This window comes from Paracoccus marinaquae, assembly GCF_018860165.1.
Classification (GTDB): Bacteria; Pseudomonadota; Alphaproteobacteria; order Rhodobacterales; family Rhodobacteraceae; genus Paracoccus; species Paracoccus marinaquae.
In genome coordinates this window covers 1-44,394 of sequence record NZ_JAHKNG010000030.1, presented here as the reverse complement: position 1 = coordinate 44,394, position 44,394 = coordinate 1, and the positions used below count along the sequence as shown (strand labels likewise).

General features: G+C 67.7%; 45 protein-coding genes and 1 tRNA gene. 14 read left to right on the top strand and 32 right to left on the bottom strand.

What is annotated here, in order from left to right; translation table 11 throughout:
- Positions 1-247: 247 nt before the first annotated feature.
- From argF to KNW02_RS14890, 4 genes are all read right to left on the bottom strand, one after another.
- Positions 248-1,174 carry an ornithine carbamoyltransferase gene (gene argF, locus KNW02_RS14905; RefSeq protein WP_216034077.1) on the bottom strand — a complete coding sequence of 309 codons (927 nt, stop codon included), beginning with the start codon at positions 1,172-1,174 and terminating at the stop codon, positions 248-250.
- A gap of 119 nt (positions 1,175-1,293) precedes the next feature.
- Positions 1,294-1,770, bottom strand: a complete 477-nt coding sequence (locus KNW02_RS14900) for a GNAT family N-acetyltransferase (protein ID WP_216034076.1) — start codon at positions 1,768-1,770, stop codon at positions 1,294-1,296.
- Positions 1,763-2,935, bottom strand: coding sequence for an aspartate aminotransferase family protein (locus KNW02_RS14895; protein ID WP_216034075.1), 1,173 nt, complete (start codon positions 2,933-2,935; stop codon positions 1,763-1,765). Before KNW02_RS14895 ends, KNW02_RS14900 begins: the two co-directional genes overlap by 8 nt.
- Before the next feature lie 141 nt (positions 2,936-3,076).
- A complete protein-coding gene (locus KNW02_RS14890; protein ID WP_252733921.1) occupies positions 3,077-3,892 on the bottom strand; it encodes an ABC transporter permease in 816 nt (271 codons plus the stop codon).
- A 117-nt stretch (positions 3,893-4,009) separates the two neighbouring features.
- On the opposite strand from KNW02_RS14890, the gene KNW02_RS14885 reads away from it, so the two are divergent.
- The 3 genes from KNW02_RS14885 (at position 4,010) to KNW02_RS14875 (ending at position 5,310) form a co-directional block, all read left to right on the top strand.
- Positions 4,010-4,600: a GcrA family cell cycle regulator gene (locus KNW02_RS14885; protein ID WP_216034074.1), complete on the top strand. Its 591-nt coding sequence runs from the start codon at positions 4,010-4,012 to the stop codon at positions 4,598-4,600.
- A gap of 4 nt (positions 4,601-4,604) precedes the next feature.
- Positions 4,605-5,021 carry an NUDIX hydrolase gene (locus KNW02_RS14880; RefSeq protein WP_216034073.1) on the top strand — a complete coding sequence of 139 codons (417 nt, stop codon included), beginning with the start codon at positions 4,605-4,607 and terminating at the stop codon, positions 5,019-5,021.
- Positions 5,022-5,124: 103 nt separating this feature from the next.
- Positions 5,125-5,310, top strand: coding sequence for a hypothetical protein (locus KNW02_RS14875; protein WP_216034072.1), 186 nt, complete (start codon positions 5,125-5,127; stop codon positions 5,308-5,310).
- Between the two features lie 4 nt (positions 5,311-5,314).
- Here the strand turns inward: KNW02_RS14875 and nudC are convergent, their stop codons facing one another.
- Entirely contained in the window at positions 5,315-6,277 is a 963-nt protein-coding gene (nudC, locus tag KNW02_RS14870) for an NAD(+) diphosphatase (protein WP_216034071.1), read from the bottom strand.
- Positions 6,278-6,397: 120 nt separating this feature from the next.
- On the opposite strand from nudC, the gene KNW02_RS14865 reads away from it, so the two are divergent.
- The 5 genes from KNW02_RS14865 to KNW02_RS14845 all read left to right on the top strand — a co-directional run bounded on the left by KNW02_RS14865 (position 6,398) and on the right by KNW02_RS14845 (position 10,088).
- Positions 6,398-6,796: a MerR family transcriptional regulator gene (locus tag KNW02_RS14865; RefSeq protein ID WP_216034070.1), complete on the top strand. Its 399-nt coding sequence runs from the start codon at positions 6,398-6,400 to the stop codon at positions 6,794-6,796.
- Positions 6,753-7,133 (top strand): carboxymuconolactone decarboxylase family protein, encoded by a 381-nt coding sequence (locus KNW02_RS14860; RefSeq protein WP_252733920.1) that lies wholly within the window; start codon positions 6,753-6,755, stop codon positions 7,131-7,133. Before KNW02_RS14865 ends, KNW02_RS14860 begins: the two co-directional genes overlap by 44 nt.
- Positions 7,134-7,231: 98 nt before the next feature.
- Positions 7,232-8,941 (top strand): methionine--tRNA ligase, encoded by a 1,710-nt coding sequence (metG, locus tag KNW02_RS14855; RefSeq protein ID WP_216034068.1) that lies wholly within the window; start codon positions 7,232-7,234, stop codon positions 8,939-8,941.
- Between the two features lie 67 nt (positions 8,942-9,008).
- Positions 9,009-9,932: an arginase gene (gene rocF, locus KNW02_RS14850; RefSeq protein ID WP_216034067.1), complete on the top strand. Its 924-nt coding sequence runs from the start codon at positions 9,009-9,011 to the stop codon at positions 9,930-9,932.
- A 70-nt stretch (positions 9,933-10,002) separates the two neighbouring features.
- Positions 10,003-10,088 (top strand) — tRNA-Leu (locus KNW02_RS14845).
- A gap of 37 nt (positions 10,089-10,125) precedes the next feature.
- On the opposite strand, the gene KNW02_RS14840 is transcribed toward KNW02_RS14845, so the two are convergent.
- The 4 genes from KNW02_RS14840 to ftsW are packed head-to-tail and all read right to left on the bottom strand — an operon-like array spanning position 10,126 to position 14,052.
- On the bottom strand, positions 10,126-10,383 hold the full coding sequence (locus tag KNW02_RS14840; protein ID WP_216034066.1) for a DUF2484 family protein: 258 nt from the start codon (positions 10,381-10,383) through the stop codon (positions 10,126-10,128).
- A complete protein-coding gene (gene murC, locus KNW02_RS14835) occupies positions 10,380-11,807 on the bottom strand; it encodes a UDP-N-acetylmuramate--L-alanine ligase (protein ID WP_216034065.1) in 1,428 nt (475 codons plus the stop codon). The genes KNW02_RS14840 and murC overlap by 4 nt, the downstream gene beginning before the upstream one ends.
- Positions 11,804-12,889 (bottom strand): UDP-N-acetylglucosamine--N-acetylmuramyl-(pentapeptide) pyrophosphoryl-undecaprenol N-acetylglucosamine transferase, encoded by a 1,086-nt coding sequence (locus tag KNW02_RS14830; RefSeq protein ID WP_216034064.1) that lies wholly within the window; start codon positions 12,887-12,889, stop codon positions 11,804-11,806. The genes murC and KNW02_RS14830 overlap by 4 nt, the downstream gene beginning before the upstream one ends.
- Positions 12,889-14,052, bottom strand: a complete 1,164-nt coding sequence (gene ftsW / locus KNW02_RS14825) for a putative lipid II flippase FtsW (protein ID WP_216034063.1) — start codon at positions 14,050-14,052, stop codon at positions 12,889-12,891. Before ftsW ends, KNW02_RS14830 begins: the two co-directional genes overlap by 1 nt.
- Before the next feature lie 308 nt (positions 14,053-14,360).
- On the opposite strand from ftsW, the gene KNW02_RS14820 reads away from it, so the two are divergent.
- Positions 14,361-14,759, top strand: a complete 399-nt coding sequence (locus KNW02_RS14820; protein ID WP_216034062.1) for a DoxX family protein — start codon at positions 14,361-14,363, stop codon at positions 14,757-14,759.
- Between the two features lie 45 nt (positions 14,760-14,804).
- Here the strand turns inward: KNW02_RS14820 and KNW02_RS14815 are convergent, their stop codons facing one another.
- The 3 genes from KNW02_RS14815 to KNW02_RS14805 form a co-directional block, all read right to left on the bottom strand.
- Positions 14,805-15,668 carry an urea carboxylase-associated family protein gene (locus KNW02_RS14815; RefSeq protein WP_216034061.1) on the bottom strand — a complete coding sequence of 288 codons (864 nt, stop codon included), beginning with the start codon at positions 15,666-15,668 and terminating at the stop codon, positions 14,805-14,807.
- A 61-nt stretch (positions 15,669-15,729) separates the two neighbouring features.
- Positions 15,730-16,473 carry a cytochrome c biogenesis CcdA family protein gene (locus KNW02_RS14810; RefSeq protein ID WP_216034060.1) on the bottom strand — a complete coding sequence of 248 codons (744 nt, stop codon included), beginning with the start codon at positions 16,471-16,473 and terminating at the stop codon, positions 15,730-15,732.
- Positions 16,474-16,593: 120 nt separating this feature from the next.
- The gene (locus KNW02_RS14805; RefSeq protein ID WP_216034059.1) at positions 16,594-19,239 is read right to left on the bottom strand and encodes an Rne/Rng family ribonuclease; all 2,646 of its coding nucleotides are present in this window, start codon (positions 19,237-19,239) and stop codon (positions 16,594-16,596) included.
- A gap of 737 nt (positions 19,240-19,976) precedes the next feature.
- Here KNW02_RS14805 and KNW02_RS14800 point away from each other — a divergent pair.
- Complete coding sequence (locus KNW02_RS14800; protein ID WP_216034058.1) at positions 19,977-20,873, top strand: DUF726 domain-containing protein; 897 nt, start codon at positions 19,977-19,979, stop codon at positions 20,871-20,873.
- Positions 20,874-20,956: 83 nt separating this feature from the next.
- Here the strand turns inward: KNW02_RS14800 and KNW02_RS14795 are convergent, their stop codons facing one another.
- Genes KNW02_RS14795 through KNW02_RS14785 form a run of 3 tightly spaced genes read right to left on the bottom strand, consistent with a single transcriptional unit; the run spans position 20,957 to position 23,551 of the window.
- A complete protein-coding gene (locus tag KNW02_RS14795; protein WP_216034057.1) occupies positions 20,957-21,562 on the bottom strand; it encodes an inner membrane-spanning protein YciB in 606 nt (201 codons plus the stop codon).
- 41 nt (positions 21,563-21,603) lie between these two features.
- A complete protein-coding gene (locus tag KNW02_RS14790; RefSeq protein WP_216034056.1) occupies positions 21,604-22,503 on the bottom strand; it encodes a DMT family transporter in 900 nt (299 codons plus the stop codon).
- 58 nt (positions 22,504-22,561) lie between these two features.
- The gene (locus tag KNW02_RS14785) at positions 22,562-23,551 is read right to left on the bottom strand and encodes a DUF1223 domain-containing protein (protein ID WP_216034055.1); all 990 of its coding nucleotides are present in this window, start codon (positions 23,549-23,551) and stop codon (positions 22,562-22,564) included.
- A 250-nt stretch (positions 23,552-23,801) separates the two neighbouring features.
- Here KNW02_RS14785 and acnA point away from each other — a divergent pair, with 250 nt between their 5' ends.
- Entirely contained in the window at positions 23,802-26,573 is a 2,772-nt protein-coding gene (gene acnA, locus KNW02_RS14780) for an aconitate hydratase AcnA (protein WP_216034054.1), read from the top strand.
- Between the two features lie 204 nt (positions 26,574-26,777).
- Positions 26,778-27,308, top strand: coding sequence for a hypothetical protein (locus KNW02_RS14775; RefSeq protein ID WP_216034053.1), 531 nt, complete (start codon positions 26,778-26,780; stop codon positions 27,306-27,308).
- Between the two features lie 547 nt (positions 27,309-27,855).
- On the opposite strand, the gene ggt is transcribed toward KNW02_RS14775, so the two are convergent.
- From ggt to KNW02_RS14720, 11 genes are all read right to left on the bottom strand, one after another.
- Positions 27,856-29,667, bottom strand: a complete 1,812-nt coding sequence (gene ggt, locus KNW02_RS14770; protein WP_252733919.1) for a gamma-glutamyltransferase — start codon at positions 29,665-29,667, stop codon at positions 27,856-27,858.
- Positions 29,668-29,738: 71 nt separating this feature from the next.
- Positions 29,739-30,281, bottom strand: a complete 543-nt coding sequence (locus KNW02_RS14765) for a DsbE family thiol:disulfide interchange protein (protein ID WP_216034051.1) — start codon at positions 30,279-30,281, stop codon at positions 29,739-29,741.
- Positions 30,274-30,417, bottom strand: coding sequence for a heme exporter protein CcmD (ccmD, locus tag KNW02_RS14760; RefSeq protein WP_216034050.1), 144 nt, complete (start codon positions 30,415-30,417; stop codon positions 30,274-30,276). The genes KNW02_RS14765 and ccmD overlap by 8 nt, the downstream gene beginning before the upstream one ends.
- A complete protein-coding gene (gene ccmC / locus KNW02_RS14755) occupies positions 30,414-31,139 on the bottom strand; it encodes a heme ABC transporter permease CcmC (RefSeq protein WP_216034049.1) in 726 nt (241 codons plus the stop codon). The genes ccmD and ccmC overlap by 4 nt, the downstream gene beginning before the upstream one ends.
- 41 nt (positions 31,140-31,180) lie before the next feature.
- Positions 31,181-31,837 carry a heme exporter protein CcmB gene (gene ccmB, locus KNW02_RS14750; protein WP_216034048.1) on the bottom strand — a complete coding sequence of 219 codons (657 nt, stop codon included), beginning with the start codon at positions 31,835-31,837 and terminating at the stop codon, positions 31,181-31,183.
- A 49-nt stretch (positions 31,838-31,886) separates the two neighbouring features.
- Positions 31,887-32,516 carry a heme ABC exporter ATP-binding protein CcmA gene (ccmA, locus tag KNW02_RS14745; RefSeq protein ID WP_216034047.1) on the bottom strand — a complete coding sequence of 210 codons (630 nt, stop codon included), beginning with the start codon at positions 32,514-32,516 and terminating at the stop codon, positions 31,887-31,889.
- Positions 32,513-32,866 (bottom strand): Mth938-like domain-containing protein, encoded by a 354-nt coding sequence (locus KNW02_RS14740; RefSeq protein ID WP_216034046.1) that lies wholly within the window; start codon positions 32,864-32,866, stop codon positions 32,513-32,515. Before KNW02_RS14740 ends, ccmA begins: the two co-directional genes overlap by 4 nt.
- Positions 32,866-33,843, bottom strand: coding sequence for a protein translocase subunit SecF (gene secF, locus KNW02_RS14735; RefSeq protein WP_216034045.1), 978 nt, complete (start codon positions 33,841-33,843; stop codon positions 32,866-32,868). The genes KNW02_RS14740 and secF overlap by 1 nt, the downstream gene beginning before the upstream one ends.
- A gap of 1 nt (position 33,844) precedes the next feature.
- Positions 33,845-35,509 carry a protein translocase subunit SecD gene (secD, locus tag KNW02_RS14730; RefSeq protein ID WP_216034044.1) on the bottom strand — a complete coding sequence of 555 codons (1,665 nt, stop codon included), beginning with the start codon at positions 35,507-35,509 and terminating at the stop codon, positions 33,845-33,847.
- Between the two features lie 32 nt (positions 35,510-35,541).
- Positions 35,542-35,871, bottom strand: a complete 330-nt coding sequence (yajC, locus tag KNW02_RS14725) for a preprotein translocase subunit YajC (RefSeq protein ID WP_216034043.1) — start codon at positions 35,869-35,871, stop codon at positions 35,542-35,544.
- 144 nt (positions 35,872-36,015) lie between these two features.
- Positions 36,016-37,182, bottom strand: a complete 1,167-nt coding sequence (locus KNW02_RS14720; protein ID WP_216034042.1) for a M20 aminoacylase family protein — start codon at positions 37,180-37,182, stop codon at positions 36,016-36,018.
- Between the two features lie 76 nt (positions 37,183-37,258).
- Here KNW02_RS14720 and mazG point away from each other — a divergent pair, with 76 nt between their 5' ends.
- Positions 37,259-38,113, top strand: coding sequence for a nucleoside triphosphate pyrophosphohydrolase (mazG, locus tag KNW02_RS14715; protein ID WP_252733922.1), 855 nt, complete (start codon positions 37,259-37,261; stop codon positions 38,111-38,113).
- A gap of 47 nt (positions 38,114-38,160) precedes the next feature.
- Here mazG and KNW02_RS14710 read toward each other — a convergent pair whose 3' ends face one another.
- Together KNW02_RS14710 and dusA are read right to left on the bottom strand one after the other, a co-directional pair.
- Positions 38,161-38,970 (bottom strand): sulfite exporter TauE/SafE family protein, encoded by an 810-nt coding sequence (locus tag KNW02_RS14710; protein WP_216034040.1) that lies wholly within the window; start codon positions 38,968-38,970, stop codon positions 38,161-38,163.
- A gap of 50 nt (positions 38,971-39,020) precedes the next feature.
- Positions 39,021-39,998, bottom strand: coding sequence for a tRNA dihydrouridine(20/20a) synthase DusA (gene dusA, locus KNW02_RS14705; RefSeq protein ID WP_216034039.1), 978 nt, complete (start codon positions 39,996-39,998; stop codon positions 39,021-39,023).
- A gap of 113 nt (positions 39,999-40,111) precedes the next feature.
- Here dusA and KNW02_RS14700 point away from each other — a divergent pair, with 113 nt between their 5' ends.
- Positions 40,112-40,642 carry a hypothetical protein gene (locus KNW02_RS14700; RefSeq protein WP_252733916.1) on the top strand — a complete coding sequence of 177 codons (531 nt, stop codon included), beginning with the start codon at positions 40,112-40,114 and terminating at the stop codon, positions 40,640-40,642.
- Positions 40,643-40,726: 84 nt separating this feature from the next.
- On the opposite strand, the gene KNW02_RS14695 is transcribed toward KNW02_RS14700, so the two are convergent.
- Genes KNW02_RS14695 through KNW02_RS14680 form a run of 4 tightly spaced genes read right to left on the bottom strand, consistent with a single transcriptional unit; the run spans position 40,727 to position 44,169 of the window.
- The gene (locus KNW02_RS14695; protein WP_216034038.1) at positions 40,727-41,773 is read right to left on the bottom strand and encodes a phosphotransferase family protein; all 1,047 of its coding nucleotides are present in this window, start codon (positions 41,771-41,773) and stop codon (positions 40,727-40,729) included.
- Complete coding sequence (locus tag KNW02_RS14690) at positions 41,763-42,149, bottom strand: hypothetical protein (protein WP_216034037.1); 387 nt, start codon at positions 42,147-42,149, stop codon at positions 41,763-41,765. The genes KNW02_RS14695 and KNW02_RS14690 overlap by 11 nt, the downstream gene beginning before the upstream one ends.
- A gap of 40 nt (positions 42,150-42,189) precedes the next feature.
- Positions 42,190-43,398: an acyl-CoA dehydrogenase family protein gene (locus KNW02_RS14685; protein ID WP_216034036.1), complete on the bottom strand. Its 1,209-nt coding sequence runs from the start codon at positions 43,396-43,398 to the stop codon at positions 42,190-42,192.
- A gap of 9 nt (positions 43,399-43,407) precedes the next feature.
- Positions 43,408-44,169, bottom strand: coding sequence for an SDR family NAD(P)-dependent oxidoreductase (locus KNW02_RS14680; protein WP_216034035.1), 762 nt, complete (start codon positions 44,167-44,169; stop codon positions 43,408-43,410).
- Between the last annotated feature and the right edge of the window lie 225 nt (positions 44,170-44,394).

The window sequence follows — 44,394 nt, the reverse complement described above, 5'->3', positions numbered from 1 at the left end:
TCCACATCCGCATTGCCCTCATGAACCGCTTCAACGCTCTCGGCCAAGCGGAGATCGAACGCGTCGCCTAAGATCGCGGGGGAAAGGCGCAAGCTCGGCTCAAACCGGCGTTCTGCAACAACGCCGATCTGCTGCATAAACGTCTGTCTTTTCGCGTTTTTTGTCCGTCGATGCATGGCTTTCCGGAGAAATGCGGCCTGTCGATACGGAAACCATGCCGTGGTGCCAGGCCGGCCCGGCTGCGGGATCAGAGTCCGAGGCACCAGCGCATGACGGCCTTCTGCGCGTGCAGGCGGTTCTCGGCCTCGTCCCAGATCACCGAATGCGGGCCATCCATGACCGCACTGGTGACCTCGTCCTCGCGATGGGCGGGCAGGCAGTGCATGAACAGCGCATCGGGCCGTGCATGCGCCATCAGCGCCTCGTTCACCTGATAGCCGCGCAGCTGGTTGTGGCGCCGCTCCTTGGCCGATTGCGGATCGTGCATGCTGACCCAGGTATCGGCGAAGACCAGATCGGCGCCGGCGACGGCTTTGGCCGGGTCGCGCTCGATGGTGACGCCGACGCCCTGGGCGCGGGCGAAATCCAGCGCCTCGGCCTCGGGGTCGAGCGGCGGCGGGCCGGTGAAGGTGAAGTCGAAGCCGAACTGTCCGGCGGCGTGGATGACGCTGGCGCAGACATTGTTGCCGTCGCCGACCCAGACGACCTTGCGCCCGGCGATCGGGCCGCGATGTTCCTCGAAGGTCATCACATCGGCCATGATCTGGCAGGGATGGGTGCGGTTGGTCAGCCCGTTGATGACCGGCACGCTGGCATATTCCGCCATCTCCTGCAGCGTCGCCTCTTCGAAGGTGCGGATCATGATCAGGTCGACATAGCGGCTGAGAACCCGTGCGGTGTCGGCGATGGTCTCGCCATGGCCGAGCTGCATTTCCGATCCCGACAGCACCATGGTCTGACCGCCCATCTGCCGCACGCCCACGTCGAAGCTGACCCGGGTCCGGGTCGAGGGTTTCTCGAAGATCAGCGCGACCATGCGGCCGGCCAGCGGCAGGTCGTCGTCGGGCGTGCCCTTGGGGCGGCGGTTGCGGGCGGATTTCATCGCCAGCGCCTGGTCGATGATGGTCCTGAGGTCGTCCTTTGCCGTCGTGTGGATATCGAGGAAATTCTTCATCGCTCTGTCTTTCGGCTTTCGGGCCAGCAAGCCCGCTTGTGGCGGCCGGGTCAAGGGGGCGCTGCCCCCGTCGCGCCTGCGGCGCGCCTCCCCCGGGATATTTTCGTGAAGAAGAAGCCCTATCGTCGGCGCGTCATGATGCGAACGGTCCGGCCGGCGCCGTCGCGGCCGAGCGCCGTGCCGGCAAAGCCTGCCTTTTCATAGGCGCGGATGGCACGGGTATTCGCCGGGTCGGGGTCGATCGCCAGAACCGGCACCCGGGCCAGCAGCAGATCGCCCAGCGCGCGCAGCCAGGCGCCGCCCTGTCCCCAGCCCTGCGGGCCGGAGAAGACGTCGATGGCGATGGTTTCGGGCGGCAGATGCGCAAGATGCGGCGCCGGCCAGCGATGCGCGGGGTAATATTGCCCGTAGCCGAGCGGCGCCCGGTCCAGCGTGGCGATCACCTGATGCAGGCCGGGTTCGGCCCCCTCCTCGCGGATGAGCGCGATCTGCCGGTCGGGCCCGCCCCACCAGTGCGCCACCCCGGGCTGGCGGAGCCAGTCCGCCAGCATCGGCAGGTCGGCCCCGGTGACCGGTCTGAAGCCGTAATCAGCCATCGAGGCGCGCGGCGGCGCGGTCCAGCCTTTCGACCGCCTCGGCAATCTCGGCGTCGCCGATGTTCAGCGGCGGCAGCAGGCGCAGCGTATTGTCGGCCGCCGGCACGGTCAGGATCGCCTCGGCATAGCCCGCCTTGACCAGATCGGCGGGCGCGGCCCGGCATTTCAGGCCCAGCATCAGCCCCTGCCCGCGCACGGATTCGAAGACCTGCGGATGGGCGGCCACGAGCCCCTCAAGCTTTTGCCGGAACAGGGCCGCCTTGCGGTTCACCTCGGCCAGGAAAGCCTCGCCGGCGACGATCTCCATCACCTTGGCCCCGACCGCGCAGGCCAGCGGGTTGCCGCCATAGGTCGAGCCATGCGTGCCGGCGACCATGCCGGCCGCCGCCGCCTCGGTGGCAAGCACCGCGCCCAGGGGGAAGCCGCCGCCGATGCCCTTGGCGACCATCATGATGTCGGGGCTGACGCCCGCATATTCATGCGCGAAGAGCCGCCCCGTGCGGCCCATGCCGCATTGCACCTCGTCCAGCACCAGCAATGCGCCGGTCTGGTCGCAGAGCGCGCGGATCTGGCGCAGATCCGCGTCGGCCAGCGGGCGGATGCCGCCCTCGCCCTGCACCGGCTCGATCATCACCGCGGCGGTCCGGTCGCTGATCGCCTCGTTCAGTGCCGCCATGTCGCCCCAGGGCAGTTGCCTGAAGCCGGGCATCAGCGGGCCGAAGCCGCCGACCATCTTTTCGGAGCCGGCGGCGGCGATGGCGCCGGTCGAGCGGCCGTGGAAGGCGCCTTCGAAGGTCAGGATCTCGTAGCGTTCGGGCTGGCCGGCGTGATCCCAGTACTTGCGCACCATCTTGATCGCCAGTTCCGCGGCCTCGGTGCCGGAATTGGTGAAGAAGACGGTGTCGGCGAAGGTCCGGTCGACCAGAAGATCGGCCAGCCTCTCCTGCTGAGGGATCTGGTAGAGATTCGAGACATGCCAGATCCGGCCGGCCTGGTCGGTCAGCGCGGCGACCAGATCGGGATTGGCATGGCCTAGGACGTTGACCGCGATGCCGGCGCCCAGATCGAGGTATCGGGTGCCGTCCGTGGCGATGGCCCAGGCGCCCTCGCCCCGTTCGAAGGCGATGGCGGCACGGTTATAGGTCGGCAGAACATGCGAAATCATGGCGGATTCCCCGAATGGCAGGACAGATTGTAAAGGCAGGCAGGATCGGACGGTGACGTGGCGTCAACGTCGGGGACGGGCGACTGAGGCGGTCCATGCGATCATGGTTCCGCCCATAGCGCGGTTTCGGCGCCTACGCAATCACGCTTTCATCCGGTAGCCCGATTTCAGCCAGCGCCAGGCCAGGTACAGGACCGCCAGCACCACCGCCAGGCTGACCGCGAGGCCGCGCCAGACCGGGGCGTCGCTGACGCCGGTGACGCCGTAGCGTGCGCCGTCGATCAGGTAGAAGATCGGGTTCCAGTGCGACAGGCTGCGGAACGGCTGCGGCAGGGACTGGACCGAGTAGAAGGTGCCGGACAGGAACGACAGCGGCATGATGATGAAATTGTTGATCGCCGACATCTGGTCGAACTTCTCGGCCAGGATACCGGCGAGGATGCCAAGGCCGCCCAGCATCAGGATCGCCAGCAGCACGAAGCAGACGGCCCAGGCCGGATGGGCCACGCCCGCCCCGGTGACCGCCAGCATGCCCGTGCCGATCACCAGCGCCACCAGCCCGGCGCGCACCACCGAGCCGGTCATGTAGCCGGCCAGCATTTCGCCCGCCGACAGCGGCGGCATCAATGTGTCGACGATATTGCCCTGCACCTTGGCCGAGGTGATCGAGCTGGAGGTATTGGCGAAGGCGTTCTGGATCACCGTCATCATCATGATTCCCGGCCCGAGGAAAACCAGATAGGGCAGTCCCATCACCTCGCCCCGGCCCTCGCCCAAAGCCAGCGCGAAGACCAGCACGAACAGCCCCGCCGTCATCAGCGGCGCGAAGATGGTCTGCTGCCAGACCGCCATGAAGCGCATCACCTCGCGCCGGGCCAGTGTCCGCAGGCCCAGCCAGTTGACCCGGCCAAAGCGGCGCACGCCCATCTGCTGGCTGCTGATCTTCGCGCGATCCATGGCTTGCGGTCCTTGAATTCCTGTGTCCCGGGGGCTAAATCTCGGCATCCCGTTTCTGACGGGAGCAATCGCAGGTTTCAAGATGGCGGCGGGCCGGACCCGCCCGGAAAGGCGGCCATGTCCTGGACGGACGAACGTGTCGAGACGCTGAAGCGCATGTGGGGCGAGGGCCAGTCGGCCAGCGCCATCGCCAAGGAACTGGGCGGCGTCACCCGCAACGCAGTGATCGGCAAGGTGCATCGTCTGGGCCTGTCGAACCGCAATGACGAGGCCGAGGCCGCACCGGCGGCCGCGGACCCGGCGGTGGAGAAGAAGATCGAGAAGAAGCCTAGCCCCGAGGCCCGTCCGGAACCTGCCGCGGCCCGTCCCGAACCGGCCGCGGCCCAGCCGCAGCCGGCGGCGCAGCCCAGCTTTACCCCGGCGACGCGGCGCCCGATCGTGCCGGCCGGCCAGCCCCTGCCGCCGCAGCCCTCGGCCAACGAGATCAGCCCCGAGGCGCTGGCCTCGGTCCGCGAGATCGAGAAGAAGGCCCGCAGGCTGACGCTGATGGAACTGACCGAGCGGACCTGCAAATGGCCGATCGGCGACCCGGCGACCGAGAAGTTCTGGTTCTGCGGCCTGCCCAGCCAGCCCGGCAAGCCCTATTGCGAGGCCCATGTCGGCGTCGCCTTCCAGCCGATGAGCTCGCGCCGCGACCGCCGGCGCTGACCCCGTGACGCATTTCCCCCGCCTCGCCGCGCTGGCCGTGACGCTGCGCGGGGACCGGGTGCTGCTCGCGCGGCGGCGCAACCCGCCCGATGCCGGGCTGTGGGGCTTTCCCGGCGGCCATGTCGATCCGGGCGAAACCGCGCTTGCCGCCGCCGTGCGCGAGTTGCGCGAGGAAACCGGCGTGATCGCCACCCCGCGCGGATATCTGGACAATATCGACCTGATCCTGCGCGATGCCACGGGCGCGCTGGAATATCACTTCCTGTTGGCCGCCGTGCTTTGCGACTATGTCGCGGGCGAGCCGGTCGCCGGGGATGACGCCACCGAGGCGGCGTGGTGGCCCGCCACGGAGGTGCTGAACGGCGCCCTGCCGCTGTCGGCCCATGTCGGCGATGTGCTGCGCCGGGCGCTGGCGCCGTGACCGCCTGACACGGCCCGGCGGGTCACGCGGCGGTTGCCGCGACCGGGGCGGCGGTGCTTAGATGCCCCGGCACAGACCGCCAGCCGAGAAGGAGGCCCCATGCATGCGATGGTGCTGGAACGGATCGGTGCCCCGCTGGTCTGGCTCGGTCTGGGCAGCGGGATCGGATCAGGCCCCGAAGATCGGCCTCCGGACCGAGACCACCGCCTATCCGCTGGCCGAGGCCAATCGCGCGCTGGACGATCTGCGCCATGGCCGGTTCGAGGGCGCGGCCGTTCTGCGGCCCTGAGGGATCAGATCCCGGAGACGGTGCCTTCGACCCAGGCCCGCAGGATCACCTGCGCCACCGCGCCCTTGCGGGCGGGCGCGATGCGGTCGTGCCGTCCCGCCAGCGCCTCGGCCATCTCGGCCTTGCTGACCCAGATCGCGTCCTCCAGTTCGGTCGGGTCCATCATGATCCGGTGCGTCTCGGCCCGGGCCGCGCAGCCGATCATCAGCGAGGCCGGAAAGGGCCAGGGCTGCGAGGTGACATAGTGGACCGCGCCGACCGTGATCCCGGCCTCTTCCAGCACCTCGCGGCGCACTGCCTCCTCGATGGTCTCGCCCGGCTCCATGAAGCCGGCCAGCAGCGAATACATCCGCTCGGGCCAGTTCGATTGCCGGCCCAGCAGGACGTTCTCGCCATCCAGCACCAGCATGATGACCACCGGATCGGTGCGCGGGAAATGCTGCCGCCCGCAGGCCCGGCAATCGAACCGCCAGCCGGCATGGCTGACCACGTTCGGCCCGCCGCAATTGGCGCAGAAGCGATGCGTCAGCCGCCATTCGAAGATGCCCTTGGCCGCCGCCGCGATGCCCGCGTCGCGGTGATCGATCTCGCCCATGATGGCACGCAGTTCGATGAATTTCCGCGTCTCGGACAGATCGAGGGTGCGCTTGTCCACGAATTCCGCCGGCGCCTCGTCGGGCGGCGCGATGGACGAGACATCGGCGGCGAAATGCGCCAGCCCGGCATCGTCCAGCCCCATGAAGACCACCGGTTCGGGGCAGTCCCGGACCAGCGCCTCGCCCGCCGACAGCCAGGCGAGGCGCGGCCCCGCCTCGGTCAGGTCGAACAGCGGCTTGCCCCGCCAGAAGGGCGAGACGCGGCTGGCCGGGTCGGCCAGCCGGCGCGCGACCTCGGCCGCATCCGCCCGCAGCCGGTCGGCGCGATCCAGAAAGCTGCCTGCGAAGGTCACGTCCGATTCGGGAATCATGTCGCAAAGCTGCCCCGCCCCCGCCCCGCAGGCAAGCCCCGCATCTGGCCGCGCGGGCCGGCTTGACTTAGACTGCGCTCGAACCCCTAGCCTGCCCCGCGTCTGATCGGAAAGGACGCCATGAAGATCGCCCAGCTTGCCCGCCGCAGTGGCCTGACACCGCACACGATCCGCTATTACGAGCGGATCGGCCTGATGCCGGTGGCGGATCGCGACGGGGCCGGGCATCGCGACTATGGCCCCGAGGCGCTGCGCTGGATCACCTTCATCGGTCATATGAAATCGGCCGGGATGCCGATCGCCGAGATGCTGCGCTATGCGCGGCTGCGCCGGCAGGGGCCGGCCACCGGCCCCGCACGCGCCGCCATGCTGCGCGCGCGCCGGGCGATGGTCCAGCAGCAGATCGCGGCGCTTCGGGCCACCCTTTCCGTTCTGGACGACAAGATCGCCGGATATGACATGGAAAGGGCGGAACATGACGAACGAAACACGGCTTCAGCGCGGGCATCGGCAACTTGACCGGATCGACGGCGCGGGCGGACAGGCGGTGATCGCGGCGCTGGCCGATATCGCCCCGGATTTCGCCACCTATCTGCTGGAGTTCCCGTTCGGCGACATCTATTCGCGCGACGGCCTCGGCCTGCGGGAACGCGAGATCGCCACCATCGCCGCGCTGGCCGCGATGGGCCATGCGCAGCCGCAGCTGAAGGTGCATATCCGGGCCGGGCTGAATGTCGGGCTGACCCGGGACGAGATCGTCGAGGTGCTGATGCAGATGGCGGTCTATGCCGGCTTTCCGGCCGCCCTGAACGGTCTTTTCGCCGCCCGCGAGGTCTTTGCCGAGGCCCCGGCCTGAATCGTGGCGGGCGCCCGGCACGGATCCCGGGCGCCCCCACTTTCCTTTGCCCCGCATCATCGCTAGAGAAAGCGGCGACTGGAAAGGACGCACCCCGCATGGCACGCCATCTCATCACCTCAGCCCTGCCCTATATCAACGGCATCAAGCATCTGGGCAATCTCGTCGGCTCGCAACTGCCGGCCGATCTCTATGCCCGCTATCTGCGCGCCCGCGGCCATGAGGTGATGTTCATCTGCGCCACCGACGAACACGGCACCCCGGCCGAGCTGGCGGCCGCCAAGACCGGCGAGACAGTGGCCGATTACTGCGCCCGGATGCATGGCGAACAGGCCGCGCTGGCGCGCGGCTTTGGCCTGTCCTTCGACCATTTCGGACGCTCGTCCAGCCTCCGCAACCGCACCCTGACCCAGCATTTCGCGGGCCGGCTGGCGGAGCGCGGCTATATCCGCGAGGTGTCGGAAAAGCAGGTCTATTCCAAGGCCGATGGCCGCTTCCTGCCCGACCGCTATATCGAGGGCACCTGCCCGAACTGCGGCTATGACCGCGCCCGCGGCGACCAGTGCGAGAACTGCACCAAGCTTCTGGACCCGACCGACCTGATCAACCCGCGCAGCGCGATTTCGGGCAGCACCGATCTGGAGGTGCGCGAGACCAAGCACCTGTATCTGCGCCAGTCGGCGCTGAAGGACCAGATCGCGCAATGGATCGACAGCAAGACCGACTGGCCGATCCTGACCACCTCGATCGCGCGGAAATGGCTGAATGACGGCGACGGGTTGCAGGATCGCGGCATCACCCGCGACGTGGACTGGGGCGTGCCGGTCAAGCGCGGCGATCAGGACTGGCCGGGGATGGAGGGCAAGGTCTTCTATGTCTGGTTCGACGCGCCCATCGAATATATCGGCGCCACCGCCGAATGGGCCGATGCGAATGGCGGCGACTGGGAAGGCTGGTGGCGCACCGACAAGGGCGCGGACGACGCCACCTATACCCAGTTCATGGGCAAGGATAACGTGCCCTTCCACACGCTCAGCTTCCCGGCCACGATCATCGGCTCGGGCGAGCCATGGAAGCTGGTCGATTACATCAAGTCCTTCAACTACCTGACCTATGACGGCGGGCAGTTTTCGACCAGCCAGGGCCGCGGCGTCTTCATGGATCACGCGCTGGAGATCCTGCCGGCGGATTACTGGCGCTGGTGGCTTCTGTCGCACGCGCCCGAATCCGGCGACAGCGAGTTCACATGGGAGAATTTCCAGCAGTCGGTGAACAAGGATCTGGCCGATGTGCTGGGCAATTTCGTCAGCCGGATCACCAAGTTCTGCCGCTCGAAATTCGGCGAGGCAGTGCCCGAGGGCGGCGGATACGGCCCCGAGGAACAGCAGCTGATCGCGGCGCTGGATGCTCGCATCCGCGCCTATGAGGGCTTCATGGCCGCGATGGAGGTGCGCAAGTCCGCGGCCGAGCTGCGCGCGATCTGGGTTCTGGGCAACGAATACCTGCAAGCGGCGGCGCCCTGGTCCAGCTTCAAAACCGACCCGCAGCGGGCGGCGATGCAGGTCCGTCTGGGCCTGAACCTGATCCGGCTCTATGCGGTCCTGTCGGCGCCCTTCATCCCCTTCGCGGCCGACGCGATGCTGGCGGCGATGCAGACCGAAAACCGCGACTGGCCCGGCGACGTGGCCGAGGCACTGGCCGCCCTGCCCGCGGGTCACGCCTTCACCGTGCCCGAGGTGCTGTTCGCCAAGATCACCGACGATCAGCGCGCGGACTGGGAAGACCGCTTCAAGGGTGTCCGTACCTGACGCCCGCTGTGGACTTCCGTGCCGGTCCGGTCTTACCTCGGGGGGCGAACCGGCACAGGAGAACCAGATGACCCATTGCATCCTTATCGGCGCCCCCGTCGACGAGGGCCAGCGCCGCCCCGGCTGCCTGATGGGGCCGGCCGCCTTCCGCACCGCCGGGCTGGCCGCCACGCTGACCCGGCTTGGCCATACGGTCGAGGATCGCGGCGACGTGGTGCCGGCGGCGCCGGGCGGCGAGACCTGCGCCAATCCGGCCGTCCATCACCTGCCCGAGGTCATCGCCTGGACCAATGCCCTGCGCGAGGCCATGGCCGCCGCCCTGCCGGGCGGGATGCCGATCGTGATGGGCGGCGATCACTCGCTGGCGCTTGGCACGGTGGCGGGCGTCGCCGCCCATGCCGCCGCCGCCGGGCGGCCGCAATTCGTCATCTGGCTGGACGCGCATAGCGATTTTCACACCGTTGACAGCACGACCTCGGGCAATCTGCACGGCACGCCCATGGCCTATGCATGCGGCCTGCCCGGTTTCGATCCCTTCCCGCCCTTCCCGGCCCCGATTCCGGGCGAGAATATCTGCATGTTCGGCATCCGCAGCGTCGATGCCGCCGAACACGCGGCGATGCAGCCGACCGAGATCACCGTCAACGACATGCGGGTGCTGGACGAGCAGGGCATCGTCGCGCCCCTGCGCACGTTCCTCGACCGGGTGCGGGCCACGGGCGGCCTTCTGCATGTCAGCCTCGACGTGGATTTCCTCGACCCGTCCATCGCGCCGGCGGTCGGCACCACGGTTCCCGGCGGCACCACCTTCCGCGAGGCGCATCTGGTGATGGAACTGCTGCACGAATCGGGCCTTGTCACCTCGCTGGATCTGGTCGAGCTGAACCCCTTCCTTGACGAGCGTGGCCGCACCGCAAGGCTGATGGTCGATCTGGTCGGCAGCCTGATGGGCCGCAAGGTCTTCGACCGCCCGACCCGAAGCTATGGCTGAGAGGGGCGGCCCCGCCATCGCGCCGGCGCTTGCCAAGGCCCGGTCTGTTGGATAGCCACGAGCATCTGCCGCGGGCGTGGTGGAATGGTAGACACATGGCACTTAAAATGCCTGGGCCGAAAGGCCGTGCCGGTTCGAGTCCGGCCGCCCGTACCACAGACCCGGCACAGGTGACCGGAACAGCGGTCTGACCCTATTCCAGCGGCGGCAGCATCCGGTCGCGATGCGGGCGGAAGGGCGGCCAGAACAGGATGGCGAGGCCCAGGGCGAAGGCCGCGACGCCGACCCCCGGCCCCCATTGCAGCGTCAGCCAGCCCAGCACCGGCACGCCGAGGAACACCATCACCCAGAAGGCGTGAAAGCGGTATCGTTCGGCCCAGAAGGGCACCAGGCAGGCCAGCAGGGCCCACAGCGCCGCGATGGCGCAGGATGAAACCAGGATCGGGGTCACGCGGCCTTTCCCTGCAGTCGCGCGGGCAGCGCATTGGCCCAGGTGGAAATCGTGCCGGCGCCGAGGCAGACGACCATGTCGCCGGGCCGCGCCTGTTCGCGGACCAGCCGTTCAAGGTCTTCCTCGCTGAGGATCGCGCGGGCGTGGCGGTGGCCATGGGCGATCAGCCCCGCCACCAGATCGTCGCGGCTGGCGCCGGGGATCGGATCCTCACCCGCCGCATAGACCTCGGCGATGGCGACCACATCGGCCTCGTTGAAGCAGGTGCAGAACTCGTCGAACAGGTTCGACAGCCGCGAATAGCGGTGCGGCTGGTGGACGGCGATGACCCGGCCATCGGTCGCCTGACGCGCGGCCCTGAGGACGGCGGCGATCTCGACCGGATGGTGGCCGTAATCGTCGATGATCGTGACGCCGTTCACCTCGCCCACGCGGGTAAACCTGCGCCCGACGCCGCCGAACTTCGCCAGCGCGTCGCGGATCTCGGATTTCTTCAGCCCCAGATGGCGGGCGACAGCGACCGCGGCCAGCGCGTTCGAGACGTTGTGATCCCCCGGCATCGGCAGGGTGCAGCCCTCGATCAGCTCGACTTCGCCGGTCTCGGTCGGACCCTCGCCCTGCAGGGCAATGTCGAAATGCGCCACGCCGCGTTCATAGCGCAGGTTCATCGCTCGCACATCGGCCTGGGCGTTGAAGCCGAAGGTGACGACGCGGCGATCCCGCAGCCGGCCGACCAGCGCCTGCACCTCGGGATGATCGGTGCAGCAGACGGCGAGGCCGTAGAAGGGGATCGAGGAGGCGAAGCTGAGGAAGGCGTCGCGCAGCCGGTCGAAATCACCCCAATGCTCCATATGCTCGGGGTCGATATTGGTGATGATGGCGATGTCGGTCGGCAGGCGGTTGAAGCTGCCGTCGCTTTCGTCGGCCTCGACCACCATCCATTCGCCCTCGCCCGCCCGCGCATTGCTGCCATAGGCGTGGATGACGCCGCCATTGATGACGGTCGGGTCCAGATTGCCCGCATCCAGCAGCGTGGCGACCATGGTGGTGGTGGTTGTCTTGCCATGGGTGCCGGCGATGCAGATGTTCGACTTCATCCGCATCAGTTCGGCCAGCATCTCGGCCCGGCGCACGACCGGCAGGCCGCGACGGCGGGCCTCTTCCAGTTCCGGGTTGCCCTTCTTGATCGCGGTCGAGATGACGACGACGCCGGCCTCGCCGATATTCTCGGCCCGCTGGCCCTCGAAGACGGTGGCGCCCAGGCTTTCCAGCCGGTCGGTGATCTTCGACCGCTTCAGGTCGCTGCCCTGCACCTGATAGCCAAGGGTCAGCAGCACTTCGGCGATGCCCGACATGCCGATGCCGCCGATGCCGGTGAAATGGATCGGGCCCAGTTCATGAGGCAGTTTGGTGGCGGCATTCATCCGGTGATCTCCTTGACAATATCATATAGGCGCCGCGCCGCATCGGGCCGGCCAAGTTGCAAAGCGGCGGCTGCCATGGCCGAGGCACGCGCGGGGGTGCTGAGGATCGCGCGGATGTCGCCCGCCAGCGTCCCGGCGTCAAGCATTGATTCGGGACGCACGAGCCCAGCCCCCGCATCGGCAAGGGCTTGCGCATTGGCGCTCTGGTGATCGCCCGCGGCCACGGCATAGGGGATCAGGATCGCCGGGCGGCCGATCACGGTGATATCGGCGATGGACGAGGCGCCCGAGCGGCTGACGACCAGTTGCGCCCGGGCCAGCCGGTCGGGCACGTCGTCGAAGAAGGGCTGCACCTCGGCCGCGACACCCGCCGCGCGATAGGCCTCGGTCACGCGCGCGCCATCCTCGGCACGGGCCTGATGGCTGACATGCAGCCGGGCGCGCATCTCCTCGGGCAGGGTGGCGATGGCGGCGGGCACGACATCGGACAGCACCCGCGCGCCCTGGCTGCCACCGATCACCAGCAGGTGCAACTCACCGCTGCCCGGCGCGGCATAGGGGGCGGCCGCGCGATCCAGCACGGCGGCACGAACCGGATTGCCGGTATGGATGCCCTCGACGCCTGCGGGCAGCGAGGTCGGCCAGGTGCCGCAGGCGACGCGGCTGACCTGTGGCGCAAAGAGCCGGTTCACCCGGCCCATGACGCCATTCTGTTCGTGGATCATCCGCGGCAGGCCCAGCAGCCGCGCCGCCGTCAGCGCCGGAATGGTCGGATAGCCGCCGAAGCCGATCACCACCGACGGCCGGTCGCGCCGGAAATCGCCGCGCGCGGCCAGGATTCCGGCGGCGATCTTCAACGGTGCCGTCAGCTTGCCGCTCATCCCGCCGCGCGCGGTGGTGGCCGATCTGACGACCTGCCGCTGCACCGCCTCGGGGAAGCCGCCGGCATAGCGCGCGCCGCGATCGTCGGTGGACAGGGTCACCCGCCAGCCCTCGGACAGCAGCAGTTCGGCCAGGGCCTGCGCGGGAAACATGTGCCCGCCGGTGCCTCCAGCGGCGATCAGGGCCAGCTGCGCCGCCATCAGCGCCGCCGCCGCAGAAGTTCGGCCATCTCGCCCTGCGGCCGCGTCCGGGTCAGCGCCAGCAGCATCCCCAGAGCGATGCCCGAGGCGATCACCGACGACCCGCCATAGCTGACGAAGGGCAGCGTCATCCCTTTGGCCGGCAGCAGCCGCACCGCGACGCCCATGTTGATCAGCGCCTGCACGCCGAAGGCGGCGGCCAGCCCGGCGCCGGCGATGCGGGTGAAGGGATCGCGTTCCTTCAGCAGCCGCAGAAGCGAGCGCTGGACGATGGTGCAGTAAAGCAGGATGATCACCAGCACCATGATCAGCCCGTATTCCTCGGCCGCGACGGCGATGATGAAATCCGTATGGGCATCGGGCAGCGACCATTTCACCGTGCCCTCGCCGACGCCCACGCCGAAGAAGCTGCCCTCCTGAATGGCATTGGTGGCATAGCCGATCTGCGTGCGCGGATCGACATCCGGATTGAGAAAGCCGTTGATGCGGCGGGCGAAATGTTCAGAGGTGCCATAGGCGAAAAAGCCGCCGGCGATGGTCAGCCCGGTCACGCCCAGCAGCAGGATCATCGGCGCGCCGGCGATGAAATACATCACTCCCCAGGAAAACAGCACCAGCGAGGCCTGGCCGAAATCGGGCTGCAGCGCCAAAGCCAGCACCACCACCACTGCCGCGATGAAGCTGTAGAGCCGGCCCGGCGGCCCGCCGACCTCCATGCTGGCGGCCATGAACCATGCGCACAGCGCGACGAAGCCGGGCTTGAGGAACTCCGAGGGCTGCATCGACACGCCCGCGAAGCTGAGCCAGCGGACCGCGCCCTTGCCGAAATCCGTGCCGATCACCGGCAGCGCCATGACCAGCGCGAAGGAGACAAGAAACCCCAGCACCCCGATCCGCCTGATCTGGCGCGGCGACAGCATCGAGATCACCAGCATCACGCCGATGGCGAGGCCGCCGAACAGGGCCTGCCGCTGGACGTAGTAAAAGCGCGGCAGATGGTTCTTCTCGGCCAGCGGCACCGAGGCGGCCAGCCCCAGGAGCAGCCCGATGGCGAACAGCCCCAGCACGCAGAACAGCGACCACTTGTCCAGCGTGCGCCACCAGCGTGGAAGAATAGGATCACCCGCCCTCGCGGGCGTGGTGCCAAAGACCATCTCGGTCATGGGGATACCGCCGTCACTGCCTCTGCTCTGTCCGGTTTTCCGGATCTGCGGCCGAGAATAGCGCGGTTTCCGGCGTCGCGCTACTGCCGATTGCGCCCGATGCGCATTCGCCTGGCCCGCGCGGGCACGGGGCGTGCGCGGGACGGGCGCAATGTAACCTCTGCGTGTTCGCGCTTGCCAAGACCGGGCCCTTCGGGCTAGCCGGGCATCGTCGCCAAGCCATGCCACGCCGCCGATGGGTGGGCCGGCAAGCCAGATCGCGCCGCGCCCCGGCCTCGCATCACCCGAACCCAACAACGGAAGTGGAAATGATCAACCGTCTCAACGCCCTCGCGCCTCTGGTCCTCAGCCTTCTGCGTATTGTATCCGGCCTGATCTTTCTGGCCCACGGCACCCAGAAACTGCTGGGCTTTCCCGTCACCGACAGAACCACCGACGCCTTCTCGCTCGGCTGGTTCTCGGGCCTCATCGAGATCGTCGCCGGCACCCTGATCGCGATCGGTTTCCAGACCCGCGCCGCAGCCTTCCTGGCCTCGGGGACCATGGCCTTCGCCTATTGGCTGGCCCATGCCCCGCGCAGCCCCTATCCGGTCAACAACGGCGGCGACGCGGCGATCCTCTATTGCTTCGTCTTCCTCTATTTCGTCTTTGCCGGCGGCGGCTCGCTGAGCCTCGACGCCATCATCCGCGGCAAGGCGCGCGCCTGACCGCAAGCAAAACGCCCGCCCCGCATGTCGCCGGGGTGGGTGCGCCTAACCGCCGCCATGGCTCTGATCATAGCCGTTCGGCGGCGGCGGCGCCCAGCCGGCGGGCAGCGCCGCCGGACGGAACACCTCGACCAGCAGTGGAAAGCAGGCCGCCTTGTCCGAGGAATGTTCGCCCCCGCAATCGCCCCCCGGACAGGCCGACAACGCCCCCAGAAGGTCGATCTCGGCAAAGAATTCCAGATGATCGCCCGGCCGCACCGGGCTGGCCTTCATGAAATACTGCCCGGTTTCACGGGTAAAGCCCGTGCACATGAAGACGTTCAGCACGTCATGGACAAGGGGTTCCGCCTCGGCCAGCGTCAGGCCGCGCGCCCCGGCCAGCGCCCGTATCAGGTTGGAATGGCAGCAATGGTGATACTGGCCGCCCCGCGACAGCAAGTTGTGGGTATAGGGATCGCAGCGCGTGCCGATCACGTCATGGACGCTGGCGCCGAATTCGTCGAACCCGTACCAGTCCAGCGTGTCGTCGGTGATGGTGGCCATCGGCCGCAGGGTCGGGAACCCGGACCAGAGCCGGTCGCCGGTGGACAGATGCGTGCCATGCAGGGCGCGGGTCTTGCCGGAATAGAAACGCTCCGAAAGATCCGCCGACCACAGGTTCAGATCGCCGACCTGTGGCCCCTCGACACTGGTGATGCGGAAGAAATGGCCGGCCGGAACCTCGAAGCAGCGCGCCTCGCGCGGCGGCACGGCAAGGCTGGCGATGCGGGTCCAGCCGGCGCGGGCCTGACGCAGCGCGGCCAGATCCGGGCGCGGCAGGGTTTCGGGGGGATAGGCGATCACCGGGGCGGCGGCGCGGCGGGCGCCCGCATCGGCGGGGGCGGAATGTTCGGGCGATTCGGGTTTCATCGGCGGGGCCTCCTTCTGCGGGCATCCTGCCGCAACCGGCACCGCAGCACAGCCCCCGACCCTAGCCCAGCAGCGCCAGCCCGGGGAAGGTTTCCAGCAGCCAGTAGGCAAAGGCCGAGAAGGCGCCGGTCAGCAGCATGACCCCCACCACCACCAGCAGCAGGCCCATCACCCGCTCGATGGTGCCGAGATAGGGCTTGATGCGGTTCATCAGCCCGATGGCGCGGTTGATGAAGACCGCCGCCAGCAGGAAGGGGATCCCCAGCCCCAGCGCATAGACGGCCAGGAGCGCGGTCCCGCGCGAAATCTCGCCCCCGGTGGCGGCGAGCGACAGGATCATGCCAAGCTGCGGGCCGATGCAGGGGGTCCAGCCGAAGGCGAAGGCCAGACCCAGCACATAGGCGCCGAAGGCGCCGCCGCCCTCATGCCCGGCCTCGATCCGGGCCTCCTGGTCCAGAAAGGGGATGCGGATGACATGCAGGAAATGCAGGCCCATCACGATCACCATGACCCCGGCCAGCTTGGACAGCGCATCCTGATATTGCAGGAAGGCCCGCCCGAAGGCCGAGGCCGCAAGACCCATCAGCAGAAAGACGGTGGACAGGCCGAGGACGAAGAAGATCGCCGGCAGGATGGCGCTGCGCTCGCCCGATTTCAGGCCGTTCACGCCGACCCCGGTCATATAGGCCAGATAGGGCGGCACGATCGGCAGCACGCAGGGCGACAGGAAGGACAGCACCCCCGCCAGCATCGCCACGAGGGCGGCAGGCAGAAAGGCGGCGGTGGCAAGTTCGATTCCCAGCATGCCCGCGACTTTAGCCGCTGCCGGGCGCGGTGACAGGGGGCAATTCGTCACGCTTGCGTGGGCGGCTGCCCGAACAGGAACGGGGCGCGGCCCGGACCGCGCCCCGTTCGCAATCTTCGCTCAGCGGCCCAGCGACCACCAGCCGCGCCGCTTGGGCCGCGCCGGTTCGGCTGCCTCGGCCAGTTCCGGCTCGCGGCGGTCATCGGCGCTGTCCGCTTCGGCGACGGGCTCGGCAGGCACGGGCTCGGGTTCGGGCGCAACATCGACCGTCCCGGTCGCGGCGACCTCTTCGGCCAGGGCTTCGGTGGCCACCTCCGGCGCAGGATCTTCGGCAAGAGCCTCGGCTGCCTCCGGTTGCGCATCGACGGCGGGCTCGGCGGCGACCTCCTCGACCGGGGCGGGTTCCTCGGCCGCGACCGGGGCGGGCGCAGCCTCTGCCTCCGCGACGGGCTCGACCGGCGGGTAGCCCGCATTGACACCCGGCAGGGCCTCGGCCCGGGTCTCGTCCTGCCGCTCGTCCAGATCGACGACTTCGGGCAGGGCTGCGGCTTGTTCGCCCCTGCCGGCCCGGCTTCCGCCACGGCGGCGGCGCGTGCGGGACCGGGGGCCGCCGGACCCGTTCTCATCCGCGGCCTGCTCGGTCTCGCGGCCCTCGGCCGGCTCACCGGCTTCGGCCTCGTCGCCTGCGGCGTCGGAACCCGCTGCGGCCTCGTCATCCCCGGCACCGTCCTCGCCACGCTCGCCATTCCTGCGGCGACGACGGCGGCGGCGGCGCGACCGGCCGCCTTCGCCACCCTCATCCTCGGCGGCGGCGGCGCTGCGGGGCTCTTCCGCCTCGTCCTCCGGCTCTTCGACGATCTCTTCCTCGTCATCGATCCGGGCCATCAGATCGGCATCCACCGAAAGCGCGGCCTGCGTGACCTCGGGCACATAGCGGGTCGCGGTCTTGAACTTCTCCAGCGCGAAATCGGGCGAGATCAGCACCGGATCGGCCTCGACGCGGACCGACATGCCGTAACGCTGCTCGATCCCGACGATATGCTCGCGCTTGGCGTTGATCAGGAAATTGGCCACCGCGATCGGCGCCCGGACCAGAACCTCGCGGCTGCGCTTGCGGGTGCCCTCTTCCTCGATGGCGCGCAGGATGGTCAGCGCCAGGCTGTCATCGCTGCGGATCAGGCCGGTGCCGTGGCAATGGGCGCAGGGCTGGGTGGTCGATTCCAGCATGCCCGGACGCAGGCGCTGGCGGCTCATCTCCATCAGGCCGAAGCCCGAGATGCGGCCGACCTGAATCCGCGCCCGGTCGGATTTCAGCTTGTCCTTCAGGCGCTTCTCGACGGCGGCGTTGTTCTTGCGCTCTTCCATGTCGATGAAATCGATCACGATCAGCCCGGCCAGGTCGCGCAGGCGCAACTGGCGGGCGACCTCCTCGGCGGCTTCGAGATTGGTCTTCAGCGCCGTTTCCTCGATCGAGCCCTCCTTGGTGGCCCGGCCCGAGTTCACGTCGATGGCAACCAGCGCCTCGGTCACGCCGATGACGATATACCCGCCCGAACGAAGCTGCACGACCGGGTTGAACATCCCCGAGAGGTAGCTTTCCACCTGAAACCGGGCGAAAAGTGGCATCTGGTCGGTGTAATGCCGCACATTCTTGGCATGGGACGGCATGATCATCTTCATGAAGTCCTTGGCCACGCGATAGCCGCGCTCGCCCTCGACCAGCACCTCGTCGATCTCCTTGGAATAGAGATCGCGGATCGTGCGCTTGATCAGGTCGCCTTCCTCATAGATCGGCGCCGGGGCGATCGACTTGAAGGTCAGGTCGCGGATCTGCTCCCACAGCCGCAGCAGATATTCGTAATCGCGCTTGATCTCGGTCCGGGTGCGCTGGCTGCCGGCGGTGCGGATGATCAGCCCCGCGCCCTTCGGCACGTCCAGCTCGCCCGCGATATCCTTCAGCTTCTTGCGGTCGGCGGCATTGGTGATCTTGCGGCTGATGCCGCCGCCGCGCGCGGTGTTCGGCATCAGCACGCAATAGCGGCCGGCCAGCGACAGATAGGTGGTCAGCGCCGCCCCCTTGTTGCCGCGCTCCTCCTTGACCACCTGGACCAGCATGATCTGCCGGACCTTGATGACCTCCTGGATCTTGTAGCGGCGCGGGCGCGACTTCTTCGGCGGACGGATCTCCTCGGTCACGTCCTCATCGGCGACCGACTCGATGCTGTCATCGGCCTCGGCGGCATCGGCCACTGCGCCCGTTTCGGCCTCGTCGTCGCTGGCCTCAGCCCCGGAATCGGTATCGGCCGGCGCTTCGGCGCCCGCCACGGCCGCGGCTTCGGCCCCCTCGTCCGCCGAGGCCGAAACCGCGGCATCGCCGGTCACGACCTCATCGGCATCGACCGTCTTTTCGGCCTGCGCGGCCCTGCCGCCGCGGCGCCTGCGGCCACGGGCGGCCTCCTCGGCCTCCTGGGCCTCGGCCTCGGCGCGTTCCTCGGCCAGCAGCGCCTCGCGGTCGGCGGCCGGGATCTGGTAGTAATCGGGGTGAATCTCGGCGAAGGCCAGGAAGCCGTGGCGATTGCCGCCGTAATCCACGAAGGCCGCCTGCAGCGAGGGCTCGACCCGCGTCACCTTGGCCAGATAGATGTTTCCGGACAGCTGCCGCTTGTTTACGGTCTCGAAATCAAATTCTTCGACCTTGGTTCCATCCACCACGACCACCCGAGTCTCCTCGGAATGGGTGGCGTCGATCAGCATTTTTTTTGCCATTTTTAAGTCTTTCGCGCAGTCCCCCGCCGGGTGGGGCCGATGACCCCGTCTGACGATGCCTGCTGGATGATGAGGACCCGAAGGCCGCGCGGAATACGGTGAGCGGTCCGGCGCGGCATGTTGCCCGCCCTTCCCGTTCCTGTCCGTCCGTTGCGCGCGCCATCGCGTCTGTTCCTTGTGAAGACCCGACGACCATCAGGCCGGCCGGGCCGCTGTCTTATGTCACCCCGGTCGCGAAGGGTCGCGCCTCGGGGCGGGTTTTCCGCGTGACCCCTGTCCGCCTGCCTGAATGACAGGAACCAGAGGAGCCGCGCTGCGAAACTTTGAGCGCGCCGCAACCCGAAGTTGAGGCCGCATCGCGCATACCTGCAACATAGAGGTGGAACAGGGGGAAATTCAATGCCCAAAACGGCATGGACCCGGATCACCCGATCGAAGGGCCCGGGGCCAGGCGGCGGCCCGCAGGCCGCAGGCGGGTGTCCCGCGGGCTGCCGCGCAACCGGCAACAGGGCCGGACCGGCCGCCCCGCAAGGCGTGAAATCACGCGCAACAATGGGCAGGAACAAGGCATCCGGTCCACCGCATATCCCCTCCATAACACGCTGAAGGCAAAGGTTTTGTGACCCCCGCCCGGCGCGCATCGAAGGCCTTCACGCAGCCTTAACGCTTCTTTCACGCGGCTGTCGCAACATCGACCTATCACTCCGCCCAAGAGCGGCTGTCTCAGGAGGTCCGGAATGCCGGTCGTCAAGGTCAACGCCAGTCAAACGCCGCCCCCGCGGCTGTGGCAGGCCGCCGAGACACTGCCCGAAGGCGCACCCGTCATCGTGATGATCCACGGATATCGCTATTCGCCCTCGGAGCCCGCCTTTGACCCACATCGCCATATTCTGTCCCTCGACCCCGATCACAACCTGCGCCGTGCGACCTCCTGGCCACGCGCCCTGGGCTTCGGCACTGACCGCCCCGACGAGGGGCTCGCCCTCGCCTTCGGCTGGGAAGCACGCGGCAGTCTGGGCGGCGCTTACCGCCGTGCGGGCGAGGCAGGCACGGCGCTGGCGGGGATCGTTTCCCGGCTGGCGGATCAGACCGGGCGGCCGGTCGCGATCATCGGCCATTCGCTGGGGGCAAGGGTCGCGCTTCAGACGCTGCACGACGCCGCCGCGGGCAGCACCGGCCGGGTGATCCTGCTGACCGGGGCCGAATTCCGCGACGCCGCCGCCGGGGCGCTGGCCACGCCGGCGGGCGAAGCGGCCGAGATCATCAACGTCACCTCGCGCGAAAACGACCTGTTCGATTTCGCCCTCGAGCAATGGCTGTCGCTCGGCCGCCGCCAGGCCCTGGGCTTCGGACTGGACCGGCCGGCCCGCAACTGGGTGGATCTGCAGATCGACCACCGCGAGACGCTGGCGGCGCTCACCGCGCTCGGCTTTCCGACCGAACAGCGGCCGCTGCGCCTGTCGCACTGGACGCCCTATCTGCGCCGCGGCCTGTTCGATTTCTACCGCACCGCGCTCTGCCAGCCCTGGGCGCTGCCGCTCGGCATGCTGCGCACCCGCCTGCCCGGCCGGATCGAGCCGCGCTGGTCGCGCCTGCTGGCAAGCCCCGCGGGGCCGGGCGCACTGCGGACCTGAACGCCTTCTTCTTCACGCAAATATCCCGGGGGGTGCGGGGGGCTGGCCCCCCGCCGTCGCGGGACGCGAAAAACCGCGCGCTCCTACTCGTCGCCCTTGCCCGGACGGTCCGGCGCATGGGCGCGGAACAGGCCGGCATTGGCCATCAGGAAGACGAACAGGATCAGCGGCAGGCCGAAGGTCTTGAAATAGACCCAGGTCGAATCCGACATGCTGCGCCAGACCACCTCGTTGGCCGCGGCCAGCCCGAGGAACATCAGGGTCATGCGCAGGGTCAGCTTGCGCCAGCCCTCGGCATCCATCGGCAGCGCCTCGGACAGCACCGCCCCCAGCCAGTTGCGCCGCGCCAGCAGGCTGACACCCAGGATCGCCGCGAACAGGAGATAGATCATCGTCGGCTTCATCTTGAAGAAGCGCGGATCGTTCAGCCAGACCGACAGCCCGCCGAAGACGATCACCAGGACCAGCGTGGCGATCTGCATCGGTGCCAGCTTCCCGGTCAGCCGCCACTGGATCGCGGTCGCAAGGACCAGGACCGGGACGAAGACCGCGGTGGCGATGATGAAGCCGCCATAATCGCGCCCCCCAAGGCTGACCGTCTCGTCGCGGGTGAGGATGAAGACCAGGAAGAACAGCAGCACCGGCCCCAGTTCCAGCACCGGCTTCACCCAGGGTTTCGGTTCCTTCATCGGCATCGCTCCTTGTCTCAGGCGGCGTCTCGGGCGCAGTCTCAGGCGGCGAATTCCACCACCAGCGCGCCGGCCGCGATCAGCGCCATCAGCCCCGCCCGCGCCGGCCCCACCTTTTCGCCCAGGACCAGCCAGCCGACAAGGGCCGCAAACACGGTCGAGGTCTCGCGCAGCACCGCCGCGCGGCCGACCTCGTCGATGCGGGTGGCCAGCATGATCGAGCCGAAGCTGGCGAAGGCGACCAGCGCGCCGATGACGCCCCGCACGGCCAGCGGCCCGATCTCGGGCCGGCTCAGGCGGCTGAGGCGGCGCAGGGTCCAGACCGGCATGAAGATCGAATCCAAGACGAAGAACCAGGCCAGAAAGGTGAAGGGATCGGCGGCCTGCCGGATCCCCCAGGCGTCATAGGTGGTGTAAAGCGCGACCAGCGCCCCGGTCGCCACCGCCCAGGCCAGCGCCGGGCCCAGCGTCTCGCGGCCAAGCGTCAGGCGGCGCAGGTTATAGAGGCCAAGGCCGAAGATCCCGCCGACCAGCAGCAGCACGCCCAGCCATTGCACGGCGTTGAAGCGCTCGCCGAAGACGATCCCGGCGGCGATGACGGCAAACAGCGGGCCGCTGCCGCGCACCACCGGATAGACCACCGTATAGGCGCCGCGCGCATAGGTCTGCGCCTGCCCGATCTTGTAGACGATGTGAATCGCCATGGCGCCGAACAGCACCGGCCACAGTTCGGCCGAGGGCCAGGGCACCAGTAACAGGGCCAGCGGCAGCGCCATCAGCCCATAGCTGAGATCGATCGCCGCGCGGCTGAGCCAGGGATCGTGCCGCCCCTTCTGCAGTGCCCCGAACAGCGCATGCAGAAAGGCCGCCATCAGCGCCAGCCCCGAGGCCACGCGCGCCCCCTCGGGGGTGCCGGAAATCTGGATGATCCATTCGCTCATGGGGGCTTGCTGGCGGCAAACTGCACGACATGCAAGCCCGCCGCTGCGCCGGGGCCACTCAGTCCAGCTGGATGGCGGCCAGAATCGGCCCCGGCAACTCGTCGCCGCCGGCAGCCTCCTGGACCAGCAGCACATGCCGGGTATCGGGCGGGAAGCCGTCGCCCGGCTGATCGCCCGGCCGCACCGTCAGGCGCAGCGCGCGCGCGCCGTCCCAATGGGCCAGCTGATCCATCCCCAGGACCACATTGATATAGGTGACCGTGCGGCCGCGATTCTCGCCCGCCGTCACCTCGACCCGACGCTCGGGCGCATAGCGCACCAGCAGGATATCGACCGCCCCGCCCAGATCGGACAGGGGCAGCAGCTCGATCATCTCGCCCTCGCCGGTGCTTTCGCGCCGGACCCCGACCATGGCCGGCGAGACCCGGTTGGCGTCGATCAGCGCCATCAGCTGCGCCGGCCCCGGCGCCACCGCGGTATCGCGCCCGTCGACGATCAGTTGCGGCGTGTAAAGGGCGCGCTCGCCCGAGGCCCGGGCATAGCCCTCCTGCCGGTCGGTGAATTCCGGCCGCGCGAAACTGTCAGACCAGCCGAGGTAGTCCCAGTAATCGACATGCAGCGACAGCGGCAGCACCCCCGGTTCGGCCGAAAGCTGGGCCAGCATCGCATCGACCGGCGGGCAGGAGGAACAGCCCTGCGAGGTGAACAGCTCGACCACCACCGGCAGCGCCGGCGGGGCGAAATCCTCGACCGGCGCCGGCATCGTCTCGCCGCCGAGGAAACTGTTATAGGCGGGCGTCTCCGAGCCGACGATACCGCCGCCCGGGACGGATCGGGCGGGATCGTCCGGCGCCGCGATCAGCGGCATCATCGCCGCGGGGGCGGCGCCGGGATCGGAGATCATCGCGCCGGCCCCGTCCGGATCCGCAGGCACGGTCCCGGTGACCTGCGCGCCCGCCGGCACTGCCGCCAGAACGGCGGCAAGGACCAGCATCGCCAGTCCCGGCCGCGCGGGCGTCCCGGCAGGCCGATCCACAGGCCGATCCATCGGCTTCCTTCGCATGATCCCATCCAAGTCCGTAATCTGCTTCCTGCATAGCGGCAGCCGCCCGCTTCGGCCAAATCAAGGCTTTGTTAGGCGCCGCGTGATCACCGCATCGTGCCTCTTGAGCAACAGCGGCAGATATGGTATGCGATTGCATACAATTCTTGTGCGATGCCCTTGCGCAAGCCGGACGCATGGGGCAAAGCATGGGACGCACGCCCGACCCATCCATCTCGCAGACAGGGAGGCCCTGATGCCCATCCAGACCGGAACCGATACCGCCAAGACCCGCCGCACGCTGAAGGCCGGCGGTCAGGAGGTCGCCTATTACTCGATCGCCGCCGCCACCGAGGCGGGGCTTGGCGATTTCTCGAAACTGCCCGCCTCGCTGAAGGTCGTGCTGGAAAACATGCTGCGCTTCGAGGATGGCGGCCGCACCGTCAGCGTGGAGGACATCAGGGCCTTCGCCGAATGGGCGGAAAAGGGCGGCCAGAACCCGCGCGAGATCGCCTATCGCCCGGCCCGCGTGCTGATGCAGGACTTCACCGGCGTCCCGGCGGTCGTGGATCTGGCCGCGATGCGCGACGGCATCAAGGCACTGGGCGGCGACGCGCAGAAGATCAACCCGCTGAACCCGGTCGATCTGGTCATCGACCACTCGGTGATGATCGACGAATTCGGCACGCCGCGCGCCTTCCAGTTCAACGTCGAGCGCGAATACGAGCGCAACATCGAACGCTATCAGTTCCTGAAATGGGGTCAGAAGGCGTTCCAGAACTTCCGCGTGGTGCCGCCCGGCACCGGCATCTGCCATCAGGTGAACCTTGAATACCTGGCCCAGACCGTCTGGACCGACACCGACCAGAACGGCGCCACCGTCGCCTATCCCGACACGCTGGTCGGCACCGACAGCCACACCACCATGGTCAACGGCCTCGCCGTCCTCGGCTGGGGCGTCGGCGGCATCGAGGCCGAGGCGGCGATGCTGGGCCAGCCGATTTCCATGCTGATCCCCGAGGTCGTCGGCTTCAGGATCACCGGCGCGCTGCGCGAGGGCGTGACCGCCACCGACCTGGTGCTGAAGGTCGTGGCCATGCTGCGCAAGCATGGCGTGGTCGGCAAGTTCGTCGAATTCTACGGCGAGGGGCTGGACCACATGCCGCTGGCCGACCGCGCGACCATCGCCAACATGGCCCCCGAATACGGCGCCACCTGCGGCTTCTTCCCGGTCGATGACGAGACCCTGCGCTATCTGCGCCAGACCGGCCGCGAGGAAGACCGCATCGCCCTGGTCGAAGCCTATGCCAGGCAGAACGGCTTCTGGCGCACCCGCGATTACGCGCCGGTCTATACCTCGACGCTGGAACTGGATCAGGGCGATGTCGTGCCCGCCATCTCGGGGCCGAAACGCCCGCAGGACCACGTTCCGCTGACCGATTCGGCCTATGAGTTCCGCAAGTATATCTGCGGCACCCGCAAGCTGCCCGAACCCGCCCGCGACGGCACCCGCGCCTGGGGGGCCGAGGGCGGCGCCCCCGCCCCCACCGATCTGGCCGGCCATCACGAAGGCTACAAGGCGGGCGATGTCGAGGGCGAGGAATACAAGCTGCATGACGGCTCGATCGTGATCGCCTCGATCACCTCCTGCACCAACACCTCGAACCCTTACGTGCTGATGGCCGCCGGCCTCGTCGCCCGCAAGGCCCGCGCGCTCGGCCTGACCCGCAAGCCCTGGGTCAAGACCTCGCTCGCGCCCGGATCGCAGGTGGTCGAGGAATACCTGAAGGCCGCCAACCTGCAGGAGGATCTGGACGCGCTCGGCTTCAACCTCGTCGGCTTCGGCTGCACCACCTGCATCGGCAACTCGGGACCCTTGCAGCCCGAGATCTCGAAATCCATCAACGAGAACGATCTGGTCGCCGTCTCGGTCCTGTCGGGCAACCGCAACTTCGAGGGCCGGATCTCGCCCGATGTGCGCGCCAACTACCTGGCCTCGCCGCCGCTGGTCGTGGCCTATGCCATCGCCGGCGACATGAACATCGACCTGACGACCGAGCCTCTGGGCTTCGACCGGGACGGCAACCCGGTCTATCTCAAGGACATCTGGCCCAGCTCGAAGGAAGTGGCCGAACTGGTCGACACCGTCGTCACCCGCGAGATGTTCCAGGAAAAATACGCCGACGTGTTCAAGGGCGACGAACGCTGGCAGGGGGTCGAGGTCACCGACAGCGAAACCTATGACTGGCCGCCGACCTCGACCTATATCCAGAACCCGCCCTATTTCCAGGGCATGTCGAAGGAACCGGGCACGATCAGCGACGTGACCGGCGCCCGCGTCCTTGCGCTTCTGGGCGACATGATCACCACCGACCACATCTCGCCCGCCGGCTCGTTCAAGGACAGCACCCCGGCCGGCCGCTACCTGACCGAACGGCAGGTGCCGGCGCGCGAATTCAACAGCTACGGCTCGCGGCGCGGCAACCACGAGGTGATGATGCGCGGCACCTTCGCCAATATCCGCATCAAGAACGAGATGCTGGACGGGGTCGAGGGCGGCTATTCCAAGGGGCCCGACGGCAAGCAGGCGGCGATCTACGATGCCGCCATGGCCTATGAGGCGCAGGACACGCCGCTGGTGGTGATCGGCGGCGTCGAATACGGCGCCGGCTCCTCGCGCGACTGGGCGGCCAAGGGCACCAACCTTCTGGGCGTCAAGGCCGTGATCGCCGAAAGCTTCGAGCGGATCCACCGCTCGAACCTCGTCGGCATGGGCGTGATCCCGTTCGAGTTCACCGGCGGCGACACCCGCAAGACGCTGAAGCTGACCGGCGACGAGGTGATCTCGATCGAGGGGCTCGAGGGCGACTTCAAGCCGCTGTCGCTGGTGCCGGCGACGATCCGCTATGCCGATGGCAGCGAGAAGGTGATCCAGCTCAAGGCCCGCGTCGATACCGAGGTCGAGATCGAATACCTGAAGAACGGCGGCGTGCTGCACTACGTGTTGCGCAACCTCGCCGCGGCCTGATCCGGGCCTCGTGAAAGCCCAAAACCCCCGGTCCCGCGCCGGGGGTTTTTGCGTGTCTGTCTGTGGTCAGGGTGGGGCCGGTTCGCCGGCGAGGGCGGCTTTGAGCCCCTCTTGACCGATGCCGCACGACTGATGAATGACTACTTCGGAGACAGCGACGGATTTGAAGCACTCCCACAATCACATGCAGGAGATGAGCGAGCCATGATGATAGCCGAAGAGCAGCCTTGGTCTCGGCCCCAAACCTGCATAATCCCGAACCGGCCTGGAGATCGAGCGGAGCAACCAATATTTACCTCATTGGGACAAGCCGTTTCTGATTGGGAAGGGGTCAACGCGGCGGCGGCAGCGCTCTACCGGGCACTTCTCGATAGAGAACACTGCGGTGACCTGAACGCCGCCGCAGTCGAAAAGTTTGACAATGTCAACAATGTGCACCAAAGGGCCAAGCAGTTGAAGGATCAATGGGAACGCTTTTTCGCCACTACTTTCGTAGGCGGTAAAGAGGAAGCGCAAAACCTGCGCCAAGAGCTGACGGACTTAATGACGGCCTATCGTGGATGGGCCGAGCGTCGTAACGACTTGGCACACGGCTACGTCACCCAAGCAGAAGGGCCAGACTACCAGCGTGAAGATCAACCCATCATTACAACATATGCCCTCTGTCCGTCGCATGCGCGAACCGCGAAGTGGCCCCACAGCGAACCCGAATACAACTCGAGATATGCGGATTAGCGGCAGCCTTTCGTGACCTCGACAAGCAGATCGAAGCGGTTGTCGAAAGAATCGAAGCTCTTTGAACAGACGACCCGGCATTGCACAATGCTTGGTAGCGCGACCAAGCAACGCCGAAGCTGACCTCCAGCAGGAAATTGGACGGTAGCTCTAGCCCGCCCCGCCAGACCAGCACCCGCCCGGATCCGAGGTGCCGCAGGCACCGCCGGGCAGCGCCCGACCGCCCCCATGGGCGGGCGCTTCGTCGCGGTTGCGCGCAGCATCGAGGGGACGGGGTGATGGCGGCATGAACTGCCTGACGCGATGTGGATGCGCCCGCCCGCGGTCGGGCGCCGCCCTCGGCCCGCCCTGTCATCTGTGGCGACAGAAGGCGGACCATGACCGAAAACCTCGCGCAACGCCCGCAGGCGGTGTACAGGCTGTGCACGCCCGGTGCCTTCCCGGTGCACGCGCCGTGCAGCCGGAAAGCCAGCAATTGCTGGCGTTCCGGCGCGGTCAGCCCGTTGCGCCGCCCCGGGCAACGCACGCAGGCGTTGCGCGCCCGCGCTCAGCCGCCCAGCGCGATCCCCTCGCGGCGCGGATCGGCCCCGCCCGACAGCCCCTCGGGCGTGATGGCGATGCCCTGCAGGCCGGAATTCAACTCGCGCTCGCTGACCTCGAAGCCCAGATCGGTCAGGGCCTGGCTCAGTCCGGTCGCCGCCGTGCCCGCCTCGACATCCATCGGCCCGAACCGGTTCAGGATATTCGGCAGGGCGATGGCCTGCTGCACGTCCATCCCCCAGTCCAGATAGCCGATGATCGCCTTGGCGACATAGCCGATGATCCGGCTGCCGCCGGGCGAGCCGATCACCAGAACCGGCCTGCCCTCCTTCAGCACGATGCTGGGCGACATTGAGGACCGCGGCCGCTTGCCCGGCTCGACCCGGTTGGCGATGGGATAGCCGGCGGCGTCATGGGTCTCGAAGCTGAAATCGGTCAGCTCGTTGTTCAGCAGGAAGCCGTTGGTCATCAGCCGCGAGCCGAAGCCGTTCTCGATGGTGGTGGTCATCGACAGCGCGTTGCCCTCGGCATCGACGATCGAGATATGCGTGGTCGAGGGCAGTTCGATCGCGCTGTCCTGCCCCCACAGCATCGCATGCGACCAGCCGGGCGCGCCCGCGCTGACCTCGGGCAGGGCATCGTCGCCGGCCAGCAGCTTGCCGCGCTCGGCCAGGTAATCCGGCGCCACCAGCCCTTCGGTCGGCATCGGCACGAAATCGCTGTCGGCCATGTAGCGGCCGCGATCCGCGAAGGCCAGCCGCGAGGCATCCCCGATCAGCCGCCAGCTTTCCGGGTTCTCGGCCCCGAGCGCCGCCAGATCATACCCGCCCAGAAGCCCGAGGATCTGCCCCACGCTCAGCGCGCCCGACGAGGGCGGGCCCATGCCGCAGACATCGTGTTCGCGGTATTCGACGCAGACGGGGGGACGCTCGACGACGCGATAGCGCGCCAGATCCTCCAGCGCCATCACGCCCGGATTCCAGTCGGCGCCGCGCACCGCCGCGACGATATCGGCGGCGATCCGGCCGCTGTAGAAGGCCCGGCTGCCCTCGGCCGCCAGCCGCCGCAGGACATGGCCGTAACCCGGATTGGTCAGCGTCGCGCCGGCCGCGATCGGCTGGCCGCCGGGAAAGAAATAGTCGCGCGTGGCCGGATCGGCCTGCAGCGCCTCACCCTCGCCCGCGACCAGTTCGGCGAGGCGCGGGGTGACGGTGAAACCCTCTTCCGCCAGCCGGATGCCATCGGCGAACAGGCTGCCCCAGTTGGCGCGGCCCCAGCGGCGCTGCGCCTCTTCCAGCAGCGCGGGCGTGCCGGGAATGCCGACCGACCGGCCGCCGACCACCGCCGACATGAATTCCAGGGGCTCGCCCGCCTCGTTCTGGAACAGCGTCGGCGTCGCCGCGGCCGGCGCGGTTTCACGCGCGTCCAGCGTGGTCATCTCGCCCGTGGCGGCATCGTACCAGACCAGGAAGGCACCGCCGCCAAGGCCGCTGCTCTGCGGCTCGACCAGCCCCAGCACCACCTGCACGGCGACCATCGCATCGGCCGCGCTGCCCCCGGCCTCAAGCACCTTCGCCCCGGCCTCGACCGCCAGCGGATGCGCGGCCGACACCATCCAGTTCGGCGCCGTCACCGGCGTTCCGGCCTGCTTGGCCTCCATCGCGGCCCGTGCCCGCTCGCTGAGGCCGGCGAAGGCATCGGCACCCGTCTCCGAGGTGGCGGCTTCCGGCGCGATCGCATCCGCCGCCTGTTGCGCGGATACGGGCAAGACCGCGGCGCTGCCCAGCAGCAATGCGGTAACAAGGCTGATCCGTGTCATGACTGACCTCCCCATGGATTATTTTTGGATGAGGTCAGTCTGTCCCGCGCAACCGGCGGGCGCAAGTCCGGTCATTCCTGGGCGGCCAGCGCCTTCTCGAGTTCCGGCAGGAAGCGGTTGGTATAATCCTCGCGCACCAGCGGGCCGGCGAAACGGAACAGCACCTTGCCCTCGCCGTCGATGATGAAGGTCTCGGGCGGGGCGGTCACGCCCCAGTCGATGGCGGCGCGGCCCTTGGGATCGGTCGCCTGCGCATGATAGGGATCGCCGCCTTCGTCCAGGAATGCCTGTGCATTCGGTTCGGGGTCCTTCAGATCGACGCCATAGACCGGCATCTGCTTCGACAGTTCCATCAGCGTCGGATGCTCGGCCCGGCAGGGGGGGCACCAACTGGCCCAGAAATTCACCAGCTTCACCCCCGGCTCGCGCAGCATCGCATCGGTCAGTTGCGTCTTGCCGGGCAGCGTCGTCTGCGGCACCGGCGGCGCCTCGCGCCCGATCATGGTCGATGGCAGACCGGTCGGATCCTCGCGGCCCATGCCCCACAGGAACACGCCGGCCATGGCCGCAAATATCAGCGGCGGAAGGGCGACAAGCGGTGAAATCCTAGCCATTCTTTTCCTGCCTTTCCAGATCGCGGCGGGCCCGGGCATTGGCGACGATGCTCTGCCAGACCAGCCCGGCCAGCAGCGCCAGCGAGACACCATAGGCGGCCAGCACCGTGCCCGCGTATTTTCCCAGCTCGATCATGCGCGCATCTCCCTTGCCTGCAGCGCGGCCAGCCGGCGGCGCCTGATCTCGGTCCTGGTGCGGATCAGCAGCAGCGTCAGGAACAGCAGGAAGAAGCCCAGCATGGTCAGGTAGAGCGGATAGCGATAGACCGCGCTCATCCGCTCGCCCGGGGCGACCGACAGCGAGGCGCCCTGATGCAGCCCCTGGTTCCAGAACAGCACCGCATAGCGCGACAGGATCGCAAAGACCGAACCGACGAGGCACAGCACCCCGGTCAGGTCGGCGGCGCTGTCGGGGTCGTCGATGGCCGACCACAGCGCCATATAGCCGATATAGAACAGCAGCAGGATCAGAAAGCTGGTCAGGCGCGGATCCCATTCCCACCATGTCCCCCACATCGGCTGGCCCCAGACCGCCCCGGTGGCCAGCGCGATCAGCGTCATCACCGCGCCGACGGGGGCGGCGGCCTTGGCCGCCAGCGCGCTGACATGGTGGCGCCGGATCAGCCAGATCAGCGAGGCCGCCAGCATCATCACCCAGATATTGATCGCCATCATCGCCGCCGGCACATGCAGAAAGACGATCTTGACGGTCGAGCCCTGCTTGTAATCCTCGGGCGTCAGGAACCCCCACAGCAACCCGCCGGTGGTGCAGATCGCCGCCGCGCCCGCCGCCCAGGGCAGGATCGCGCCCGACGTGCGCATGAACTTGACGGGGTTGGCGTATTCCCAGATCGACATATGGTTTCCCTAGCTTCGGCGGGGGCCCGGCTCAAGTCACATCAACGCAGGTTCACGCGCAGGGCGGCGGCTGCGGCAAAAGGTACCAGCGCAAGGACGCCCGCCGTGATCCCGGCCAGGAACAGCAGCGGCGTCGCGGTGCTGCCCTGTTCCATGCCCCGGCGGACGATCTCGGTCCCGAAGATCAGCGTGGGGATATAGAGCGGCAGAACCAAGAGCGACAAAAGTAGACCGCCCCGGCGCAGGCCGACGGTGATCGCGGCGCCAAAGGCCCCCAGCATCGACAGCGCCGGGGTTCCGATCAGCAGCGAGGCGATCAGCCAGGGCACGGCCTGCCCCGGCAGGTGCAGCAGAATGCCGAACAGCGGCGCGGCGGCGATCAGCGGCAACCCGGTGGTGACCCAATGGGCCAGCGCCTTGACGGCGACCGCCCCCTCCAGCGGGATCGGCGCCGTGGCCAGCAGATCGAGGCTGCCGTCCTCGTGGTCCAGCGCGAAGATCCGGTCCAGCGACAGCAGGCAGGACAGCAGCGCCCCGACCCAGAGGATGCCGGGCGCGATGGGGCGCAGGGCGCTGGTCTCCGGGCCGACGCCAAAGGGCACCAGCGCGCAGAGGATCAGGAAGAAGGCAACGCCGAGGCCAAAGCCGCCACCGGCGCGCACCGCCAGCGCAAGATCGCGTTTCAGCAGGGCGATCATGGCGCCCCCACCCGCGACCGGCAGCCGGCCTTTGCGCCGCGCCGCGGGGTCATGCGAAGGCCTCGTTGAACCCGGCGGGCCTGACCGCCCTGCCCGGCCGGGCGCGATAGGGTGTCAGATCCAGCACCCGCGCCTCGTCCAGCCCCAAGTCGATATGGGTGGCCATCAGCGCCGCCCCGCCGCCCGCCAGATGCGCCCGCACCACGGAGGCGAAGCGCGCGACCGAGTCCGCATCCAGCGATACGGTCGGCTCGTCCAGAACCCAGAGCGGCCGGCCCGTCACCATGAGCCGCGCCAGCCCCAGCCGCCGCTTCTGCCCCGCCGACAGCGCCGCCGCCGGACGGTCCGCCAGCGCGGCCAGATCCATCGCCGCCAGCGCCGGGCCGACCGGACCGCCGCCGAACACCGCCGACCAGAAGCGCAGGTTCTCGGTCACCGTCAGCGCCGCCTTCAGCCCGTCGGCATGGGCGGCATAGGCCACCGCATCCTCGGCCATCTCGACCCCGCCCTCGGTGGGCGGCTGAAGGCCCGCGACGGTGCGCAGAAGCGTCGTCTTGCCGATGCCGTTCGGGCCGCGCAGGATCAGCGCCTCGCCGCCCCTCAGCGTGAACGAGACACCCTCGACCGTCCGCAGACCGCCGCGCGAGACGGCAAGATCGTGGACGGCAAGCAGGCTCATACCGGCAGAAGCGCGCAGGCGACCCGGCGGCCTTCGGACAGGGTGACGTTGAAGCTGCGGGCGGCGGCGGGCGAGGCCATCGCCTCGACCATCACGCCGACGGCATCCAGTTCCGCGACCAGCGCCTTGGGCGGGTGCGCGATCTCTTCCCCCATGCCGAGGAACAGCACATCGACCTGCCCGGACAGCGCCAGCAGCGCGGCGATGTCGTCAAGCCCGCCCCATTCGCGGCCGCCCCGCCGGTCGATCAGGACCGGGCCGTGGATCACCTTGCCGCCGACGCGAAAGAAGCCGGGGCCATAGCCGTCCACCGGCACGGCGCCGCCGAAATCGGTCGGCTCCATCGCCATCAGGGGGCCTCGGCGCCCGAAAAGGGCGAGGCGTCGTCCTTGGTCTTCTTCGACCAGTCGCGCTTGACCCCCAGCCACAGCACCACGTTCTTGGCCACATAGACCGAGGAATAGGTGCCGATCAGGATCCCGAAGGTGATCGCGAAGACAAAGCCGCGAATCACGTCGCCCCCCAGCACCAGCAGCGCGATCAGCGCCACCAGCGTCGTGCCCGAGGTCATCACCGTACGGCTCAGCGTCTCGTTCACCGACAGGTTCATCAGGTCGCGCAGCGGGCGTTGCTTGTATTTCATCAGGTTCTCGCGCAGCCGGTCGAAGACCACGACGGTATCGTTGATCGAATAGCCGACGATGGTCAGCAGCGCGGCGATGGTGGTCAGGTCGAACTTGATCTGGAACAGGGCGAACACGCCCATGGTGACCAGCACGTCATGGGCCAGCGAGACGATGGCACCCACCGCGAACTGCCATTCGAAGCGCAGCCAGATATAGACCGATATCGCCGCCAGCGAGACCAGCACCGCATAGATCGCGGTCTGGATCAACTCGCCCGAGACCTTGGGACCGACCGATTCGACCGACGGGAAGGTGATCGAGGAATCGACCTCTTGCAACGCGGCCTCGACCGCGGCGATGGTCTCGGGTGTGACCGCTTCGGTGCCTTCCTGGGCGCTGATGCGGACCTGCGCGACATTCTGCTCGGGGCCGAAGGTCGGGTCGAAAACCTCGGTGATCGCCACGTCGCCCAGCCCCAGCGGCTGCAGGGCCTCGCGGTAGGCGCCGACATCCACGGCCTGGGTCGATTCGGTGCGGATCGTGGTGCCGCCCTTGAAATCGATGCCGAAGTTCAGCCCGTTGAGCAGCAGCAGCACCACCGAGGCCAGCATCATCGCGGCCGAGATGCCGACGGTCAGCCATTGCCAGCGGAAGAAGTCGAATTCGGTGTGGTCGGGAACCAGTTTCAGACGGAAAGCCATGTCACACCTCGATCTGGCGCGGGCGGGCGCGTTCGAACCAAGTCACCGTCATCAGCCGCGTGACCCAAAGCGCGGTGAAGACCGAGGTGACGATGCCGATGGTCAGCGTCACCGCGAAGCCCTTGACCGGACCCGAGCCCAGCACGAACAGGATCGCGGCGATGATCAGCGTGGTGATATTGGCGTCCACGATGGCCGACATGGCCTTTTCATAGCCCAGCTCGATCGCCCGGGCGGGGCCGCGGGCGGTCCTCAACTCCTCGCGGATCCGCTCGAAGACCAGCACGTTGGCGTCCACCGCCATGCCGATGGTCAGCACGATCCCGGCGATGCCGGGCAGGGTCAGGGTGGCGCCGATCATCGACAGCACGCCAAAGATCATCCCCATGTTGATCGCCAGCGCGATCGAGGCGAAGACGCCGAAAAGCCCGTAGGACAGCACCATCAGCGCGATCACCGCGACAAAGCCCACGGCCGAGGCGACCCGGCCCGCGTCGATGCTGTCCTGCCCCAGTTCGGGGCCGATGGTGCGTTCCTCGAGGAAGGTCAGTTCCGCCGGCAGCGCGCCGGCGCGCAGCAGCACGGCCAGCCGGTTCGCCTCGGCGAAATCCATCGAGCCGGAAATCTGCCCCGAACCGGTGGTGATCGCCTGCCGGATCACCGGGGCCGAAATCACCTGATCGTCCAGCACGATGGCGAAGGGCTGGCCGACATTGGCGCTGGTATAGGCGCCGAACTTGCGCGCGCCCGAGGGGTTGAAGCGGAAATCGACCGAAGGCATCCCGTTCTGGTCGGTCGAGGGCAGCGCGTCGGTCAGTTCCTCGCCGGTCACGACCGGACTGTCATCGATCGTGTAATAGACACCTTCCTGATCGGCGGCCGGCAGCACCACCTGCCCCGGCCCGACCCGCGCATCCGGGTCGCCACCGGTGCCCAGGACGGAATTGAAGGTCAGCTTGGCGGTGGTGCCGATCAGCGCCTTCAGCTCGGCGGCCGAGCCGATACCCGGCACTTGGATCAGGATCCGGTCCGATCCCTGGCGCATGATCGTCGGCTCGCGCGTGCCGACCTCGTCGACGCGGCGGCGGACGATCTCGAGGCTCTGCTGGATGGTCCGGTCGTCGGTGACGGCCTTTTCGGCCTCGGACAGCTGGATGGTGACGGCATTGCCTTCGGCGCGGATATCGAGGCTCGACTGCCCTGCCCCGCTGAGCGTCGTCACCGGATCGGAAAAGCCGCGCACGATCTCGACCGCGCGGGGCAACTGGTCGGCATTGCCGATCTCGATCTTCAGCACGCCTTCGGGCGCGATCGCGCGGCGCACGGCGCCGAGGGTGGCCCGCTCATCGGCCAGCGCGCGACGCAGTTCGGGCCAGAGCGCATCCATCCGGGCCTTGTAGACCTCGGCCACCTGCACCTCGCCCAGAAGATGCGCGCCGCCGCGCAGGTCGAGGCCCAGATTGACCAGCCCGCTGGGCAGCCAGCCCGGCCAGCCGTCCCGGGCCGCGATCAGTTCCGGCGTGGTCACGCCGGTCTTCTCGATGGTGGCGACGGCGTCGTTATGCGCCTCGACGCGCTTGTAGAACAGGTTGGGCATGGCATAGGCCAGACCCAGAAGGCAGATCCCGATGATCAGGATGCGCTTCCATCGGTCGATCTGAAGCATGGCGGCGGTCGCCCTTCGTTATTGCTGGCGGCTCAGTTGTTGGCGGCGACCGGCTCGGTCCGGCTGAGGACCTGCGAAATGGTCGCGCGCACCACGCGCACCTTCACGCCGGTGGCGATCTCGACCTCCACCTCGTCGTCGCGCACCGAGGTGACCTTGCCCAGAATGCCGCCCTGGGTCACGATCTGGTCGCCCTTCTTCAGCGCCTCGACCATCGCGCGATGCTGTTTCACCCGCTTCTGCTGCGGCCGGATCATCAGGAAATACATGATCGCGAAGATCAGGATCAGCGGGATGAACTGCGCGAAGGCGGCAGTCCCGCCGGAACCGGCGGCCTGAGCATAGGCGGGGGTGACGAACATGGGTTATCCTCTTGGCTGTCGGAGCGGAGCGGAGGCGCCGGTCCCGGTCAATTCGGCGCGCAACCTATCCGCGCCGCCGGCCCTTGGCAAGAAAGCGTGACCGGGCGGGATCGCAAGGGCCTTCCACGGCTTCGTGATCGGGACTCAGCGCGCGACGGGCTGGGCACGTTCGACCAGCCGGGCGAAGAAGCTGGCGCCCACGGGGGCGATCTCGTCGTTGAAATCATAGCCCGGATTATGCACGCCCGGCCCCTCGCCCTGACCGAGGAACAGATAGCAGCCGGGCCGGGCCTCCAGCATATAGCTGAAATCCTCGGCCCCCATCTCGCGCCCGGCATCGTCGAAGACGCGCGCCTCGCCGACCAGTTCGCGCGCGACCTCGGCCGCGAAGGCGGTCTCGGCGGGGTCGTTGACGGTGGCCGGATAGCCCTCCACCAGGTCCAGTTGCACGGCCACGTCATAGGCCGCGCCCTGCCCGGCACAGATCTCGCCCAGACGCCGATGCACCATCTCGCGGACATGCGGGGCGAAGGTGCGGATGGTGCCGCAGATATAGGCGGTGTCGGGCACGATATTGTCGGCGCTGCCGGTATGGATCTGGGTGACCGACAGGGCCAGATCGTCCAGCGCGTAATGGTTGCGGCTGGAAATGGTCTGGATGGCGCTGACCACGGCAACCGCGGCGACCACCGGATCGGCGGTCAGATGCGGCATGGCGCCATGCCCGCCGCGCCCCTTCAGATGGATCTCGAAATTGTCGACCGCAGCCATGATCGGACCGGGCGTGGTGACGAAGCTTCCGGCCTCCTGCCCAGGGCTGTTATGCATGGCGAAAACGCGGGCAATCTCGAACCGCTCCATCATGCCGTCGCGCACCATGGCGTCGCCGCCGCCGCCATCCTCCTCGGCCGGCTGGAAGATAAGCGCCGCGCGACCGGCGAAATTCCGCGTCTCGGCCAGGTATTTCGCCGCCCCCAGCAGCATCGTCGTGTGCCCGTCATGGCCGCAGGCATGCATGCGCCCGGGCACGGTCGAGGCATGGTCCAGCCCCGTCTCCTCCTGCATGGGCAGCGCGTCCATGTCGGCCCGCAGGCCGATGGTTGGCCCCGCCCCCTGGCCATGGATGATGGCCACGATGCCGGTCCTGCCGATCCCCTCGTGAATCTCGTCCACGCCGAAGTCGCGCAGCCGCTCGGCGACGAAGCCCGCCGTCCCATGGCAGTCGAAGCCCAGTTCGGGATGCCGGTGCAGGTGCCGGCGCCATTCGGTCATCTGATCGGCGAAATCCGCGATGCGGTTCAGGACGGGCATGTGGACTCGGGCCTCGGGCTGTGGCAGTCGGAACCCTTCTGGACCCGCCACGAGGGAAATTGCAATGGCCGATCCGATGCCCGTCCCAGCACAAGCCCGGGCGCCGCGCGACCCGGCGGCCGAGATCCTGCGCCTGATCGGGATCATGGCCGCCCTGCGCGATCCGAAAACCGGCTGCCCCTGGGATGTCGAGCAGGATTTCGCCTCGATCGCCCCCTATACCATCGAGGAGGCGCATGAGGTCGAGGACGCGATCACCCGCGAGGCTTGGGACGAGTTGCCGGGCGAGCTGGGCGACCTGCTGCTGCAGGTGGTGTTTCACGCCCAGATGGCGACCGAGGCCGGCATGTTCGATTTCGCCGATTGCGCGGCGGCCATCAGCGACAAGCTGATCTTCCGCCATCCGCATGTCTTCGGCGACGAGAGCCGCGACAAGTCGGCCGAGCAGCAGGTGCGGGACTGGGAGGCGATCAAGGCGAAGGAACGCGCCGGCAAGGCCGAACGCGGCACGCTGGACGGGGTGGCCTTGGGGCTGCCGGGGCTGACCCGCGCGGTCAAGCTGCAGAACCGCGCGGCGCGGGTCGGCTTCGACTGGCCGGGGCCGGGCGATGTGCTGGACAAGATCCGCGAGGAGACGGCCGAACTGGTCGAGGCGCGGGCGCAGCTGGACGCAGAGGCCCTTGAGGAGGAGTTCGGGGATCTGGTCTTCGTGATGGCCAATCTGGCCCGGCATCTGAAGATCGACCCGGAACTGGCCCTGCGCCGGGCGAATGCGAAATTCACCCGGCGATTCCGGGCCATCGAGGCGGCGCTGGCCGCCGAGGGCCGGCGCCCCGAGGACAGCGACCTGGCCGAGATGGACCGGCTGTGGGATCGGGCCAAGGCTGCCGAGAAGGCCGCCGGTCAGGGGGGCTCTGCCCCCCGCCGCTGACGCGGCGCCCCCCGAGGTATTTGGAAAGAGCGCGAGGGCCAGGCGGCTCAGCCGGCCAGGGTCTTGCGCAGCATGTTCAGCGCGACCAGGAACAGGAAGAAGGCGAAATAACGCTTGAGGCGCGCGGCATCGGTCCGATGGGCCAGCGCCGCCCCGATGGGCGCGGTGATCAGCGTCATGCTGATCGTCAGCAGGAAGACCGGCAGATTGACCGAGCCGACCGTATAGGGCGGCGCGTTTTCGATGGGCAGCAGCAGGAATCCCGCGACCGAGGGGACGGCGATCAGCACCCCGAACCCCGCCGCCGTAGCCACCGCACGATGGATCGGGAGGCCGTGCAGCGTCATCAGCGGCACGCCGATACTGCCCCCGCCGATGCCGAGCAGGACCGAGAAGAAGCCGATCAGCGGCGAGATCAGCACCCGGCGCAGGCCCCTGGGCATTTCGTCGGCCAGCCGCCAATGCGGCCGCGACAGGGCCATAAAGCTGGCGATGATGATGACCAGGACCGCGAAGATGATCTGCAGCATCTGGGTGCGCAGCGCCCCCACCGTCAGCACCCCGGCCAGCGCGCCAAGCCCGATGCCCGGCGCCCAGCCCTTCAGGATCTGCCAGTCCACCGCCCGCTTGCGATGATGCGCCAGCACCGAGCGCACCGATGTGACGATGATCGTGGCCAGCGAGGTCGCCAGGCACATGCGCATGACCTCGGGGCCGTCATAGCCGGCCTGGGTGAATACCAGCAGGAAGGCCGGCACCAGGACGATGCCTCCGCCCACGCCCAGCAGCCCGGCGAGGACGCCCGCGAAGGCGCCGGTCGCCAGAAGGGTCAGGACAGGAAGAACAAGATCGCTCATGCTGTATGGGATTAGCGCGGCCGCGGGCCGCCCGCCAGTGCGAAACCGGCCTATGCCGCAATCCGCGTCACCTGCGCCAGCGCCGCGTCATAGACCTCGATCCCGCCTTTCGAAGCGCCCTCGGACAGGATGCGCTTCCAGCCGCGCGCGCCGGGCTGGCCATGAAACAGGCCCAGCATGTGCCGGCTGTACTGATGCAGCCGTCCGCCCGCGCGCAGATGCGCCTCGATCCGGGGCCGCATCGCCACAGCCACGTCCCGTGGCGAGGAAAAGGGCGGCTCGGCATCCCACAGCAGATCCGCCCCTCCCAGAATGCCCCAAGGCTGGTGATAGGCCGCGCGGCCGATCATCACCCCGTCCATGACCTGCAGATGTGCCCGCGCCTCGTTCAGACTGGCGATGCCTCCGTTGACCGACAGATGCAGATCTGGGAATTCGCGTTTCATCGTATGAACCAGCGGATAGTCGAGCGGCGGCACCTCGCGGTTCTCGCGCGGGCTGAGGCCCTGAAGCCAGGCCTTGCGGGCGTGGATGGCGATGCGGCGCACACCGGCCTCGCGCATGCGGGCGATGAAACCCGGCAGGATCTGCGCCGGGTCCTGATCGTCCACGCCGATGCGGCATTTCACCGTCACCTCGACCGGGCTGACCGCCATCATCGCGGCGACGCAATCGGCAACCAGATCCGGGGTCTTCATCAGCACCGCGCCGAAGCAGCCCGACTGCACCCGGTCGCTGGGGCAGCCGACATTCAGGTTGATCTCGTCATAGCCCCAGTCCGAGGCAATCCGGGTCGCCTCGCGCAACTCGTCCGGATCCGATCCGCCAAGTTGCAGCGCCACCGGATGCTCGGCCGCATCATAGTCCAGAAGCCGCGTCCGGTTGCCATGGATGATCGCCGGCGCGGTCACCATTTCCGTGTAAAGCAGGGCATGGCGGGACATCATCCGGTGGAGGTCACGACAGAGCCGGTCGGTCCAGTCCATCATCGGCGCCACACTTAGCGTAGAATTTTGATTTATTTGCATTTCTATTTTATCGTCAGTTTGTTGGCAAGCCTCGCCCCTACGCCGGACTTTGCCCTGATATCCCTTAATTCGCCCCTTTGCGACGACTCATTGCACACAGAGCGCACAGGAAAATGGCCTCCATCACCAAACTCCCCTCCGGCACCTGCCGGGTCCAGATCAGACGAAAGGGCCGCTGCGCGAGCGAGACCTTCCTCCGCCGTGACGACGCCCATCGTTGGGCGCGCCAAGCGGAGACCCGCGTTGATCAAGGACTGGCACCGAATACTTCGTCCGCTGCTCGCCTCCAGACCTTTGGTGACCTGAACAATCTGCATATAGCCGATATCTGCGAGGTAGGGAAATCGCCGCGCCGAAGCAAGGCTGCGACACTCGCGGCTCTCAAACGCGATCTGGGCAGTGAGAAGATCGGTCAACTCAACCGGCAGATGCTGATTGAGTACGGCCGGAAACGAGCCGATCAGGGCGCCGGGCCGGTCACACTGGGTATCGACATCGGCGTCATCAAGATGATCCTGACCCACGCGGCAGTCGTCCACGGCCTTGAAACTTCGCCCTGCGCAACCGCGACCGAAATCGTCGCCTTGTGGACATCATGCCCGATGAACCTGCGATCCTGCATGTGGTCTCTCCCCCATTCTTGAGGCTCGGCGCCAGCCAATCTGACGCAACCCTCGAACAGAGAATGCCGAGGGAGAGGCCACCGACCCAGTCGGCTCACTCCGCGATCATGGGGTCCAAAGCAATCCTGCTCGCCGCTGCTGACCCGACCGTTCCACGATATCCAGCCCGCGTTGTGCAAAGCGTTCGGCCAGGGGCGCAAGCTTGGCTGCTTCGGCCGAGGTGGCGTTGCCACAGCGGGCGCGGTCGGCGATGCCGACGAAGATCGCGGCAAAGCGGAACAGGGCGAAGGCCAGGTGGAAGCGGGTCAGCGGCAGGTCGGTGATGGCGTGGCGCTGATACTCCGCCACAAATTCGTCCAGCGTGGGAATGCCGTCTGCGGCCCAGTCCGTCCCCAGAAGCCCACCATATTCATCGGGCGCGGTGTTCCAGGGCATGGCGCAGAAGCCCAGATCGGCAAGCGGATGGCCCAGGGTCGAAAGCTCCCAATCAAGGACGGCGATGACGCGCGGCTCGGTCGGGTGGAACATTATGTTGCCGACGCGGAAATCGCCATGGCTGATGGCGACGGCCCCGTCATCGGCGTGGCAATGCTGCGTCACCCAGGTAGTCAACTCGTCCAGTGCCGGAATGCGCGGGCCGGTGGACTCGCGGCATTGGCGCGACCAGCGCGCGATCTGACGCTCGAAATAGTTTCCCGGTCGACCATAGTCCCCAAGCCCGATGGTCTCGGGACGCACCGCATGCAGCTTCGCGAGGCTGCGCGCGGAATCGAGATACATCTCGCGCCGTGCATCGTGACTGACGCCCTGCATGCTGGCATCCGGGAAGACCCGGCCATCCAACCAATCCATCACGTAGAACGGGCGGCCAAGAATGGTCCTGTCCTCCTCGAGCCAGCGGACCGTTGGTACCGGCACCTCGGCGGCACCGAGGGCATGCATCACGCGAAATTCACGCTCGATGGCATGGGCGCCGGGCAGCAGCGGGCCGGCCGGCTTGATTCTCAGGACCAGCCGTTCGGAGCCATAATCCAGCCGGTAGGTCGGATTCGACTGGCCACCCGATATCTGAGTGACATGCAGAGCCGCCTGACCCGGCAGTTTCTGCGACAACCAGCGTTCAAGCGCTGTCAGATCAAGATCATGCTCCATCGAGCATCTCCCGCGCGATATCGCGCAACACAAATTTCTGGATCTTCCCGGTGGCCGCTTTGGGCAGGGGACCAAGAATGGAATTCCGCGGCCGTTTGAACCCCGGCAGATGCCGGCCACAAAGGGCGTCCCGCGCACCGGGGGCGGGTGTGGATCCGGCCCTTGCCTCGGCAAAGGCCCATAAGACCCATGAGGTTTCACCCCATTTCGGATCGGGCGCGGCGATGACTGCGGCCAGCGGGATGTCGGGATGCCGGCAGCGCCATGCGACGGCGGCGCGGGCAGCATAGGCCTCTGCCGCGCGGCGCAGGAAACTCGGCGGCGTCAGCGCCTCGAAATCGGCGGCTCGGACCCCCAGATCGGCTTGGTCAGACATCCTTGCTCCTCCCGGACTTGACGCTTTCCTCAGGGACGGATCAACCCTCTGCCACCGGCCAACGCCAGAAGTTTTGCGGGTCGCCTGATTGCAGGCGGTTCAGCACCATCTGGTGCACCTCATCCGCGCCGTCGACCAGACGCGCCTGCCGCGCATAGCGGTAGATCCATTCCAGCGGTGTATCGGTCGAATAGCCGCGTGCCCCGTTGATCTGGATCGCGATATCCGCCGCCTTGTGCAGCAGGTTGGCGACATGGATTTTCGCCATCGAGACCTCTTTGCGGGCGAAATCGCCCTGGTCCAGCGCCCATGCGGCCTTCATCACCAGCAGGCGGCCGATCTCGATCCCCATCGCCAAATCGCCCATCTTGATCTGGGTGCTTTCCCGGTCGGCCAACCGGATGCCAAAGCCTTCGCGGCGTTCGGCATGATCGCGGGCGATTTCGGTGCAGCGCTTGGCCAGCCCGAGCCAGCGCATGCAATGGGTCAACCGGGCGGGGCCGAGGCGCATCTGGGTCACTTTCAGGCCAAGACCTTCGCCCAGCAGCATGCGGTCGGCGGGCAGTTCGAGGCCGTCATAGACGATCTCACAATGGCCACCATGTTCCTCGGGACCCATGATCGGGATGCGGCGTTCGATATGCCAGCCGGGCTCGTCGCGGTGATGCAGAAAGGCCGTCAGACCGCGCCGCGGGTCGTCTGAGGTGCGGGCCATGACGATGAAATGGCTGGCATCCTCGGCCCCGGTGATGAACCATTTGCGCCCGCGCAGCACGTATTTGTCGCCGCGCTTTTCCGCACGGGTCTGCATCATGCCGGGATCCGACCCGGCCCCCGGGGCGGGTTCCGTCATCGCAAAGGCGGAACTGACCGTGCCGTCCGCGATGGGGCGCAGCCAGCGATCCTTCTGCGCTTCGGTCGCAGCCTGCTCCAGCACCATCATGTTGCCGTCATCAGGCGCGGCCGCGTTGAACACGACCGGCCCGAAGATCGAGCGGTTCATCTCCTCGTAGCAGACCGCCATGCCGGTGCGGCCAAGCTGCTGCCCACCGTTTTCGCGGCGAAGCTGCAAACACCACAGACCTTCGGCGCGGGCCCTGTCGCGCAGCGTGGCAAGTGCGGGCCGGCCGATATTACCGTGGCTGTCCCACAGGCCGCGATCCGCCTCGACCGGCAGGATCTCGGTATCGACAAAATATGCGATGCGGGCACGAAAATCTTCGACGTGAGGGGGAATGCGGAAATCCATGGCTGCCTCCTACAGGGATGAAACAAGATGGCCGCCATCGGCGACGATATCGGCGCCCGTGATGAACCCGCCCAGATCCGACAGCAGCAACAGCAGCGCCCCATCCAGATCGCTAGGCTGGCCCAGCCGCCGCTGCGGCACGCGCCGGATCAGTGCCTGCCCCAGGTCAGAGGCAAAGAAATCGCGGTTCAACTCGGTCTCGATATAGCCGGGGCTGAGCGCATTGACCCGAATGTCATATCGCGCCCATTCCAGCGCCAGCGCGCGGGTCAGTTGCAGCACGGCGCCCTTGGACGCCGCATAGGCCGCGACATGGCCCGCGACGCGCGAGCCAAGGATCGAGGCGACATTGACGATGGCCCCCGGTTTGCCACTGGCGCGCATCGCTGCCGCGGTGACCTGCGCGACATGAAAGACGCCCTTCAGGTTGGTATCGATCACGCTGTCCAGCATTTGCGCGTTCAGGTCCAGTGCGGCGCAGGAATGCGAGACTCCGGCATTGTTGACGACCAGATCGAAGACCTGACCAGAGAGGGCGTCGTTGACAGCCGCAGCCGAGCTGACATCCAGCGCAAGCGGCGTCGCCTGATAGCCCTTGCCACGCAACTCGGCGCACAGCGCCTCGACCCGTTCGGTGCGGCGCGCGGCGGCGCAGACATGGGCGCCCTGTGCGGCCAGCACCCGGGTAAAATGCGCACCCAGACCCGAGGATGCGCCTGTCACCAATGCCGCCCTGCCAGATATGCCCGGCCAGAATGCAATGTCTTTCATGACCCCTCCGAGTTATGCCGCGCTTGCTCTGTTTCGACGCCGGCAACAGTTTTCCACTCCATTTCGATCGCCGCTCAGAGCAGCATGACCGAGCCGAGGGTGGTGTCGCGTATCTGGTGGAAATTCGTCGGCGGCATCTCCGAGCATGTGATGGATGGCCGCGTCAGGCGGCGCGGTCAAGGGCGCACGGCTCGATCGGCTGAGAAAGGGTTTCCCAACCGTCGA

What these genes read in the sequence shown, in the direction of transcription:
- argF (WP_216034077.1), bottom strand. Translation starts at nt 1,174, where the DNA reads ATGAAGAATTTCCTCGATATCCACACGACGGCAAAGGACGACCTCAGG.
- KNW02_RS14900 (WP_216034076.1), bottom strand. Translation starts at nt 1,770, where the DNA reads ATGGCTGATTACGGCTTCAGACCGGTCACCGGGGCCGACCTGCCGATG.
- KNW02_RS14895 (WP_216034075.1), bottom strand. Translation starts at nt 2,935, where the DNA reads ATGATTTCGCATGTTCTGCCGACCTATAACCGTGCCGCCATCGCCTTC.
- KNW02_RS14890 (WP_252733921.1), bottom strand. Translation starts at nt 3,892, where the DNA reads ATGGATCGCGCGAAGATCAGCAGCCAGCAGATGGGCGTGCGCCGCTTT.
- KNW02_RS14885 (WP_216034074.1), top strand. Translation starts at nt 4,010, where the DNA reads ATGTCCTGGACGGACGAACGTGTCGAGACGCTGAAGCGCATGTGGGGC.
- KNW02_RS14875 (WP_216034072.1), top strand. Translation starts at nt 5,125, where the DNA reads ATGCGATGGTGCTGGAACGGATCGGTGCCCCGCTGGTCTGGCTCGGTC.
- nudC (WP_216034071.1), bottom strand. Translation starts at nt 6,277, where the DNA reads ATGATTCCCGAATCGGACGTGACCTTCGCAGGCAGCTTTCTGGATCGC.
- KNW02_RS14865 (WP_216034070.1), top strand. Translation starts at nt 6,398, where the DNA reads ATGAAGATCGCCCAGCTTGCCCGCCGCAGTGGCCTGACACCGCACACG.
- KNW02_RS14860 (WP_252733920.1), top strand. Translation starts at nt 6,753, where the DNA reads ATGACGAACGAAACACGGCTTCAGCGCGGGCATCGGCAACTTGACCGG.
- metG (WP_216034068.1), top strand. Translation starts at nt 7,232, where the DNA reads ATGGCACGCCATCTCATCACCTCAGCCCTGCCCTATATCAACGGCATC.
- rocF (WP_216034067.1), top strand. Translation starts at nt 9,009, where the DNA reads ATGACCCATTGCATCCTTATCGGCGCCCCCGTCGACGAGGGCCAGCGC.
- murC (WP_216034065.1), bottom strand. Translation starts at nt 11,807, where the DNA reads ATGAATGCCGCCACCAAACTGCCTCATGAACTGGGCCCGATCCATTTC.
- KNW02_RS14830 (WP_216034064.1), bottom strand. Translation starts at nt 12,889, where the DNA reads ATGGCGGCGCAGCTGGCCCTGATCGCCGCTGGAGGCACCGGCGGGCAC.
- ftsW (WP_216034063.1), bottom strand. Translation starts at nt 14,052, where the DNA reads ATGACCGAGATGGTCTTTGGCACCACGCCCGCGAGGGCGGGTGATCCT.
- KNW02_RS14820 (WP_216034062.1), top strand. Translation starts at nt 14,361, where the DNA reads ATGATCAACCGTCTCAACGCCCTCGCGCCTCTGGTCCTCAGCCTTCTG.
- KNW02_RS14815 (WP_216034061.1), bottom strand. Translation starts at nt 15,668, where the DNA reads ATGAAACCCGAATCGCCCGAACATTCCGCCCCCGCCGATGCGGGCGCC.
- KNW02_RS14810 (WP_216034060.1), bottom strand. Translation starts at nt 16,473, where the DNA reads ATGCTGGGAATCGAACTTGCCACCGCCGCCTTTCTGCCTGCCGCCCTC.
- KNW02_RS14805 (WP_216034059.1), bottom strand. Translation starts at nt 19,239, where the DNA reads ATGGCAAAAAAAATGCTGATCGACGCCACCCATTCCGAGGAGACTCGG.
- KNW02_RS14800 (WP_216034058.1), top strand. Translation starts at nt 19,977, where the DNA reads ATGCCGGTCGTCAAGGTCAACGCCAGTCAAACGCCGCCCCCGCGGCTG.
- KNW02_RS14795 (WP_216034057.1), bottom strand. Translation starts at nt 21,562, where the DNA reads ATGAAGGAACCGAAACCCTGGGTGAAGCCGGTGCTGGAACTGGGGCCG.
- KNW02_RS14790 (WP_216034056.1), bottom strand. Translation starts at nt 22,503, where the DNA reads ATGAGCGAATGGATCATCCAGATTTCCGGCACCCCCGAGGGGGCGCGC.
- KNW02_RS14785 (WP_216034055.1), bottom strand. Translation starts at nt 23,551, where the DNA reads ATGGATCGGCCTGTGGATCGGCCTGCCGGGACGCCCGCGCGGCCGGGA.
- acnA (WP_216034054.1), top strand. Translation starts at nt 23,802, where the DNA reads ATGCCCATCCAGACCGGAACCGATACCGCCAAGACCCGCCGCACGCTG.
- KNW02_RS14775 (WP_216034053.1), top strand. Translation starts at nt 26,778, where the DNA reads ATGATGATAGCCGAAGAGCAGCCTTGGTCTCGGCCCCAAACCTGCATA.
- ggt (WP_252733919.1), bottom strand. Translation starts at nt 29,667, where the DNA reads ATGACACGGATCAGCCTTGTTACCGCATTGCTGCTGGGCAGCGCCGCG.
- KNW02_RS14765 (WP_216034051.1), bottom strand. Translation starts at nt 30,281, where the DNA reads ATGGCTAGGATTTCACCGCTTGTCGCCCTTCCGCCGCTGATATTTGCG.
- ccmD (WP_216034050.1), bottom strand. Translation starts at nt 30,417, where the DNA reads ATGATCGAGCTGGGAAAATACGCGGGCACGGTGCTGGCCGCCTATGGT.
- ccmC (WP_216034049.1), bottom strand. Translation starts at nt 31,139, where the DNA reads ATGTCGATCTGGGAATACGCCAACCCCGTCAAGTTCATGCGCACGTCG.
- ccmB (WP_216034048.1), bottom strand. Translation starts at nt 31,837, where the DNA reads ATGATCGCCCTGCTGAAACGCGATCTTGCGCTGGCGGTGCGCGCCGGT.
- ccmA (WP_216034047.1), bottom strand. Translation starts at nt 32,516, where the DNA reads ATGAGCCTGCTTGCCGTCCACGATCTTGCCGTCTCGCGCGGCGGTCTG.
- KNW02_RS14740 (WP_216034046.1), bottom strand. Translation starts at nt 32,866, where the DNA reads ATGGCGATGGAGCCGACCGATTTCGGCGGCGCCGTGCCGGTGGACGGC.
- secF (WP_216034045.1), bottom strand. Translation starts at nt 33,843, where the DNA reads ATGGCTTTCCGTCTGAAACTGGTTCCCGACCACACCGAATTCGACTTC.
- secD (WP_216034044.1), bottom strand. Translation starts at nt 35,509, where the DNA reads ATGCTTCAGATCGACCGATGGAAGCGCATCCTGATCATCGGGATCTGC.
- yajC (WP_216034043.1), bottom strand. Translation starts at nt 35,871, where the DNA reads ATGTTCGTCACCCCCGCCTATGCTCAGGCCGCCGGTTCCGGCGGGACT.
- KNW02_RS14720 (WP_216034042.1), bottom strand. Translation starts at nt 37,182, where the DNA reads ATGCCCGTCCTGAACCGCATCGCGGATTTCGCCGATCAGATGACCGAA.
- mazG (WP_252733922.1), top strand. Translation starts at nt 37,259, where the DNA reads ATGCCCGTCCCAGCACAAGCCCGGGCGCCGCGCGACCCGGCGGCCGAG.
- KNW02_RS14710 (WP_216034040.1), bottom strand. Translation starts at nt 38,970, where the DNA reads ATGAGCGATCTTGTTCTTCCTGTCCTGACCCTTCTGGCGACCGGCGCC.
- dusA (WP_216034039.1), bottom strand. Translation starts at nt 39,998, where the DNA reads ATGCAAATAAATCAAAATTCTACGCTAAGTGTGGCGCCGATGATGGAC.
- KNW02_RS14700 (WP_252733916.1), top strand. Translation starts at nt 40,112, where the DNA reads ATGGCCTCCATCACCAAACTCCCCTCCGGCACCTGCCGGGTCCAGATC.
- KNW02_RS14695 (WP_216034038.1), bottom strand. Translation starts at nt 41,773, where the DNA reads ATGGAGCATGATCTTGATCTGACAGCGCTTGAACGCTGGTTGTCGCAG.
- KNW02_RS14690 (WP_216034037.1), bottom strand. Translation starts at nt 42,149, where the DNA reads ATGTCTGACCAAGCCGATCTGGGGGTCCGAGCCGCCGATTTCGAGGCG.
- KNW02_RS14685 (WP_216034036.1), bottom strand. Translation starts at nt 43,398, where the DNA reads ATGGATTTCCGCATTCCCCCTCACGTCGAAGATTTTCGTGCCCGCATC.
- KNW02_RS14680 (WP_216034035.1), bottom strand. Translation starts at nt 44,169, where the DNA reads ATGAAAGACATTGCATTCTGGCCGGGCATATCTGGCAGGGCGGCATTG.